Below are 54,709 nucleotides of genomic sequence, written 5' to 3' on the forward strand. Positions count from 1 at the left end.
TTCACATTCGCCAGATCGACACCGCTCCCGTCCGCCTTAACGCGAACCTTCACGTTGTAGTCAATCACGCGCTTGACAGGTACGAGTACCTTCATTGACATGCTCTCCTTCGATTGTTTCATCCAAACCGTGTTCGGAAATGCAACGGCATATATCCGTCTGGTCACCCCGAAACTGCGCAAATCCCGTGCCAGACAACGTGGCCGCGATGGCTCTGCCGCCCAAGCGATGCTTGCGTTAAGGCCGGTTCACCATCTCAATTTACCAAAAAGACGGCCATTCGCACCAAGCAAACGCCTGCCCGAGACTGGCACCGACTTTGCGTGGCAGAAGCAATGGAACATCTTGGAGAATTGGAAAAGGACGGGCAGATGGGAGCACTTTCAAACGTCAGGGTCATCGAGCTTGCGGGCATGGGGCCAGTACCTTTCTGCGGCATGTTGCTGGGTGACATGGGAGCCGATGTGCTGCGCATCGACCGGCTTGCCCCGACCGGAGACGGGATCGTCATGGCTGCCTCTGCCGATCTGAGGGGGCGCAACAAACGGTCGGCCCGGATCGACCTCAAGCATCCGCGTGGCCGGGATGCGCTGATGTCCCTCGTGAAATCCGCCGACATCCTGCTGGAAGGATACCGGCCCGGCGTTACCGAGCGAATGGGAATCGGTCCCGAGCCCTGCCTCAAGGCGAATCCGGCGCTGGTCTATGGCCGGGCGACAGGCTGGGGCCGCGAGGGCCCGATGGCGATGACCGCAGGCCATGACATCAATTACCTGGCGCTGACCGGCGCATTGGCGATGATCGGGCCGCCGGGCGGTGCGCCGGTTCCGCCGCTGAATCTGGTCGGGGATCTCGGCGGCGGTGCGCTCTATCTTGCCTTCGGAGTGCTTTGCGCCCTCAACTCGGCGCAGGCGACAGGCAAGGGACAGGTCGTCGATTCCGCCATGATCGACGGGATCGCCAGCCTTCTGACCGTGTCGCATGGCCGTCGGCAGTTCGGGCAATACATAGCCGAACGCGGACAGAACATCCTTGATGGTGGCGCGCCATTCTATACCACCTATGCCACAAAGGACAGCAAGTTCGTGGCTGTCGGGGCGATTGAGGCAAGATTTTACAAGGCCCTGATCGAAACACTGGGTTTCGATGCGGAAGACCTGCTACAACGGGACGACCGCCAGAACTGGCCCCGGCTACGAGAGATCTTCGCCGACAGGTTTCGCGAAAAGACCCGTGCGGAGTGGGAAAGCATCTTTGACGGAACCGACGCCTGCGTGTCCCCCGTCCTGGAACTGGAAGAAGCCGGATCTCATCCGCATAATATGGAACGCGGGATGTTGGTGGCGCGCGAAGGGGTCGAGAACCCGGCCCCGGCCCCTCGACTGTCGGGAACGCCGGGCACCCTGTCGCGCCCGCCGGTCGAGGCCGGCCAGCACACCGCCGAAGCACTGGCAGATTGGGGTCTCGACGCCGATTTGATCTCGGAAGGGCTGGAGCTGGGTTTCTTGTCCGACGCATCCTGACCCTCTTCGGGATCAGTGAATATTGCAGAACAGGCGCCATGGATTCCCGTGGCGCCTGTTTTACTTGGTCTGCCAAACGGTTGTCCCAATATGCAGGAACATCAAGGCGTTGCAATTCGATATCCCTCGCAATTCTTGTGCTAAAACGCCTATGGGTAACTTTTACTAACCATTAAGACGATTTATATTACTTTACTTTACCGTCATCGAAGTGCGATCCAATTCCCAGGAAGGAAGTTCCGGCCAATTAACCAGAACGCATCGTCATTGATCCCGGGGGAAGCGACGCCCGGGAAACGATGCCCTGTTGCCGGACGTTGGGAGGACTTGCCAAATGTCGTCACACCAGACGGAGCTACCGCTTGCCGGTGTCAAGGTTGTGGAATTGTCTCATCTCGTCGCCGCCCCACATGCCGCGATGCTAATGGCCGATGAGGGCGCGGAGGTGATCAAGGTCGAGCCACCGCAAGGGGAACTGTCGCGTTCTCGCGAACCCACGCGCAAGCTGGGACCGCATCGGGTGTCCGGCCATTTCGGGGCCTGCAACCGTGGCAAACGCAGCATTGCGCTGGACCTCAAGAACGGCTCCGGTCGCGAAGTGATGCGCAAATTGTTGGCTGAGGCCAACATTTTCATCACGAATGTACGTGCTGACGCCCTAGGGCGGCTGGGGCTTCACCCCGACAGCCTGCATGAGGAATTCCCACATCTGATCGTCGTGATTATCAGCGGCTTCGGATACAAGAACGCGGGCGAGTACGAAGGCCGCGCCGGGCTTGCCATGGTCGGCGAAGCGCTTTCGGGATCGACGGGCCTTGCCCGGGACCATCAGGGGCATCCGGTCTGGTGCGGCTTCGCACTGGGCGATGTGGCCGCCGGCATGACAGCACATTCTGCTACGCTTCTGGCGCTCAGATTGCAGGACAAGACCGGCAAGGGCCGTGTCCTGGATATTACGCTGGCAGAAAGCATGCTGCCGATGGTCGGCTCGCCCATCGTCCGGACCCAGGTGGCCGACGAAAGCGTGAAGGAAGCGGCGGGCCCGAACAACTATAACGGCGTTCCCTATGGCACGTTCAAGGCCAAGGACGGTTTCGTCAATCTCGGCGTCAACAATGACAAATTGTGGCGGCAGTTCTGCGTTGCAATCGGCCAGCCGGAACTGGGCACCGATCCGCGCTATGCGCTTTACCTCGACCGTGCGGCGCGGACCGCCGAGGTAGTGGAACTGACCGAAGCTTTCACCTCGCAACACACGAGGGACGAGCTCACCCGGATATTCGAAGAAGCGGACGTTCCCATCGCCAGCATTCTCAGCATCCCCGAGACTATGGCCAATGATTACTACGCCATGCGGGGCGCTTTCGAGATGGCCGATGACGGGCTGGGGGGCGAGTTGCAATTGCCGATCGACCCGACGCGTCTCACCGATCCGAACGCCCGGAAAGCCCTGCCGCGACTCGATCAGCACCGGCAGGAAATTCTCGAACAATACGGCTTCAACGCGGCGGATCGCGCGCGTCTGGCCGACGCTGGTGCCTTTGGGCAGCAGACGGCCGAAGTCGACTGACAATCCAAGTTCAAAACGGAGAATACCAAAATGATGGACGCACTTGATCCGCCCCTCGAAGGAACACTGAAAGACGTTCTCGAAGCCACCAAGAACGTAACCCGGCAGTTTCCCGAAGAATACTATCGTGAGCTGGACCGCACGGACGGCTACCCCCATGAGTTCATCAAGGTCGCCATGGAGGCCGGGCTCGGTGCCGTGATGGTGCCCGAGGAATACGGCGGCATGGGTCTGGGCGCCCGCGAAGCCTCGGTCGTCGTGGAAGAGATTCACCGCTCGGGCGGGACAGGCTCGATGATCCACGGGCAGCTTTTCATGATGGGTATTCTGGCTCGTCACGGGTCGGAAGACCAGAAGAAGGGCATCCTGCCCAAGGTCGCCGATGGCAGCGTGCGGTTGCAATCGTTTTCGGTCACCGAACCCAATGCCGGTACGGATACCTCAAAAATCCAGACCCGCGCCCGTCGTGGCGGCAAGGGCTGGATCATCAAAGGTCAGAAAGTCTGGACCTCACGGATGGACCACACCGACTATTTCATCGTGTTCGCCCGGACCAGCGAAGCCCCCGAAGGCAAACCGTTCCGCGGTCTGTCCTGCTTCCTCGTGGACAAGCGGGAAGTGGACCCCAAGCAGCTGACCACCCGCAAGATCCCGGCGATGTTCAACCACCACACCTATGAGGTCTGGTACGATAACATGGAAATCCCCGAGGACTCGCTGATCGGCGAGGAAGGCAAGGGATTCTACTACCTGCTGGATGGCCTGAACGCCGAGCGCGTCATGATCGCGGCCGAATGTGTCGGCGACGGCAAGTGGTTCATCGAAAAGGCCGTGAACTACTCCAAGGAGCGTGAAATATTCGGGCGTCCGATTGGCCAGAACCAGGGCGTTCAGTTCCCGATTGCCCGTGGATATGCCAACCTGATGGCCGCCGACGCCCTGCGCTGGAAAGCCGCCGAACAGTTCGACACAGGCGCGGACGCCAGCGCCACCGGCGCCAACGCCAACATGGCCAAGATGCTGGCCTCCGAAGCGGCATGGGACCTTGGCTTCCATTGCCAGCAGACACATGGCGGCTTCGGTCTGGCCGTGGAATACGACATCGAGCGAAAAGTACGGGAAAACCGCGTTTTCCAGATCGCACCGATCTCGACCAACATGGTTCTCAACTATATCGGCCAGCATGTTCTCGGCATGCCCCGGTCGTATTGAGGTCCGCCATGGAAACCGGGCTCTATTTCGAGGAATACACCGAGGACTGGTCCCACGAAAGCAAGGGGCTGAAGATCACCGACGAGATGATTGGCGACTTCGTGGAGCTGTGCCGCTTTACCTCGCCGACCTTCACGGACCGATCCTACGCAGACAAGAACTATTCCGGGCGCATGTCGCCCGGACTCTTCGTCCTTTCCCTTGCCGAAGGGCTGGTAATAGATGCCGGGCTGACCAGACGCCGGGGCATTTTCCTGATGGAACTTCAGCCGAAATTCCTGAAACCCGCCTTCGCGGGCGACACGATCACCAATCGGGTCACGCTCAAGCACAAGCGACTGACCAGCAAGCCGGATCGCGGGGTTGTCGTCACCAGCCATGACGTCGTGAACCAGAAGGGCGAAACCGTCATCACCTATCTCTCGACGCGCATGATCCGCACGCGAAATTTTGTTGAGGCAGGCTGAGACGATGTGCCGGAACGCGCCGATATCACGCAAAACCGCTGATGTCAGGCGCGTTCAAACACCGGTGCGCCATCTGCATCCCGTTTACGGGCTTTGGCAATCAGGGAGCCGCCCACGAGCGACGGGTAAGGAGCACAAGATGAAAGATGTCTTTATCTGCGATTACATCCGCACTCCGATCGGTCGCTTTTCGGGCACGCTGTCGGGGGGTCAGGCGGTCGATCTGGCCGCAATGTGCATCGGCATCGGTCAGGGTATCTCTGTCGCTCTGGAGCGGGTGTGACCCTGACAGCCCACATATCACCGGCCCCGGCCAAACTGCGGATTTGTCCGCAGGGTATCCCGTCAGTTCTCCATCTTCTTGTAGAGGCGGGAGCGCGAGACGCCCAGAAACTCGGCCGCCTTCTTTTTGTTGCCCTTGAAACGCGACAGCGCATCTTCGACAAGACGCCTCTCCAAATCGTCAAGCGCATCCTTCAGTTTCCCACCCGGTACGTTATCGGCAAAGGCGAACTCCGTATCGGAGTCATCCTGCCCCGGTTCCGCCGCATGCGCCTCGAAATCCGTGACGGTCAGGCGGCCCTCGTCCGCGAAAACAAAGGCCCGCTCCAGCACATGACGCAGCTGGCGGATATTTCCGGGCCAGGACCGTTCCATAAGGTATTCGTTCACGTTGTAATCGACCTCGGGCATCGGACGGTTGAGCTGCCCCGCCACTTCGCGCAGGAAATGGTTGGCCAGCAGGGGAATATCCTCGAGCCGTTCTTCCAGCGACGGCAGCGTGAGCACGATCGGACTGATCCGGTAATACAGATCCATCCGAAACTTGCCCTGATCGATGAAGGACTGCAGGTCGCGGTTGGTCGCGCTGCACAGCCGGAAATCCACATGGGTGGGTTTGTCGCCGCCGACGCGCTCGACCATGCGGTCCTGCAATACCCGCAACAGCTTGGACTGCACCTCCAGCGGCATGTCCCCGATTTCGTCGAGAAAGATCGTGCCCTTGTTGGCCAGTTCGAATTTGCCGGGTTTGCCCTTCTTGGCGGCGCCGGTAAAGGAGCCGGATTCATATCCGAAAAGCTCGCTTTCAACCAGAGACTCGGGCAGAGCCGCCGCATTGACAGTCACCAGGCGCGCATCCGAGCGTGGACTGAGCATGTGCAGAGCACGGGCGACCAGCTCCTTACCGGTGCCGCTTTCACCCTGAATGAGGACCGGGATATCCAGCGGTGCGATCTTGCGGATTTGTTCGCGCAGGGACTGGATTGCCGGGCTTTTACCGATGATCGCATCAAGGAATTCCTCTCCTTTCGAGGAGACCTGAGTTTCCTTCTTGAACGCTTCGACCTGCGCTTCCAGCGCATTGATGCGGCGTGCCATGGCCTGAACCTGCTGAGGTCCCTTGAACATGACCCGTCCGATTGCGCCCACGACCTTGTCGTCACGGCGGATCGGATGGCGCGAGACAACGCGCTCGCTGCTGCCCATGCGTTGAATCTGGCCAACCTCGGCGACGCCGGTCTTGACCACGTGATGCAGCCTCGTGTTCTCGATCACTTCACGAACCCTCCGGCCAATCCCTTCGCCGGGGCGCAGCCCGAAGAATTTCTCGTGAACGGGCGAGATATAGGTCAGATGCGCCTTGTCGTTGATGACCGCCATGGCGTCATAGGGATCGGTCAGGACATGGTCGATGATGTCATAGGCGAAATCGACACTCATCACGAAGTTCAGAACGTTCTCGCCCGGCGGAACCGACAGCAGGATAAGATGGCCGTCAGCCACATCAGCGATGTGACCGACATAGCTTTCTTCTGCCAGAAGAACGGGAAACATCCGCTTTTCCCTGGCCTGCTCGATCCATTCGGAATCGCTGACCATGGCCTTGATCCGGGGATCGCTGCCGATTCCGAGCGCCGACAGAATGCGCCCGTCCTCGCCGATCAAAATGGCACCGGTATGAGATTTGAAGGACGAAGACTGCGTCATGACGATCTCTCTTACAAAGATTGTGTCTTTGTTTCCGACATTCGCCGGAATGTCCACCGCTGTGTGAGTGCAATGAGGACGAAATCACAGCGTTCTGTCTCGAATTTCAGACACAGATGCAGCGACGTCAGCCGCACCATCAGCACCGGACCGACATCACCCGCACCCGGAACTTTTCAGAGTACGGCCCCGATGAGGCCGGGCTATGGGGCTTTGCGGCCCTCGGAGAGTGCCCGCAAAGCCCCACGAGTGACTAAAACAGGAGGGGAGACCTGTTATGTTAATTGAACGCAATATCGGACTTCAGCAGCGGCAGAGCCAGCAGATCTCGGCACAAGCGATCCAGTCGCTGAGCATCCTTCAGTACAGTCATTCGGAACTGGCGTCCTATCTCGAAGATCAGGCTGATCGAAATCCGTTGATCGAGGTCACTTTGCCAAGCTTGCCCACGGACACACCCAACGCTCCGGGCAACAATCCCTGCGAGATGCATCACTCAAACGAAAAAATCGCTCCCACCGCGCCCCAACCGCCAATCCAGCGGCAAGGCCGTCAGCACAGCCCCCGCCGCACCGAAGACTGGGTTGACCTTGCCGAAGCTACTTGCAGCGCAAGCGTCACCCTGCGTGAGCATCTGCTTCAACAGGTTGCCCTGAGTTTCCGGGACCCGGCGGAGCGTGCAATCGCGGCGGACGTGGTCGAACATATCGACGAAGACGGATACCTGCGAATGAACCTCGCGGTTTTGTCCGACATCATAGGAGCCGATGAAAGCCAGGTCGAAAACGTTCTCAGAATCGTGCAAGGGTTCGATCCGGCGGGTGTAGGCGCACGTGATCTGGCGGAATGCCTCCGCCTGCAACTCGACGAGCGGGGCATGATGACTTGGGCGATGGACAAGCTGCTCGACAATCTCGACATGCTGGCGCGGTTCGAGATCACCAAACTTTCAAGAACCATTGGCACCAGCCCGGAAGACGTGGTCGGCATGGCCAAGGACATCCGTTCGCTCGATCCGAAACCGGGCCGTCAGTTTGATACCGAGCCAACGCTTCCCGCCCTGCCGGATGTCGTCGTAGATCGCGATACCGACGGAAGCATACATGTTGAACTCAACACCGATCTGTTGCCCCGCGTGCTTGTCGATCGGCAATATTATGCAGAAATCTCGGGGAAGGCCCGCAATGCCGAAGACAAACGGTTTGTTGTGGACTGCATGAGCAACGCGAACTGGCTTGTCAGGAATCTCGACCAACGTGCTCAGACTGTCCTCAAAGTTGCGACCGAGATCGCGAAACGCCAGGAACAGTTTTTGCGACACGGCCCCGAACACCTGCGGCCGCTTGGGCTCAAGGATGTTGCAGAAGCGGTTGGCGTCCATCAATCGACGGTCTGCCGCGCCATCGCACACAGGCATATGCTGACGTCGCATGGAATGTTCGAACTGAAATATTTCTTTTCGAACTCCATCAACGCCACGGCAGGCAGTGAAGAGCAATCCGCCGAAACGGTGCGTCAGAAAATTCGCCAGTTGATCGAGACAGAGACACCCAAGACGGTGATGTCAGACGACACCATCGTTTCGGCCCTGCGCGACGAGGGTATCGAGATCGCCCGGCGCACGGTCGCGAAATACCGCGATATGCTGCGCATCCCATCTTCGGCACAGCGCCGCAGGGAAATGCGGGCCGGGTTGAAACTTTGTTGAGGCCAACGGCCGGCAATTAAACAATTGGCATGAGATTTGCGCCTTCATGTACCGGATTACACGCGCTTTCGCAGGGCGCCGACTTTGCAGGAGAACCACAAATGAGCGATCACTTCCGCTACGCCAACGGCGACTCTCTTGAATACTGGCAAGCAGCAAAGGAAGGGCGGCTGGTGTTCCAGAAATGCCGTGACTGTGGCCATGTCCAGTTTCCGCCGCGCCACCATTGCGAAAGCTGTTGGAAGGCCGAACTCGACTGGACGCAAAGCGCTGGCCGCGGCGAGGTCGAAAGTTTCACCATCGTTCGCCGAGCTCCTCTGCCGGATTTTCGCGACAAGGTGCCCTATGTCGTGGCCGCCATTGCCGTTGAAGAAGGCCCGCGGATGCTGACGAACCTTGTGGGCGACAACGCCCTCGATGTTGCGGTCGGCGATAAGGTGAAGGTCACCTTCCAACCCGACAAGGACGGGGAGATCCTGCCGCAGTTCGAACTGGTCTGATGCACCATCGGTCACGGCCATGATCCACGCGGCTCGCGCCGTGGCCGCCCCAAGATACAAAACAAACACGAGGAAACCGTTATGAACGCACCTGTCCGAGGCAAATACTGGGAAGATTTCGAAGTTGGTGAGGTGATCCACACGCCCAAGCGCACCGTCACCTCGACCGATATCGTGAATTTCGCCTGCCTGACCGGCGATTTCAACGAGGTCCACACCAATTGGGAATACTGCAAGGAAACCCAGTTCGGCGAACCCATCGCCCACGGTCCGCTGGTCTATTCCATCGTCGGCGGGTTGCAATATGCCGCGGGGATCAATGACGGCACATTGATCGCACTGCTGGAAATCAATGGCTGGCGGATGCTTAAACCTGTTTTCCATGGCGACACGATCCATGCGGAACTGACGGTGACGGCCAAGAACGAAACCAGCAAACCCGACAAGGGCGTCGTCGAAATGAAGCGGGAATTCAAGAACCAGAAGGGCGAAACCGTACAGCAAATGGAAGTCAAAATGCTGTATAAACGCCGCCAAGCCTGAGGAACCCCAATGAGCACCACCTTGCAACCGAAGACACCGGCCACCAAAGCACGTCAGGACATCGCCGAGGATTTCGCGCGGATCACTGTCGGCACGCGTTTCGAGGATATCGACGAAGCGTCCCGCGACCGCGCCAAACAAAGCATCATGGATACGATCGGCGTCATGATCGCGGCCAGTTCGCTTACACCCAAGGTCAGGGCCATTACCGATCTGACCCTGGAAATGAGCGGCCGGGAAGAGGCCTCGATCCTCGGGTTCGGCGGCAAGGTTCCGGCGCTCAACGCGGCCTTCGTGAATGGCGCCATGGCGCATTGCCTGGATTTCGACGATCACGCACCCGAGGGCCACCATCCGAGCAGTTCCATCGTACCGGCGACCTTTGCGCTGGCAGAGCGTCGCGGCACCCTGTCCGGCAAAGAGATGATCGCCGCTACCGCCATCGGCCACGACATGTTTCTGCGCATCCGCCGGAACGTGACATGGAAACAGGACTGGCACCTGACGACCATCGTGGGGGTCTTTTCCGCTGCCGCCGCTGCGGCGCGGGTGATGGGGCTGAACCATGCGCAGACGGTCAGCGCCCTTGGCATCGCCGGCAATCAGGCGTCGGGAACGATGGAACTGGCCTATGGCACCGGAAGCGAGCTGCGTGGCATGTATGCGGGGTTCGTATCCAAGCAGGCCACTCTTGCCGCGTTGATGGCCGAACGGGATATCGTCGGGCCGGGCAGCATGCTGGAAGGGCCAGCGGGATTTTTCCAGACCTATCTGGACGGGGTCTATGACCGCAACGGTATACTAGCCGGGCTGGGACAGGACTTCACCGGCCACGCGGTTCAGTTCAAGGCATGGCCCTCTTGCGGGCTGACCCATTCCTATATCCATGCGATGGCCCGGCTGATGGCCGAGCGGAACCTGACGCCGAACGATATCGAAAAGATCGTCGTGCATGTCGGCGATTTTCAGGAACGGCTGTGCACCCCTATCGAGGACCGGCGCGCACCCAAAGTGCCCGTCGATGCCAAGTTCAGCATTCCCTACTGCGTCGCGGTCGCGGCGGTTCGCGGCACGGTCGGGCTGGCCGATTTCACCGAAGACGCCCTGACCAACCCCGAGGTCCTGGCCGTCGCGGAAAAGATCACCGCCCAGCCGGACCCGTCTGGCAACTGGGCGGCCCGCCTGCCCTTCGGGCGGATCACCGTCACCACGAATGACGGTCAGACCTTCGAGCAGATCGGCGATAACGTGCCCGGCGAATCCGAGGCACCGATGGACTGGACCTATATCGAGCAGAAGTTCCGTGAGGCGGTATCCTTCTCGATCAACCCGGTTCCGGCGGATCGAGTCGACCGCGCCGTCGCCCTGATCCGCGACCTCGAAAACGCCGACGACGCAACTGAAATCATGCGCCTGCTTACCTGAAATCCGCAAAGGATCGTCTTATGGATCAGACCACGCGCGACCTTGCTGAACGTGTCGCAGCCATCCGTTTCGAGACCCTGTCGGAAACCGTCATACACGAGACCAAGCGCCGCCTGCTCGACAGCGTCGCTTGTGCTGCCGGGGCCTTTGACTATCCGCTTTCCGCGAGGATGCGTGAATTTGCAGACCGGCAGCGCGCGACGGCCCCGGCGCGTGTCTGGTTCACCGGCGCACCCAGCACCACCGATCTGGCGGGTTTGGCGAATGGCACAATGGTGCGCTATCTCGACCTCAGCGACACGATCCTTAGCAAGGCGGCAGGTCATCCCAGCGATATGATCCCCGCCCTCGTGGCCCTGGCCGAGGCGACGGGAGCGAGTGGTAAAACACTGATTGCCGCCATTGTGGCCGCCTACGAGGTCTATGGCGGGTTGTGTGATGCGGTGGCCTTTCAGAAATCCGCCGTCGATCAATCCACCGGTGCCGCCCTGGGCGCGGCGGCGGGGGCAAGCCGCATCCTGAACCTCGATGCAGAACCAACGGGCCATGCCCTGGCGTTGGCGTTGACTGCGAATGTCAGTCTTTACAACGTGCGACAGGGCGCACTGTCGGACTGGAAGGCGCTGGCAGGCCCGAACGGGGCGCGCAATGGCACCTTCGCCGCAGAACTGGCCGCCACGGGCCTCACCGGGCCGAGCGGGGTTTTCGACGGACCGACCGGGTTCAAGGACATTGTCGGCGCTTTCGAGTTTGCGCAAGCAGGCGGTACGCCGCAGCGATTACTCAATACACATCTGAAGGCCTATCCGGTCTGCTATCATGGCCAGTCCGCTGTCGACGCGGCCATGTCACTGGCCGGCAAGGCAGCCCCCGAAGACATCCGGGCGGTCACGGTCGAAACCTATGACACGGCCTTTCGCATGATGGGAAACGATCCAAGCCGATGGGCGCCCCCCAACCGCGAAACCGCAGATCACAGTATTCCCTTCGTGGTGGGCACTGTCCTGAGCACCGGCAACCTGCGGGCCGACGATTATCGCGCCGAACGCCTTTCGGACAGTGGCCTGCTCGCCTTTCTCAAGAAGATCGAGGTAAAACCGTCCGAGGCGTTCTCGGCGCAATATCCCAAGGAAGCCAGATCAAAAATCACGGTCGAGACAGTGGACGGGGCGGTAATCCATGCCGAAACCATCCAACCCACCGGACATGCCGAGAACCCGATGAGCGACGACGCGCTGATGCGCAAGCTGAATACGCTCTGGCCCGCAAGCCTGGGTGACAACGCCGCACAGGTGGCCGACACGATCTGGCGGCTCGAAGACCTTCAACAAGTCGGGGAACTGGTCGACGTGCTCTGCATCAACGCCTGAACGCAAAGCAGCCGGTCATTCCACCAACCGCCATGCATCGTCTTCATCAGTAACGACACGACCGTCGGACAGCAGCTTTTCCATATGCGCCATAAGGTTCTGTCCGGCGGCCCAGATGGATTTTTCGTGGGTCTGGTGCGGATAAATCCGCTGAACCAGCCCGACGAGATCCTTGGGTCCGCTTGCCAATGCCTCCAGAATGGCGTTTTCGCGCCGGATGCGCAGATCCAGCAATGCCGCGCAATAGGTCTTCGGGCCCTGCATGACTGGCCCATGCGCCGGAAGCAGAACCTGATCGTCCCGCGCTATCGTTTCCCGAAGGCTTTGCATGTAATCCGCCATGTTGCCCTGGGTCGGCGATACGATGCTGCTGGACCATGTCATGATGTGGTCCCCGCTAAAGAAAATCCCGTCGGATGGTCGCATGAAACAGAAATGGTCCCGTGTATGGCCGGGCGTGGCCACGGCTATCAGATCACCGATACGGCCTCCATTCTCTAGCGAGACATCGGCATTGACGGCAGACCCCACAGGCGGCAGGGGTGAGGCATGGATCGGCGCATCCGAGGCCTCACGCAAAGCATTGGCCGCCCCGACATGATCGCCATGCCCATGACTGACCAGGATCGCGCCGATGCGTCCCCCGGTCGCTGCCATGATGGCATCGACATGTGCCGGCAAGTCCGGACCCGGATCAATGACAATCGTTCCGCCTTCGGCTTCGACCAGATAGGTGTTCGTTCCGTGATAGGTCATGATACCCGGATTATCGGCAACGACACGCTGCACGCCTTCGGCGCAGACCTCCACCCGCCCGTATTCAGGAACAGGTTCGGCCATGAACGGGATCGTCCGGCTTGTTTTTCGCGCATGTCTCAAGATAAAGCCTGCTTCTGTTCCTGCCTCGTGATGTCAGCGATCCACCGACAGCTCCCTGACCGTGGCCACGAAGTTCTGCAAAAGCGGATCTTGCGATCCGCGTTGCCAGATCAGCCTGAACTGGCTGTGATAGTTGATGTTCTTCAGTGGCATGACATGGATATCATCAGGATAGATGAGGCTGGGCGAGACCACCACCAGACCTACACCCATCCCGACCGAAATCAGGTTGATCTGCGTGTTGATATTGGAAACCTGCTGCACGATCCGCGGACGAAACGGAAAATAGGCATTGGCCATAGAAGGCCCGACAACAATGAACCCCTCGCGCTCGAAATCCGCGAGATCCAGCCCGTCATTTCCCGCCAATGGGTGGTCTCGAGGCAGGGCAATGCCGATCCCGCCTTCTTCGAGCACCATGGAATTGAGTTCCCCGATCGCATCCGAATGCGGGATCGGCATGGTGCTGTCCGGAGAATCCTGCGCCACATAAACGAAACCGGCGTCGATCTTGCCGGATCGCACCTCTTCCATTTGCGTGGTGCTGGGCGTTTCCGTCAGCGTCAGGTCCGTATCGGGATAACGCACCCCCATCTGCTTGATTGCCTCGCGGAAAAGCGGATGGCGCAGACCGAGCGACCCGTATCCGATGGTCAGCAGGCCCAGCTTGCCCTCGCCTACCCGCTTCGTCATCTGAACCGCCTTGGTAACATCCTCCAGAATGGTGCGCCCGTGTTTCAGAAAGGTCTCGCCCGCCGTGGTCAGCACGACTTTCTGCGCTTCGCGTTCAAACAGCTTGACGCCAAGTTCAGTTTCGAGATCGGCGATGGTCTGCGATACGGCAGGCCGCGTCACCGACAGCACGTCGGCAGCCCGACCGAAATGCAACTGCTCAGCGGCGGCCACGAAATATCTGATATGGCGCAGTTCCATGCGCGGCTCCTCTCATCCCGGAGGGACGCCACCATGCTGCGCCCGGACGAACCGTTGTTGGACCGATCCGTCCGGCACAGCCGCTTGTGACGCGACTCTGAGCACCATCTTGCCTTCTGCGCGCATCGCCTGCAATTCGATCATCGCATCGGCGAATGCGCCAGACGACGGAACCGCCGCGTGTGTGCCAACACGTCAAGTATGCGACCCTGAAAAGATAAGCTCGGCCTTACGCTGCGCCCTCGCGTTGTTTGGCCACATAAGCCCGCCGCGCCGGGTGATAAGCGATATCCCCGGTCGCCGCCTGAATGGCCGCTGACATGTCGTAATGCCGCGCCAGCCCGCCACGGGTCACGCGCTCGATTGGGCCGTCGGGATAACCCAGCCCCATGCAGCAGGTCTTGTCCATGTCTTCGGCGGTGGCAAGCCCTTCGTCAAGGAAGCGCAGCGCGTCATTGTATTTGGGACGAACCAGCCGATCCACGATCCGGCCCGGCTGATCGGCGCAGACGACCACGTCAAATCCCGCCACTTCGAATACCGCTCGCGCTGCGGCCAGCGCCTCGGGCGTGGTATTGGGCTGGCGCACCAGTTCGATCAGGTTCGAGGGCGCATCGTTGCCGTTCCGATAGCGGGCGAAACCCACCGCGTTCGAGCCTTCACGGCCCATGTCCTCGCCCGTATGAACGCCAAGGCATTCGGTGTCGAGCTCAACCAGAACAGCCGTTTTCGAAGTGTCTTCGACATATCCGCCACCCAGATGGATCGTAACATCGCCGTTCGCGACCCCTCTGTCCATACCTTCAGGGAAAGAGCGGCTTTCGTTTGCGCTCACCACGGTGAAACCGGGCGCCTCGCTGGCCTTTTCCGAGGTCAGGCCGGTCAACAGCCCCTGCCCCGATTTGTTGCCGAGCTTGCCCGCCGCAACCATACGGCGGCACAGCGGCGGAACGGCGGCGCGCTTGTCCAGCGTGATCGGATAGAACGCCTCGCCCAAACGCACCTGCGTATCGAGCCCGATCAGGTCAAGCAACGTGCAGGGACCCATTTTATAGCCCAACCCCGACTTGATCGCGATGTCGATATCCTCGGGCGTACAAAGCCCGGCCTCGATCGCGCGGATCACATCGTTGTTGAAGGGCACCAGAAGCGCGTTGAGGATAAAGCCCGGTTTGTCCTGGGTTTCCACAGGGATCTGTTTGCAGGCCTCTGTCCAGGCCCAGGCGGTCTGGAACGTCTCGTCCGAGGTGTTGATGCCGCGCGACATCTCGATCAGCTTCATCACCTGCGCAGGCAGGCAAAAATGCATACCCACGACACGATCGTCCCGGCCCGAGCCGCCTGCAATCTCGGTGATTGACAGCGTCGAGGTGTTGGAGGCAAAGATCGTCTCGTCCTTGCAGATGCCGTTCAGCTTGCCGAACAACTCCTTCTTGACGTCGAGATCCTCGAAAATCGCTTCGATGATCAGGTCGCACTCGGCCAGATCGTTCAGATCGGTGGTATCGGTCATCCGGGCCAGCGTGGCGTCGGCATCGTCCTGGCTCATCCGGCCTTTCTCAACCGATTTGCCAAAAAACTTTTCGGCACTCCCGCGCTGGCGCTTCAGCGCCTCGTCCGACATGTCGAAACACAGGGTTTCGTACCCGCCACGTGCCGCGACGATTGCTATGCCGGCACCCATTGTACCCCCTGCCCCGCAGATGGCGACTTTTCTGATATGCGTCATTTTTGAATAAAACTCCGTCCGATAAGTTGGCGGTGAACCTGGTTGGTTCCTTCCCAGATCTGGGTGATCTTGGCATCGCGCATCAGCCGTTCCGCGCGATAGTCGCGGCAATAGCCATAGCCACCATGGAACTGCACACATTCGGTGGTCATCTTCATCGCCAGGTCAGATGCACGCAGCTTGGCGAGAGAGGCCTCCATGCCGAAATCGGACTCGCCGCTATCGACCAGATCGGCCACGTAATCGAGCCATTTCTCGACCATCAACAGCTCGCCCGCGAGATCGGCCAGCGTGAACTGGTTGCCTTGGAATTCAAGGACCTTCTTGCCGCTCTGCACGCGTTCGTTGCCATAGGCCACCATGTCCTTGAAGGCCGCACGGGCGATCCCAAGCGCATGGGCAGCAACGGACGGGCGCGACCGGTTGAGCGACCCGAGCAGGATTTTCAGCCCGTCACCGGGGTCGCAAAGCAGATTGGCCCGCGGCACGCGCACATTGTCAAAGGCCAGCGCGCAGGTGGACGAACCGTTATGCCCCATCTTCTTTTCTTTCGAGATGACGCTGAACCCTTCGGTACCCTTTTCGAGGATCAGGGCAGAAATCGCTTTCTTCGGGTCTTCGATCTCTGACCACTTGCCGAACACCAGGTAACGGTCGGCCACATCGCCGTTGGAAATGAAAATCTTGTTGCCTTTCAGAACGATATCGTCCCCATCCGGCGTGAAGGACGTTTTCATGCCGGTGGCATCCGATCCGGCGGTGGGTTCGGTGATTGCAAGCGCACCCAACCCGCCCTCGGCAATACATGGGAGCAGCCGCGCACGCTGTTCGTCGTTGCCGTATTCGATCAGCGGCTTCATGCCGTGGTAATTCGTGGCATAGATGATCCCGGTCGAGGCGCAGGCCTCGGAGATGATCGACACGATCTCGAGATAAAGCCGGAAGCGCATCGGCATCCCGCCATATTCTTCGGGAACGAAAACCGCATTCAGACCGAGCGAATTGATCGCCTCGACATTCTTCCAGGGAAATTCGCCGGTAGCGTCGATATGTTCGGCGTTCGGCGCGATGACGTCGTCGGTCATCCGCTGCACCTGATCGAGGATCGCTTGTTCGTCGTCATCCCATTTGCGAGACTGGAGGACGCGTTCATACATATTCATCAGTGATTCATCCCTTGCCCGCCGTCGATGTAGATGGTTTCACCGGTCAGAAAACCGATCTGTTCGCTGAATATGGCGGCTACCAGCCGGGCAACGTCTTCGGGCTGACCCGGTGCACCGGTCGGGATGCGCTGCGCCATCCATGCCTTGACCTTCTCGCGGGCGAGGAAATCACGATTGAGGTCGGTTTCGATATAGCCCGGTGCCACATTCATCACGCGAATGCCATCGCCCGCCCATTCCACCGCCATGCAGCGCGTCATCGCGGCAACCGCCGCCTTGGAGGCGCAATAGGCAAGATTGTCAGGCACGCCCAGCTTGTCGAAGAACGAGCCGATATTGACGATGGTACCGCCGCCATTGGTACACAGATGCGGATAAATCTCGCGGGCCGCCACCATGACGGCAGTGGTATTGAGCGCGATGGTCTTGTCGAAACTCTCCACCGTCAGCCCCGAAATCGGGCCACCGATATGCACGCCTGCATTGTTCACAAGGCCGGTGACTGGCCCGCGCGCGGCGATTTCGGCAAAGGCCGCTTTGACCGCGCCTTCATCGGTCATGTCACAAGCGACCTGATGGCCCACCGGACCGCTGCCAGAGCGCGACAAACACACGATAGAATAGCCACGATTTTCCAACTCGGCAGCAATGGACGCGCCGATCCCCTTGGACGCTCCGGTTACGACGATTTGCCCTTTAGCCATCCTTGAACTCCGGTTTGCGTTTTTCTTCGAAGGCGGCCATGCCCTCTTCGGCATCCTCGGTACGATAGGCGAGCGTCGAAAGATCGGCCTCGACACGCAACCCCTCTGCCAGCGGCAGGTCGGTGGCCCTCTGCACGGCGCGGCGGGCGAATCCCAATGCCGGAAGGCTGTACCGCGTGAAACGTCCGGCAAAGTCCAGCCCGGCCTCCATCAGATCGCCCTCGACCACCGCATTGACCAGACCGATACGTTCGGCTTCGTCGGCCTTGACGTTGCGCCCGGTCATGATGATCTCAAGCGCCCTGCCCTCGCCGACGAGACGCGGCAGGCGTTGGGTTCCGCCATAACCGGGGATCAGCCCCAGTTTGATTTCCGGCAAGCCAAAAATCGCATTGGCCGAGGCCAGCCGGAAGGTACAGGCCATCGCCAGCTCGGCACCGCCGCCAAAGGCATAGCCGTTCACGAGCGCCACGGATGGCACCGGCAGCGTATCCAGTTTGGCAAAGACCGACTGGCCCAGTTCGGCGCCGCGCAACTGGTCCATCAGCGGACGGTTGCGCAATTCCTTGATATCGGCCCCGGCACAAAACGATTTCTCGCCCGCGCCAGTGATCAGCAGGGCGCGCACGCCTTGCATCGCCGCCACCTCGTCAAAGGCGGCCCCGATGCCGCGGATAATGTCGAAACTCAGCGCATTCAGCGCCTCGGGACGGTTCAGGCGCAACACGGCGCAATCGCCGGTCCGTTCCAGTTCTACGGTCATCACGTCTTCTCCTTGTAGCGAACGGCCTCAGGGCAAAGCTCCTGGCGCTGCACCATCTGGGTCAGTTCCCGCTTGAGCACCTTGCCGCTGGCGGTCAAAGGCAAATCCTCGACCGAGATGAACCATTCGGGCATGTCGAATTTGGACAACCCCTCTCGCGCCAGATGCGCCAGGGTTTCCTCGGCGGTCAGATCTCCGATTACCGCAAGGCACACTTTCTCGCCCAGCCGTTCATCAGCGATGCCGAAGGCCGCCGCCTTCTCGACGCGCGGGTGCGTCAGCACACAGGCTTCGATTTGCGAGGGATAGATATTATGACCACCGCGGATGATCAGATCCTTGATCCGGCCCTCGACCCGCAGATTGCCGTGCCGGTCGAACGACCCCAGATCGCCGGACAAAAGATAGCCGTGCTGATTGAACGTTCTCTCGGTCGCCATCTGATTGGCGTAATAGCCCAGCATCATTGCGGCGCCACGCCCGCCGATTTCACCGGACTGCCCGCGCGGCAATTCCCGATCAGGATTTTCGGGGTCCCATATCCGGGTATCGTAAGCCGGACCGCCCCGGCCGCAGGTCTGCATCAGCACTTCGATGGAATCGCCCGGATGGGTGTACTGGTGCGACGAACATTCGGTCATCCCATAGACATTCTGCGGGGCAATCCCCTGATCCAGGAAACCGCGCGCCACGACTTCGGGGATCGGCGCCCCGGCCATATAGAAGGTCTGAACCTGCCCGATCCGCCCTGCCCCCGCCTTTTTCTGCGCGGCCAGGATATCCATGGCATGTGTCGGAACGCCCAGCACATAGGTTGCACCGCTCTCGACGATCCACTCGAAACGATCCATGCCTGCGGGCGCATCGCCGGTAACGAACTGCCCACCGCTGACCAGCCACTGTGCCGCCGCCACCCAGGCGATATGATGCGACAGCGGGCTGAGCGTCAGGATCACGGCCTGTTCGTCCAGCGCCCAGTCATTGACGAGATCGCGGGCATTCGCCAGCAGTGTGTTGCAGGAATGCATGACGCATTTGGGCTTGCCCGTGGTGCCCGAAGTAAAGGCCAGATAGGCCACGCTGTCGGGGTTCGAATGCGCGGCGTAGTCAACCCGTGTGATGTGCTTGGGCAGATCGTCGGCCTTGTAGACCTTTTTCAGAAAAGGCAACTCCGCCAGCATCGCGTCGAAATCCTGACTGTCGCGGTCGGCGCCCCAACCCGGTTCGGTGAGCAAGGCCTTGCTTTGCAATTCGGTCAGCAGATCCACGATCTCGGCACAGGTATAGGTGCGGTGCAGCGACGGGTTGCAGGCAATGCCTTCGCGCGAACAGGCCAGAAAGGCGATGATCGCTTCGGCCTTGTCCGACAACCAGATCGACATGCGGTCACCGGCGACAAGCCCGCGATCGGCCATATTGTCGGCCAGCGCATCGACCCGCGCCTTGAGGCTGCGCCAGTCAAGCATCTGCCTGCCATCCCGCAGCGCCGGAGCATCCGGGCGCTGAGCGGCGTGATCTGCCACCAGGCTATAGAACGTATCCGTCTGCCAGTGACCCGCCTGATAATAAGCCTGGGCCGAACCGGGATCGTGCAGCGTCAGAATCGGTCTCATCGTATCCCCCTCAGCCACCGATCTTCGACGGGTCCGGCTTGCGGCGTTCGCCGAAGCTCGCGTTCAGTTCCTTCTGCTCCTCAGTACCGAGGTACTGGCTAAGCAACAGGTCATGGGTGACGCGCGACAGCCCGCCCACACCACCGTGGCGGGCATTGAATGCCCCCTTGATCGAGGCCAGCGCAAAGGCCCCGCGCTCGGCGATCTCCAGCGCGTATTCCTTTGTCTTTTCTTTCAGTTGGTCATCGGGGGCGACACGATTGATCAGCCCGATGCGCTGTGCCTCGTCCGCCTTGATCTTGGGGTTGGTGTACCAGATGTCCTTGGCACGTTTCTTGCCCACGAGATCCTCGAGATACCAGGTGCCATACCCGGCATCGAACGATCCCATCATCGGGCCGACCTGACGGAACACTGCGCTTTCCTTGGCAATCGTGACGTCGCAAACCATCTGCAAGACGTTGCCGCCACCCACGGCAAAGCCATTCACGCTGGCGATCACCGGCTTCTGGAGCTTGTCGATGGCCTCGTACATTTCCAGCGTTGGCAGAACCCCGGCATAAAGCTTGGTGTCTTCCATCCCGTCCTTGCGGCCACCGATGCAGAAAAACCGATCACCCGCACCTGTCAGAACAACAACGCGCGTCCGGGTTTCACGCCGGATACCCTCGATGCAATCGCGGATCTCGTGGCACATGGTCTCGGTGAACATGTTGCCGTCATCAGGGCGGTTCAGCGTGATGATCCCGATCGGACCGTCTTCTTCGTAGGTGATTTCCTTGAAACTCATTTGCTTCTCCTCCGCCGGATCAGGTCCGAAACCGCCCGGTCCTGTTAATATCTGGTGCCACAACATGGGATCGCGCGCCCTTGGCGCCCCTCCTGGATGCGGCATCATGCGGAGGGGATCCTGTTCTCGTCTGGAAAGCTACGCAATTTGCGTGCCAATTTACATCTCAGCACCAACACGATGGGGCATGTCGCGACATCACGCGACATGCCCCACAAGTGCAACCGGGATAACCGGCCTAGATCGAGATCTCGCGCCCCTCCTGGGCTTTTTCCCATGGCATCGCCACCCGCGCCAGAAAACTGACTGCCATGTTCAACAGAACCGACATGGTGATGATCGCAACAAGCGCCGCAAATACACCTGCCGTGTTGAACTGACTCGATGCGTGTGACAGCAAATAACCAAGGCCACGATTGGCCGCGATCATCTCGCCGACGATTGCGCCGATCATCGCGTAGGGCACCGACAGACGTAAACCGGTAAAGACCCAGACGATGGCGGAGGGCAACACCACCTTGCGCATCACGTCACGCTCGTTCGCGCCCATGAGGCGCATGATGTTGACCAATTCGGGGCTGACGCTGCGCACCCCTGTGTAAGTATTAAGGAACACAAGGAAAAACACGATGGTCGCAGTCAACAGGATCTTCATCTCGATCCCGATCCCGAACCAGATGATGAACAACGGCGCCAGTGCGATCTTGGGAATACTGTAGAAGGCCATAATGAAAGGGTTCAGCAGTTCGGCCAGTTTTTCCGCCCGCCCCAGCACCAGCCCGATCGACATACCCACGAACGCCCCCAGCAGAAAACCCGCGACTGCTTCGAATGCGGTAATTCCCGCATGGAACAGAATCCGGCCATCAAGCAGCCAGTTCCAGAACGTGACCGCGATGTCCGACGGCGAACTGACGAGATATTTTTGAATCAACCGTCCCGAGGCAAGCTCCCAAAACAGCAGGAAAGCGGCCAGAATACCCAGCCTTGCAAGTATCATCTTCATAACTCAGTTCTCCCCTTCTTCGTTCGCCGGCGCCATTTCATCCCAAAGACGGGCGGTCAGTTCGGCGTATTTCTGATTGTGCCTGATGCTGAACAGATCGCGTTCCGCCGGCAGCGGGATATCCAGAACCTCGCTGATCGTGCCGGGACGGCCCGAAAAGACGACACACCGGTCCGCCAGTGAGACAGCCTCATCCAGATCGTGTGTCACGAACAGGACAGTCTTGTTCAGTTGAGCGACAATCCGGCGGATTTCCATCTGCATTCGCAGACGCAGCTGCGCATCCAGCGCTGCAAACGGTTCGTCGAAAAGCAAAGTCTCGGGATCATAGGCCAGCAACCGCGCCAGGGCACAACGCTTGCGCATACCGCCCGACAATTGGTTGGGATAGTTTTCTCCAAAGCCCGCCAAACCGACAAGCTCCAAAAGCTCATCGACCCTGTCCTTGATTTCACCACGCGACATCTTGGCGATTTCCAGTGGAACGGCGATGTTCTTGGCCACCGTCCGCCAGTGCAGCAGGTGGTCGCTTTGGGTCATGTAGCCGACTCTGTGATTGTACGGCTCTACCGGCGTACCGCGATAGGTTACCGACCCTTCCGTCGGGGGAAACAGGCCCGCGGTCATGTTAAGCAACGTAGACTTACCGCATCCCGAGGGACCGACGAGTGTCAGGAATTCGCCCTCATGGACCGACAGTGAAATGTCACGAACGGCCTGCAACTTGCCAAAGGACTTGGAAACGCCTTCGAATACGACCAGTGGCTCGTCAGGCACCGCCCGCGAGCTTTGCCGTCGATCGACAGTTTGACCAACTGTTTCTTGTTGCATCTTCTAAATCTCCTCCAATGTCGACCTCTCTGACGAGAAGTAACGGTTCATCTCAGGCCGAAACCGCAATTGCTGTGCCAAGATCGGAACCCGACGATCTTCACCGCCGGTGTCATCGGCACAAGTCCTTTGATTGTCGCATCTGCGATCCCTGGGCTTCTGTCCTCCGCGAGGCCGGAAAAAACAAAGCCCGGACGCCGGGCTCAAGAAGTACGGAGAACACCTTGTTCAAACAGGATCGTGCTGCTGAACGCCCCTGTTTTCAAAATCAGTATCAATCAATACAGAACCATTTGTCCCAAAAAGAAAGCCCGCCGCGCGGGAGGGACGCGGCGGGCCATGATGAGCCGAAAGCGGTTCTTGTTAGTCTTCGATCCGCTCCACGACTTCCATTGCGTAGGCATTGGTCAGGGCTTCATAGAAATCATCCTGCGAGGGCGGAATGACGATCCAGTTTTCGGGAACGTCAACTTCACCCGAGGTCGCGCTGACCTTGAGCGCGTAACTCCCCGTGGCCGATGAGGAATTGCTCGTCTCGCTATTGTCCGCTCCTCGGGCGGGAAACATGGTGACAGTGCCCTCGAGCTGGTTGAATTCACCCGTATCCGGCAGGGTGGTTTCACCATTGATCGCAACCTTGTTGATCGAGACCACGATGCGCGGCTCCTTGGACTGATCGTCGATCGTCAGTTCCGAGGCGATCGCCTGTCCGATATCTTCTGACAGGGTAGGCCAGAACTCGAGCGCGTTACTGTTCTCAAAAGCGCTCAGGTCAGTTTTGACCTCGACGGCGGACAGGGTTTTTTCCTCGGCGACAAGCGGGGCAGCAACGGCGGCAAGGGCCAGACCTGCGCAAAATGTGGTGCTCAAAAGACGTTTCATGACAGTCTCCTTCTCTGTACTTTGCGGAATCGCCGATTGTGCGTAGTGCCCGGCTCTTCCGCTTGTGAGGCACCAACGCCCGCTGCCGCCTTTGGTTCCCAGCAGGCGCAGACAAAACAGGGAGAAAGACAATTTCTTTGTTTTTTATCAACATAATAGCATATTTTCGATCCAGTCACCCAGTGGGCATTCCCACGCCTGTAGACGTGATATGGCCGTTTGTCCGACACATGCCCGGGAACCAGAGAACGATACGAAGGTTGGCCTGACATGGAGACCGAAACAAAAACAGCGAGCACTCCGCAAAGCGGGGCAAGGGCGGTCGTCGACAAGATCGAAACCACTCTGAGTGCGGATCGGACGCGCCTTGGCGATGTCGTGGATGCAATCGGGCACGCGGGTTACACGCCGCTCCTGATGCTTCCGGCGCTGGCGCTGGTGTCGCCGCTGAGTGGCGTCCCCGGATTCACATCGATCTGTGGGATACTGATTGCTACGGTGTCGGCACAGATGATGCTACGCCGCCCGAAACTATGGCTGCCGGGCTGGATGCGGCGCACAAGCCTGAGCAGCGCGCGGGTGCACAGGATCATACACTGGTTTCGCCTGCCTGCCCGCTGGCTCGACTGTATCACGCGGCAACGTCTGACCGGGTTGGTCACACCACCTTTTTCAATCCTGCCGCAAGGGCTGTGTTTCACGCTCGGGCTGATCATCCCGCTGCTGGAACTTGTACCTTTGACGTCATCCATACTGGGAGCGGTGATTGTGATCCTGGCTGCCGGCATGCTTGCCGGCGACGGTCTGCTGGCTCTCACCGGTATGCTTGTTGCGGCAGCCGCCGTGAGCGGGATCGCCGCCCTGGTCTGATGTCCGCCGACCCCGGCAAGCGGGGTCGGCATGGCGCGTTGTTATTCTTCGGCATCTTCGGCCGCTTCGCTGACAGCCTCACCTGCGTTCTCGATATCCTGCCCCGCGCCCTTGACGGTTTCACATGCCGCTACTGCGGCCAGGGCGATCAGTGACAGAAGGGAAATGCGTTTACGTATCATCTGATACCTCTCCAATCCTGGTTGTGTTCTGTCAACGCAGCGGCCCTGCCAAGGTTCCCGCTTCCCCTCCTGAAATTATGGTCAGGCCATTAGCTCGTCAGCAGTTGTGTCTTCCTCGTCGTCCCGATCGTGCCAGACACGAGGAAAGGTAACATGAAGTTCGTACCGCTCGGGCAAATCGTTCACCTCGAGCGTGCCGTTCAATTGCATGACGAAGGATTCGATCAATCGCGAACCAAGCCCGGAACCGTCAAGTAAACCATCCTGCACATCGCCGGTGGCGCCAGTATCGGCAGGCGCGCGCGAATTCACCACGCTCAGGCAAACCGCATCGCCTTCGATCTTTTTCAGCGCAATATTGATCCAGGCCTCGCCACCCTTGATTACACCACTGTATTTCACAGCGTTCATGCCCGCCTCTGCGGCAAGCAGCGACAGCGGCACAGACTGGTCGGGGTCGATCTCGATCGCGTCGAATTCGGTCGCCATCTTGATCTGATGACCGTTTTCGTCCAGCGTGCCAACAATCACCAATTGCTGAATGATCTCATTCAACAGCTTGTCGGCGCGCACCATCGACAGTTTACGCGCCAGATAAAGATAGCGGTGGATCGTCGAAAGCGCCATTACCCTGTCCTGCACACGACGCAGCAGGCGCTTGGCCTCGTTGCTTCCGGTGGCGCGGATCTGCATATTCATAATGCTGGCAATCAGTTGTAGGTTGTTCTTTACGCGGTGATGAACCTCACGCAGGAGTACGGTTTTTTCCTGCAAATCCTCTTCGCGGCGGCGGTCCTGTTCGGTGAGATTGCGGGTCATGGCGCGAAACGCCTCGGCCACGACTTCCAGTTCTTCGGGCGCATTGTCGAGCCGGGCCTGATCCAGATCGGCACGCCCCGCCGTATACAACCGCATCCACGACCGCAGGCGGCGCACATGGCGGATCACCAGACGATGAACCCCGACATAGGCCACAACGATGGCGATCACCCACATGATGATCGGAAAATACAGCGCGAAGGCCTCTTCATAGCCGGGCAGGACAAGGCTGCGGCTGCGCGGGGCCCAGCTTCCAAGGGCGAAGACGCGGCCATCGACGATGGGCACGACGGCAAAATCGCGCTCCAGCCCTTCGCGATTGCTGCCGCGAAATGTGTGACGTGCGCGCAGGGCCAGTGTTTCAAGGCCGACATTACGGGGCAGAACCGAGCGGCGATCATCCGTGAAATCCTGCGTGGCGATGATTTCGCCACGCGACTGGAACAGCACCAGATCCACGTCCGGGGCACGGCCCGACAACGACGTATTGAGCGCGCTGATCGGCACGGCGATCAGAACCTTTCCCAGAAAAGTACCGTTATCGAAAACCGGCACCATGACATTGACCGAGGCTGCCCCACCCAGAAACGCAAGCGGTTGCATCTGAATTTCGGTCTGTGCACTGCCCAGTTCGGCGCGGATCACGTCCAGATTGCCCAGATCGCGCTGTTCCCCGCGCGATGAGCAGACCAGTTGCAGGTCACGATTCACAAACCCCGCAAACATATAGAGAGGCGACTCTTCGACAATACGCCCCATCACCGCCTCGCAAGCGCGGATATCCGAGCGAAAGGCAGCGACGGTAATGGCCAGCGCCTCGGCCGAACTGACGGCAGAGCCAATTACCTCGCGGCTGGCCGCCACCGCCTGTTGCGTCTGTTCGAGAAGCGCGGTTTCGGAAAGCGCACGGCGCTCTTCCAGCACCTTGAGCGTCTGGTAGACGGATATCAGGCCCAGTGGCAGAATCGCGATGCTGAGCACCAGCACCAGCTGGACGGCAAGGCCGGGTTTAAGTGCACGGCGCGGGGTATCGCTCATGCAGCCGGATTTCCCTGCACCACCGCAAGCGTTGCGGCGTCCGTCATGTCAAGGCTGTCATCCTCATCCAGATGCATCAGTTCGGCCAGCCGCTTGCGCGCGCGGTTGGTACGGCTTTTGATGGTCCCGACAGCACAGCCGCACATCTCGGCGGCGTCCTCGTAGGAAAAGCCTTCGGCGCCGACAAGGATCAACACTTCGCGCTGTTCATCGGTCAGTTGCGCGAAAGCTTCCCGAAAATCGCTCATCACGAGATGGCCGTCATGGGCGGGTTTTTCCGACATCGCACCAGCCATTTCCCCATCGGGGTCCTCGACCTCGCGACGGCGCTTGCGGTAGAGCGAATAGTAGGTGTTTCGCAAAATGGTGAACAGCCAGGCCCGCAGGTTGGTGCCCGTTTGGAAGTGATCGAATTTCCCCCAGGCCTTGACGATCGTGTCCTGCACCAGATCGTCGGCAGCCGCGGAATTGCGCGTCAGGCTCATGGCAAAGGCGCGCATGGCGGGAAGGTGCTCGATCAGCTCTTCTCTGGGGTCGGCGCTATCGGTCACTGGTCGTCATCCTCCGGCGACGTATCGCTGTCCGGTGCGCAGGGCTTTTGTTCCTGCTGGCGCAATTGCTCCAGCAATTTCGTAAACCGCTCGGGGACCGGTTCGCGCGCGGCATCATCGTAGACGCGCCTTAGATTGTCGTCGATCTGCTGATTCAATTTCGAGTTCCTGCTTTGTCGCACCATGCTATTCTGTTCCAACGGTTCAGCCCGGACTGATGCATTTTTTGCACCTCAACCTTGGAACCTAACACGTCGAACGGCGTTTAGTTCCTCACAAAGGAAATTTTTTCGAGGACGGACATGACAGAAACATCCAGCGCGCGCGACCTGTCAGCGGAAATCGCGGAACACCTGCCTTATCTGCGGCGCTATGCGCGCGCTTTGACCGGCAGTCAGCAAAGCGGCGATCATTATGCCGCAGCCACACTCGAAGCCTTGCTTGAGGATCAGGGTGTCTTTCAGACCGGGCTCACGCCAAAGGTGGCGCTGTTCAAGGCGTTCAACCGGATCTGGGTGTCATCAGGATCGCCGGTGCAGGAAACCGGCGGCACCGGCTCACCCGAGGCACGGGCGCAGATGCATCTTGCCGGGCTCACCCATAACACCCGCGAGGCCCTGCTTTTGCATAGCATCGAAGGATTCCCCATCGACGACATCGCCAATATCGTCGGCGTGTCGCCCGCCGAGGCAGGGGAACTGATCGCCATCGCCCGCAAGGAAATGGCGCAATCCATCCGCGGACGCATCATGGTAATCGAGGATGAAGCCATTATCGCCATGGACATCCGCGCAATTGTCGAGGGCATGGGTCACGAGGTGACCGGCGTGGCACGCACCCGCGATGAGGCGGTAAATCTGGCGCGGCGCGTCCCGCCGGACATGATCCTGGCCGATATTCAACTGGCCGACAAATCCTCGGGGATCGACGCGGTGAACCATATCCTGAAGGAAATGGGCGATCTGCCGGTGGTTTTCATCACGGCATTCCCCGAACGATTGCTGACCGGTGAACGGCCCGAACCCGCCTTTCTGATCACCAAGCCCTATACCGAGGAACAGGTGCAATCGGCGGTCAGCCAGGCAATGTTCTTCACCAGTACGGAGACATTGCAAAACTGAGGTGGTTTCCCTGAAGATCTTTTCTCTGAACGCTGAAAAGCCCTGTACGTATAGCAACGTACAGGGCTTTTTTGTCGTCTTTGACGCCTTGTGCATCCACCCCGATCAGGGCATCCGGCCCCGCAGGGCCCTTGCGGCCAATGCGATGACGAAAAGGATCAGGAAGATCACGAAAAGGATCTGCGCGATCCCGGCCGAAGCCGACGCGATACCACCAAATCCGAACACTCCGGCGACAAGTGCTACGATGAAAAAGAGCAGTGCCCAGTAAAGCATTTGTTTTCTCCTTCCGATTTTCAACACTCCGTTTGCGATGGGTATGAAACGGCCTGACCCTCTGTCAGGTTCCATAAAATCCACAATAACGGGTCCGTTCCTGCCGCTGTGGCGAATTTACCACTTCCAGTGGAACCTCTCCGGGTCCCGTGCGTTGACCGAAAAGCGCAACCGAAGGAAAGGACATCGCCATGGCACAAGCCAAAAGCAACTCACCGCAGAACGATATCGAACAACTCTCCGAACAGATTTCGACGCTTCGGGCCGACATCGCGACGATCTCCGAAACGCTTTACGATTTGGGTCGTTCATCGGGAGATGCGGCGATTGACGGTGCGCGGCGCAAGGCGGTCGATCTGCGTGAGGAGGGCGAGCGCCAGCTGCGCGCAGCCCGGCACCACGCCGAGGAGATGGGCCAACAGGCCACCGACGCGGTACGCGCACAACCTGCCGCCGCAGTGGGAATCGCCGTGGGTGTGGGATTCCTGCTGGGTTTCATGACCGGGCGGAAATAACCCATGCCGGGCATGTTGCACGAGGTCGAAGACCGGGCGCGCCGGGCGGCGCGTTCGGCCACATTTACTATGATGGGCATCGTTTTCGGAACAACGGGGCTGGCGCTGTTGTCGGTGGCGCTGTGGCTCATGATCGCTGTCCTTCAGGGCGCAATCGTCGCATGCGCGGCGATTGGCGCGCTCTACCTGATTCTGGGGGTTTGCTTCATGGCCCTGGGGCGGCACCCGGGCGCAGCACACCCGCCCGAGCCTGCGCAACCGAAAGACCCATTCGTTCAGATCGCCGAGGGTTTTGCCACCGGCATGCGCGCGGGTCGCGCCGCACGCAGTACAGACCGCTGAACAGAAACCCGCGACCGGGGAACATTTGAGCGACCGACCGCGTTTGCGTTATATGCAAAGGTCATCTTTACCCGCCGATCCCGTGCTGCGTGGCGCTGCGATCATGGTCATCGTCACGCTCGGTTTCGCCATACTCTGGACAGCAACGGATATTCTCGCGCCGATGGTTCTGGGCCTTGTCACCGGTGTCATCCTGGCACCAATCACCGACATGCTTGAACGTACGGGCCTGCCGCATGGCATGGTGGCGGCACTGGTGGTGGTCTTTGGCGGGCTGATCATCGTCACTCTGATTTTCCTGGCTGAACCTTTGGTATGGCGCATTGCCGAAGAACTACCGCGTATCAAATGGGAATTGCGTGCACTGATCGAGGAATTCCGCGGGCTGTTCCAGAGCCTGAACGAGATGAACCAGGAGGTCAAAGAAGCGCTCGGCTCCAAGCCCGAAGCCGAAGGCAAAAACGCCGATCCCGCCATTCCCAGCATCACCTCGGCCTTATTCCTGGCGCCACTGGTCATCACCCAGATACTGATTTTCACCGGCGTCCTGTTTTTCTTCCTGCTCACGCGCAAAAACATTTACGCATGGCTGTCGAGCTGGATCGGCAGTTCAGCCGATACTGCAATCATCCTGCAACGCTTTACCAATGCCGAGCGTCTGGTCTCACGCTATTTCCTGACGATCTCGGTAATCAATGCCGGCCTGGGCGCGACCCTGGGCGGCGCCATGGCGCTGATCGGCCTGCCCGGCGCTTTTGTCTGGGGCGTGATCGCCGCGCTGGCGAATTTCATTCTCTACATGGGGCCGATGATGGTCACGGCAGGTCTGCTCATCGCGGGGCTGGTCACGTTCAACGGGCTGATGGCGCTGCTGCCTCCGGCGATCTTTCTGGGCTTGAACATGCTCGAAGCGCAATTCGTCACCCCGGCATTTCTGGGCAAGCGCATCTCGGTCAATCCGCTGCTGATCTTCATCTCTCTGGTGGTATGGCTCTGGCTGTGGGGGCCAATCGGCGGAATCATCGCCATCCCGGTTCTGGTCATCGCGATGGTGATGCTCGACATTTTCGAGGACGGCAACGACGAAGCCTGAAACCTCAAGGCCAACACGGCCCGGCAGGATTTCCACAAAACCGGAATATCGGCAAACCGCTCAGACACCCGAGCCATGGCGCGCATGGGTCTGCGCAGGTTCATTTCGCGGACAGGATATATACGCCTGAAAAAAGCCCCCGCCATTTTACAGGCGGGGGCTGGCACCCGAGGGACAGATGGGGTGCAAACGAACCCGAAAGCACTTGGGGAATGCGCGGGTTCGGGACGAGGCAGCGTAGGCAAGTAACGCTGGCGTCACTGGCTCAACACCGCCATGCAGGGATTGTTCCATTTGAATCGCATTTTTTTCACCGCGCCTCATGATCGCGTTTCGATCAGGCCCTGGCCGCGCGCGGACCGGCGATCAGCCAGACGATGAAGCCCAGCAACGGCAGAAGCAGAATGACAAGCACCCACAGCACCTTGCTGCCGGTCGAAGCGCCCGAACCAACCACCGAAACGATGGCCCAGATATCGAGCACAAGAAGAATAAGCCCACCAAGACCACTGATTTCCAACATTATTATTTCCCCTCCTTTTCCGCGCTTTTCATCGGGCCCCGCACAACATCGCACCATAGCGATTTCATGCCCGGACCCGCGTGGGATCAACGCCAGAGGCACCATAAAGGTTCCGCAAATTTTTCCGCTATTTTTTTGCCTGTTGCAGAAACCTTCGCGGCCTCTGCGGGTTGGTACAGCACGACGTCGCAACATCGCGGCGCTGATCGACCAGACATGAAGGAGACTGATCATGAAACGCATTCTTGCTACGACGGCAATTGTCGCGCTCGCCGCGTCTCCGGTTCTTGCTCAAACGCAGAGCACCGAAGAAGACCCGGCAAACCAACCCGCCATTGAAGCGCCTGCAAACGGGACCGATACCGGTACCGGCACAATGGAAGCCCCCGAAACCGGTGGCGACACCACGACCGAGGCTCCCGCGACCGATAGCGGCGACACCACGGTACAAGCCCCGGAAACCGAGAATCCGATGGGCGGCGGGGGTGACCTGGGCGCAGACGAGCGTCAGGCCCTGACTGCCGAGGAACTGGAAGGCTTGGCTGTCCACGACCCGTCAGGTGAGAACGTGGGCGACATTTCCGAGCTTGTCGTCGGAGACAGCGGTGAAATCACTGATGTGGTGATTGACGTCGGCGGCTTCCTCGGCATCGGCGCGAAACCGGTTGCCGTAGCCTTCGAGGAAGTATCGCTGAGCCGCGATGGCGAAACCGGCACGCTGCATGCCTCGACGAACTATTCCGCTGCCGATTTCGAGGCAATGGAGACCTGGGAGGGCTAACCCTTCCGGCGAAAGGAACGAACGGGCCGGGCTCTCACGAGCCCGGTCTTTTTTCATGTCGTTCCCACAGCATACGAAATGCATGATTTTCCAGCCCGCTGCCCCTGTTCAGTTTCTGCCAGCTATCCCGCTTCTATCCTGACGCACCCGATACGCCCGCCGTTGAAGATCGCGCTGCGATCGACGGGACGCAGACATGCCGGCCGCTTTCGGTTTTCTCCACTGCGACGGGCAAGCCGTAGACAGCGCTCAGTGTCTCATCGGTCAGAGCATGATCGGCGGGCCCTTCGGCATGGAACTGGCCGTCCTTCATCAGCATCACCCGCGCGTTGAGCGCAAAGGCCTGATCGGGATCATGCGTGGACAGGATCACGCTTCGCTCCTCTGTTCCGGCGGCCCCCGCAATGGCGGCGATCTGGGCCAGCACCTGCGCCTGATTGCCGAAATCGAGGCTTGCGGTGGGCTCGTCCATGACGATCAACGGCGTCTCCTGCGCCAAGGCACGCGCGATCAGGACAAGCTGCCGCTGCCCGCCGGACAGGCGAGAGTAATCGCGGTCTGCCAGATCGGCGATTCCAAGCCGTTCCATCGCGGCAAAGGCGGCAGCACGGTCGGCGTTGCCGGGCTGACCGAACACACCCAGCCGTGCCGTACGCCCCATCAGCACGACATCGAGCGCCTCGAACGGGAAAGGCGGTGCATGGGCCTGCGGAACATAGGCGATACGCCGCGCGATCTCGGCCCGGCGCAGGGCCGCAATCGGCTGACCGGCAAGAGCCACGGTACCACCCAATGCCGGGATCAACCCAAGCAGGGTGCGGAACAGCGTGGTCTTGCCGCACCCGTTCGGGCCCAGAAGGCACACGATTTCGCCCGCATCCACACCGAGTGACAGCCCCCGCCCCACCCGCCTGGTGCCATAACCGATATCAAGCCCCTGCGCGGTCAGCATCATGACCACCCCCGCCGCCCGCGTGCCAACAGCCAGACGAAAAAGGGCGCCCCGATCACCGCCGTCAAAACCCCCAGCGGAACCTCGATCTGCGCAATGGTCCGCGCCAGCGTATCGACGATCAGAAGGTACCCCGCACCGATCAGGGCCGAGGCGGGCAACAGGCGGCCAAAGCCCGGACCGACGATCATGCGTGCGATATGCGGGATGACAAGACCCACCCACCCCACGACACCGGCAAGCGCGGTCACGCTCGCGGTGATCAGCGTCGCGGCGGCTATCACGAAAAACCGCGTGCGCCCCGCCTCCACGCCCAGAGAGCTTGCCTCTTCGTCGCCCAGCGACAGAACGTTAACGCGCCAGCGCAGCAATGCCAGCGGCAAAAGGCCGATCACCACAAGAGGCAGGGCAGGCAGAAGATCGTCATCGGTGATCGCCGCCAGCGAACCAAGAAACCAGAACGTGATCGCGGGCAGTTGATCATAGGGATCGGCCAGCACCTTGAGCAACGAGGTCATCGCCCCCGCCAATGCGCCGATCACGACGCCGATAAGCACCAGCGTCAGCGTCCGGTCAGTGTTACGCACCAACGACGCGACCAGCATGACCACCCCGACCGCGACCATACCCCCGACAAAGGCGGATACCTGGATCGCGACCACCGGCAGGGCCAGGAAAATACCCACTACGGCGCCCAGCCCGGCCCCGGCGGACACCCCCAGAATATCCGGCGACACCAGCGGATTGCGGAAAAGCGCCTGAAAACTGGCGCCCGCCGCCGCCAGCGATGCCCCGACCAGAAGCGCCGCTCCGATACGTGGCAGGCGGATGTTCCAGACGACGATCCGCGCCTGCTCGTCGCCCTGCCCCGCCAGCACGGCCAGAACCTGCCCCGTGCTCAACTCATAGGGCCCGATCATCACCGCCCCAAAGGCCATGAGCACCAGAAGCAGCGACAACGCGCCCGTCATCGTCAACGCGGGGCGGCGGTTGTTCATCTCGGCGGTTGTCCCTCGGCCCATTCCAGCAGCCTGTCCAGTTCCTCGTCGCTCAGATCGACATGATAGTAACGCTGGTAGAACAGGCGCGCCTCTTCTCGCAGATCGCCATCCCATTTATCGGGATAGAACAGCCCCGCCATCCAGATCAGCCCCATCATCCGGTTGAGCGAGGGCGGACGGTCGATCCAGCCGAAAGGCGCGGTCGGCGACAGATAGACCCGGCCCCGTTGCACCGCGTCTATGCCCTGCCAGAGCGGATCGCCCGACACCCTGGCAAAGAAATTCCGGTCCCAGGTAACGATCGTGTCGGGGTCGGCGACGATCACCTGCTCCATGGAGGCCCGGATCAGGCCCCTGGTGCGCCCGCCATCGTCGGCAACGTTGCGCCCGCCCGCGCGTTCGATGATCTCGGTATTGATCGAGCCTTTCATCCCGGTTTCAAGCCCGTCCGGCCCGCGGGCAAGATAGACGCGCGGTCGCTTGTCTTCTGGCGTGTCGGCAATCGTGGCTTCAAGGCGGTCAAAGATGTCCTCGACATCCGACGCCAGAAGTTCACCCCGCTCCGGAACCCCCAGAGCCTCTCCCACAAGGCGCAGGGCCTCCGGCGTGTTCTCGAACCGGCCGTCGATCAGAAGATAGGGAATACCGGTTTGCTGCTGCACCCGGTCGGCAAGATCGACATAGGTGTCGCGCACCGACCCGAAGTCGATAATCAGGTCCGGTGCGATTTCCAGCACTCGTTCCAGATTGGCATCGCCCCCGCGCCCGGTCAGGCGTCCGGTTTCCGGCAGGTCACGGTAGGGTGCGGCGATATAATCCCGCTCTTCCGGCCTCAATGCGCGGGGCCAACCGGTCAGCACCTCAGGTTTCATCACATAGACCAACACCGAGGCGGGTGGTCCGGCGGCAAAGACCGTCGATACGTCCTCCGGCACCTCGACAACGCGTCCGGCACTGTCCGTCACGGTCCGGGCACTTACCGGCGCGGCCAGAAAGGCGAGGATCAGGAACAGGATGCGCATCGTCGACTCCTCCGGGCTTGTAGCGGGTTTTAGTTCGAACCATGCCCGCTTCTATCCGGGCAAGGCGCGCAAAACCCTGCACATCGCAACCGGATACGTCATACCACAGCAATGCGTGATCGCCACATTGCGCAAACCCGTCACCGAAAGAAAGTGATTTCAGGCGATCAAACGCGCCGCCCTGACGGCGATGTCGTCCAACCCCTCGCCACCTTGGGCCACGTAGTCACGCAACTGGCTGCGCATCCGCGGGTCCCAGAAATCCTGCAAATGGGTCGCAACCTTCTCGGCCTGATCGTCGCCCGGCTGTGTCTTGAAGAACGTGGCGATCTGGTTGGCCATGTGAACCATTTTCTCAGGCGACATCGGATACCTCGGATATGACGCGTTGGGGATGGGAATAGATGTCGAACCCGCCCTGACGGGCGAAAGCGACCAGAGTGATACCTGCGGCCTCGGCAAGGCGCAGGGCGTGAGAGGTCGGCGCAGATACCGCGATCAGGGCAGCGCAGCCCGCCATGGCGCATTTCTGCACCAGTTCCACGGACAGGCGGCTGGTCATAACGAACGCGCCGCCGGCGGGGTCGATGCCCTGCCGGGCCAGCGCGCCGATCAGTTTGTCCAGCGCATTGTGGCGGCCCACATCCTCGCGCAGGGTGACAATGCCCTGTCCCGGAACAAGAAACCCGGCGGCATGGGTGGCGCGGGTGCGCTCGTGCAGAACCTGCAAACTGCGCAGGTCATCCGTGGCCCGCACAACTTGCGCCGGGTGCAGCTTCAGCCCATCGTCCGATATCACTGGCAACGCGCGATTGGCCTGTTCCAGGCTGTCGAGTCCGCACAGGCCACAGCCCACCGGCCCCGCCATGAAACGGCGGCGTGCCGAAAGCGCCTCCTGCCGGTCGTCGCGCAACCAAAACCGCGCTTCGATACCGCTGTCATGGCTGACCTCTTCGAACTCCAACACCTGATCGAGCGATGTGACAATCCCCTCGGTCAGCGCAAAGCCATAGGCGAAATCGGCGATGTCGCCGGGGCTCGCCATCATGACCGCATGTGTCGTTCCGTTATACACCAGCGCCACCGGCACTTCCTCGGGCAAGGTGCGGCTGATGGGCGCCCGCCCGTCGCGATGGACGGACAGGCCCGACATGCTGCGGCTCAGAGGGAACCCCATGACGCCGCTCACTCTGCCGCCGGCAGGATGCGCCGCGACCGTTCAGCTTGTGCGGCATATTCCTCCTGCCAGTCGGTCGGGCCGTTCGAGGGGCTGATCTGCACCGCCGTCACCTTGTATTCCGGGCAGTTCGTCGCCCAGTCGGAATAATCCGTGGTGATGACATTGGCCTGTGTGTCCGGGTGATGGAATGTGGTGTAAACCACGCCGGGGCTGACCCTGTCGGTCAGGCGCGCGCGCAGGGTCGTCTCGCCGGAGCGGCTGGCCAGCTTGACCCAATCCCCCTCCTTCACCCCACGGGTTTCGGCATCGTGGGGGTGGATCTCCAGAAGATCCTGCTCGTGCCACACGACATTGTCGGTGCGCCGGGTCTGCGCCCCGACATTGTACTGGCTCAGAATGCGCCCGGTGGTCAGCAGCAGCGGAAAACGCGGTCCGGTTTTTTCATCCGTCGCCACGTATTCGGTCACGATGAAACGTCCCTTGCCGCGCACGAAACCGTCGACATGCATGAGCGGCGTGCCCTCGGGATGTTCTTCGTTGCAGGGCCATTGCACACTGCCCTGTTCTTCCAGAAGCGCATAATCGACACCAGCGAACGAAGGTGTGGTCGCGGCGATCTCATCCATGATTTGCGACGGATGAGTATAATGCCAGCCCGCGCCCATTGCATTGGCCAGCAGTTGCGTCACCTCCCAGTCGGCATAGCCGTTGAGCGGTTTCATCACCTCGCGCACACGATTGATGCGGCGTTCGGCATTGGTGAAGGTGCCGTCCTTCTCGAGGAAGGTCGAACCGGGCAGGAAGACATGCGCATAATTGGCCGTTTCGTTCAGGAACAGGTCATGCACGATAACGCATTCCATCGCGGCAAGGCCCGCCGCCACATGCCTGGTGTCGGGATCGGATTGCAGGATATCCTCGCCCTGACAATAGAGCCCCTTGAAGGTTCCGTCGACGGCGGCATCCAACATGTTGGGAATGCGCAGGCCCGGCTCCGGGTCGATCTCGGTGCCCCAGATCGCCTCGAACATCTCGCGCACGTCGGCGTTCTTCACATGGCGGTACCCCGGCAATTCATGCGGAAAGCTGCCCATATCGCAGGAGCCCTGCACGTTGTTCTGCCCCCGCAGCGGGTTCACCCCCACGCCGGGGCGACCCATGTTGCCGGTCAGCATGGCAAGGTTGGCGATGCCCATCACCGTGGTCGATCCCTGGCTGTGCTCGGTCACGCCCAGACCGTAATAGATCGCCCCGTTCCCGCCGGTCGCAAAAAGCCGCGCCGCCGCCCGCAGGTCCTGCGGGTCCACCCCGGTCAGAAGCGCGACCGCCTCGGGGCTGTGGCGTGGATCAGAAACGAAGGCGGCGTAGTCCTGGAACTCGTCCCAATCGCAACGCGTGCGGATGAACTCCTCATCCATAAGGCCTTCGGTGACGATCACATGCGCCAGCGCCGTCACCACGGCCACATTGGTGCCGGGCCGCAGCGGCAGGTGATGGGCGGCCTCCACATGCGCCGATTTGACAAGGTCGATCCTGCGCGGGTCGATCACGATCAGCTTTGCCCCCGCGCGCAGCCGCTTTTTCAGCCGGCTGGCGAAAACCGGGTGACCGTCGGTCGGGTTCGCCCCGATGACGATGACCACGTCGGTCTGCTCGACCGAGTCGAAATCCTGTGTCCCGGCGGATGTTCCGAAAGCCTGACCAAGACCATACCCCGTGGGCGAATGGCAGACCCGCGCGCAGGTATCAGTGTTGTTATTGCCGAAAACCGAACGCGTCAGCTTCTGCACCAGAAAGGTTTCCTCGTTCGTGCAGCGGCTGGAGGTAATGACCCCGATGGACCTGCGCCCGTATTGCTCCTGAAGTCCACGCAGTTTCTGCGCGGCAAAGGTCAGCGCCTCGTCCCAGCTTACCTCGCGCCACGGCTCATCGACCCGGTCGCGGATCATCGGGTTGAGGATACGGTCCTTGTGATTGGCATAGCCATAGGCAAACCGGCCCTTGACGCAGGAATGGCCCCGGTTCGCCTTGCCGTGCTTGTACGGCACCATCCGAACCAGGTCGTCGCCCTGCAACTCGGCCTTGAAGGAACAGCCCACGCCGCAATACGCGCAGGTGGTAACCACCGAACGGTCGGGCGTGCCCATCTCGATCACCGATTTTTCCTGCAACGTCGCCGTCGGGCAAGCCTGCACGCAGGCCCCGCAACTCACGCAATCGGACGACAGGAAATCGTCCGTCGCCGTGCCCGCGCTCACGCGGCTGTCGAAACCGCGCCCCTCGATCGTCAGCGCAAAGGTGCCCTGCACTTCCTCGCAGGCGCGCACACAGCGGTTGCACACGATGCATTTGCTGGGATCGTAGGTGAAATAGGGGTTTGAAGTATCCTTCGGCATCCATTCCGGATTGGCCACTCCGCTGGTATCGCGGGCCTCGAAATGGTTGGCCAGTCCGCCATTCTGCGGCGCCTCGTAACGCACATCGCGCAGACCCACGGCGCCCGCCATGTCCTGCAATTCGCAATCTCCATTGGCCGCGCAGGTCAGACAATCGAGAGGATGATCCGAGATATAAAGCTCCATCACCCCCTTGCGGAGTTTGCGCACCTTGTCGGATTGGGTCCGCACCGCCATACCGGGGGCCACCGGCGTGGTGCAGGAGGCGGGCGTACCGCGCCGCCCCTCGATCTCGACCACGCATAACCGGCAGGAGCCGAACGCCTCGAGGCTGTCGGTCGCGCACAGTTTGGGCACCGAAATGCCCGCCTCGGCGGCGGCCCGCATGACAGAGGTGCCCTCGGGCACCGTCACCTCGAACCCGTCGATGGTCAGCGTCACAGGGGCACCCGTCTTTGCGGGCGTGCCCATGTCACGGTCGTCGGGGATGATGAAATCCTTCATTCTGCGGCCTCCTTCGTGGTCGCGAAATCGTCGGGGAAATGGGTCACCGCGGACATCACCGGCAGCGGCGTGAACCCGCCAAGCGCGCAAAGCGATCCCTCTTTCATGGTCTCGCAAAGATCGGCCAGAAGCGGCATGGCGTCGGCATCTCCCGCGGCGATGCGATCAATGGTTTCCACACCACGCACCGCGCCGATGCGGCAGGGCGTACACTTGCCACAGCTTTCGACGGCGCAGAACTCCATGGCGAAACGCGCCATGCCCAGCATGTCGGCACTGTCGTCGAAGACAACCAGGCCCGCATGGCCCAGAAGGCCGCCTTCGGCGTCAAGCTCTTCATATCCCAGCCGGGCATCGAAACCGGACACCGGCAGATAAGCGCCCAGCGGTCCGCCCACCTGAACGGCCTTGACCGGACGGCCCGAGGCGGTACCGCCGGCCAGATCGTTCACCACCTCCCCCAGCGAGATACCAAAGGCGGTCTCGAACAGCCCGCCACGCGCCACGTTTCCTGCAATCTGAAGCGTCACGGTCCCGCGTGACCGGCCCAGCCCGAAATCGGCATAGTGCTGCGCGCCCTTCTGGAAAATCACCGGCACGGTGGCCAGGCTGATCACGTTGTTCACCACGGTCGGCCTGCCCAGGAACCCCTCGAGCGCGGGCAGCGGGGGTTTGGCCCGGACCACACCGCGCTTGCCCTCCAGCGAATTCAAAAGCGAGGTTTCCTCGCCGCAGACATAGGCTCCGGCCCCTTCGCGGATCTCCATGTCGAAGGCCCGGCCGGACCTCAGAACATCCGCCCCCAGCAGCCCCGCAGCGCGGGCGATCCGCACCGCCTCGCGCATCACGCGAATGGCATCCGGATATTCCGAGCGCAAATAGACATAGCCCCGTGTCGCGCCCACACCCAACCCGGCAATCGCCATGCCCTCGATCAGCGTAAAGGGATCGCCCTCCATGATCATACGGTCGGCAAAGGTGCCGCTGTCGCCCTCGTCGGCGTTGCAGACGATGTATTTCTGTGCCGCCTGCGCCTCCAGCACGGTCTTCCATTTGATGCCGGTCGGAAAACCCGCACCGCCACGCCCCCGCAAGCCCGAGTCGGTGACTTCGCGCACGATCTCATCCCCGGTCATGTCCAGGGCCCGGCGCAGTCCCTCAAGCCCCCCGTTCGCCTCGTAATCGGCAAGGTCGAGCGGGTCGATGACCCCGCATCGCGCAAAGGTCAGCCGCGTCTGCCGCGCGAAGAATGGAATTTCCTCGACCGGGCCAAGACCTTCGAACGTGCCATCCAGCAAGGCGGGCACGTCCTGCGGCGTCACCGGGCCATAGCCCATACGCACCCCGTCCCGTTCCATCTCGACCAGCGGTTCCAGCCAGATCATGCCGCGCGTGCCGGTGCGAACGATCTCGGGATTCAGGCCGCGCGCCTCCGCCTCGGCGGCAAACCTTTCGGCAACCGCATCGGCGCCAAGCGCCTTGGCTGCGCTGTCGCTTGGAATATAAACCTTCATGCACCCGCCTCCTTCAGAAGCGCGTCCATTCGCGCACCGTCCACCCGGCCCACGACCCTGTCGTCAACCATCGCCGCCGGTCCGCAGGCACACAGCCCGAGACAATACACCGGCTCGACCGTCACCGCGCCATTGACCGTGGTGCCATGCCAATCGAGGCCGAGTTTCTTCAGTGTCTCTTCGGCCAACACATCGCCGCCCATCGCCTGACAGGCTTCGGCACGGCAAATCTTCACCACATGCCGCCCCGCCGGGGCCTCACGGAAATCGTGATAAAAGCTGATAACGCCGTGCAGTTCAGCCCTGGTGATGTTGAGCGCGTCGGCAATCAGCGGAATGGCGGCCCCGGGGATATGGCCGAAAGCCTTTTGAACTGCATGCAGGATCGGCAAGAGCGGTCCCTCAAGCCCGACATGGTCGTCGATCAGGGCGCGGAGGTCTTCATCTGTGGGCGCTGGCGCGTATGAGTGCATTGGCTGGCCTCTTGAGTGTATCGGCCAGAAACAACCATTTCTTGTATTGCGAAATCAATATCGTTATTCCGTCGGTCGATAGAGAATATCTATCAGTTGACAGCTGACAACCGCTTGGCCTCACGCAAAAGCGCCCCCAAAACAGGCGTGTGAGGGTCCCGATACGGGGCAACAAGCCCCACGGTATGGGCGCTCTCCGCACCGGAAAGAGGAACGAGTTTCAATCGCTTGCCCGCCGCCAGAAAATTGGCCATGTCCTCGGGCAGGATCGTCAGCCAGTCCCCCGCCTCCACATTCGCCATCACGACAACCGTAGAGTTCGATTCGATCCGGGCCTCGGGCATGACCCCTGCCGCGGCGAAATTCTTGTTGATGATACGCCGGTTCTGCATATCCGGCGTCAGCAGACAGAGCTTCTGCCCGACCAGTTCGTCCCATCCGACCGTGCTGCGCCCCGCAAACGGAGACCCTTCGGCGCAAACAAGCATGTAACGTTCCTCATAAAGCGGCTCGGTGCTCACGCGTCCCATCGGTTCGTTGTCGAGATATGAAATCCCCGCATCCACATCGAGATTGTCCAGCATCGACAGAATCTCCACCGAAGTCCGCGACAGGATGGTGAAACGCACATTCGGATGAGCATCGCTGAACCGGCTCGACAGCTTCGCCGCCCATGTCAGAGCGGTGGGAATGACGGCAATCCGCAACTGGCCGGACAGGCCATGCCGCTTGAATCGCATCTCCTCCCGAAGCTGCCGCGTATCGCCGACGATCTTGCGCGCCCAGATCAGCGCGGTTTGCCCCTCGGGCGTCAGCCCCCCGAAGCGCGAACCGCGAAAGATCAGCTGAACACCCAGTTGCTCCTCGAGATGCTTGATCCCGGTCGAAAGCGTCGGCTGCGTAATTCCAAGACTGGTCGCGGCGCGGCCGAAATGGCCCTCCTTGGCGACGGCGATGAACATTTCCAGCTTGTCGATCATGGTTTTTCAGCCGCCTTGAAATCGGGAAAGCCCGGTTCGCTCGCCATTGCCCGCTGGCCGATCCGGGATCGGTAAAACGCCGCGCTCCGCCCAATCTTCGTTCAGATTTGAAGCGAAAACAACAGGATCAGCGTAGGCCATGCCGCTCGAGAAAATCCAGGATGGCAGGCGCGATTTCTTTAGCGACAGTCGGATCGAGATGTAAATGATGGTCTCCGGGAAACTCCATCATTTCGTAATCCCCGATCAAATCCGCTCCAAGACGGATCAGATCAAGGGCTTTGGGCCGCTTGCTCTTGATCCCGTCCCTGGCCCAGATATTGAGCACGGGACACCGGATCGACCTCAACACAGCCTCGACATCCCCTTGCGTCAGCTTGACGGCGGAACTTGCGAACAGGCGCGCATCGCCCCGCATGTGAAATCCGTCTGGCCCCTCTTCCAGCGCGCGATCCGCAAGGGCCTCGGAAACCTGCCGGGAATTGCCCTGCGCGCACCGGCGCTCAACGTAATCCGCCCTGGTTTCAAACGTCCTGCGGGCACGGGTCTTTTGCTTGTGGGTATCCTCGATGAAGGCGCGCAAGGTGGCCACGACGGCTTCCTCCGTCGGCTCCGGCACCAGAGAGTCCAGCGCAACGAATGCACGGACCTTTTCGGGCTGCGCCGCCGCGAACAGGGCCGAGATGTTGGCCCCTCGGGAATGACCGACCAGCACGCAGTCCGTCCATCCGAGCTGAACCAGAATCCCGGCAATCTGCGGGAGATCGTCCCAGATATTATAGGTCGCATGGGGCGACCGGTGGGAACTCAGCCCCTGGCCGCTCAGATCGAGCGCGACAACGTGGCAACCGGTGAGCAACGGAGCCAGTTCCCGAAAACTGTCGGCATGGTCCATCCAGCCATGCAGCATCAGAACCGGAGTGCCGTCCATCGGACCCCATGCCAGTCCCGAAAGGCAAAGACCGTCCACCTCCCACCGGCAAACCCGCGGGTCCGTTCCGACATTCTCTATCATTCGCGCGCCTCACCGTTCAATTCGCCCCGAATTGAGCACGATACACTTCATTCTGCAATTCGCAGCAACCGGGGAGCGACTGTTTTGCCCCAGAGGAACGGTGCCTGACCAAACCGGCAGCCGCCGATCAACGGTAAATTCCCGCAATATGTTCGATTACCGCCTATCCACCGCAGTGTCCGGACCTGTGTGTGGTGTCGCCTGCGCGGGCAATCAGGATGGTGGGCTTTTCGATGCGTCCCGTTTATTTCATGAATTCGCGAAACCGTCTCAGGGCCAGCCAGAACAGGACCGATCCGATAACAACGAGGGCAAACAATTGCGGCCAGACCGTTTCAAGCCCCGCCCCCCTGAACAGAACCCCCTGAGACAAGGTGATAAAATGCGTGTTCGGGGCGGCGAGCATGATGGTTTGAATGAAATCCGGCATCGATTCACGTGGGGTCATCCCCCCCGAAAGCACCTGTAACGGAAGCAGTACCAGCATCATCAGCAGAGCGAATTGCGGCATGCTTCCGGCGACGGTCGCCATGAAGATGCCAAGCGCGGTCATGGCGAACACCATCAGCACCACGCCGATGAGAAACAGCGGCACAGACCCCTGCACCGGCACCTCAAGAAGGCCCTGCACCACCACGATCAGCGCAAAGGAGGACCCCAGCAGAACCACCAGCCCCATGGACCAGATCTTGGACAACACGATCTCGGCCGCGGTCACCGGCATCACCAGCAGGTGCTCGACGGTGCCATGCTCTTTTTCACGGATCAACGCGGCGCCGGTCAGCACCAGCGACAGCATCGTGATTGACTCGATCACACTGTTGATCGCACCGAACCATGCCGGGTCCAGCGATGGATTGTACCGCGCCCTGAGCGCCAGCCCGACAGGCAGCGCGGTTTCCGCGCGGTGACCCGCGACATACTCTGACACCTCGCCGGAAACGATCTGCTGGATGTACCCACTGCCGGTAAATGCCTGACTCATCCGCGTTGCATCGACGTTCAGCTGAATGGCAGGGGTTCTGCCCGCCAGCACGTCGCGTTCGAAATCCGGCGGTATGTTCAGCGCGAAAGTATCGAGACCCGCATCCATGCGGTTGTCCATCTCGTTCGTGGTGATCATCCGCGGCTCAAGAAACCACGGCGGGTAGAAGGCCAATGCGATGCGCGATGAAAGATGCGACTGGTCTTCGTCCACGATGGCGATCGCAGCCTTGTTCAAGGCCTCTGGCATGGCGGTCGAAGACGTATAGATCGACAGGCTGAACGAATACACGATCAGTGCAAGCATGATCCAGTCACGCCACAATCCGCGCAGTTCCTTTACTCCGAGGTTCCAGACGTTCTTGAGGTTCATATCCCTACCTCGCCTGTTTCTTCAGGAAAACCGTGGCCAACCCGAGGATGACGGGAACCGAGGCCCCTATGGCCAGTATCGATTCGACCTGCTCCGCAAAACCGAACGCCTTGGAAAAGGCGCCACGGGCGGACGTCACGAACCAGGAGGTCGGGTAAATCTCGCCCAGCACCCGGCCAAACCCCTGCAATGACGAAACCGGGTCGATCAGGCCTGAATACTGCACCGCCGGAATCATCGTCAGCATGACCGTCGCGAACAGCGCGGCCACCTGGCTCGTGATGAAGACCGAAACCAAAAGACCAAGACCCGTTGTCGCGATGACATAGACCAGCGACGACAATATGAAACCCGCCAGGCTGCCAGAGAATGGCACGCCGAAAAAAGTGACTGCCATTCCCATCATCAGCGCAAAGTTCAGCATCGCAAGTGCGATATAGGGCAGTTGCTTGCCAAGCAGGAATTCAAGGCGCGTCACCGGCGTGACATAGAAATTGATGATTGATCCCAGTTCTTTTTCGCGGGCGACCGACAGCGTGGTCAGAATGGCCGGGATCATCAACAACAGCAGCGGAATGACCGCCGGGACCATGGCAACGATGCTTCGCACATCCGGGTTGTACCGGAACCGGGTCAGCAGCTCGAAATTTCCGGCAAGGGCCGCATCGCCGTATAGTTCGCGTGTCTTGCGTGCGATCCAGTCCGCATGCATGCCCTGGATATAGCCCTGCACCGTATTGGCACGGGTGGGATTCGCGCCGTCGAACCAGGCTCCGACCTCGATATCCCGGCCACGCGCGATATCCGCGGCGAAACCGGGGGGAATCTCGATAGCGAGCCCGAGTTCGGACGAGCGCATCCGCGCATCCATATCCGCATATCCTGACAGAGGAGGACGTTCGTTGAAATAACGCGAGCCCGCTATATCCAGAATATATTCGCGGCTTGTCGCGGTCTGATCACGATCGAGTACGGCAAACGTCAGATCCTCGACATCCATATTGATGCCAAGACCGATGACGATCATCAACAGCAGGCTACCGATCAGCGCCATGGACAGTCGGATAGGATCGCGCCGCAGCTGCAAGCTTTCCAAGAGCGAATAACTCAGCAACCGGCGCGGGCTGAATGCGCTTGCCGTCTTGTGCGGTTCCGGCACGGGCTTTGCCACGGCGGATACCGTGGCTTCGGGCGCCGTCGCTTCCTGGCCGATGGCGTCTTCCAGATAGGCGATAAACGCGCCTTCCAGTGTCTCGCTGTTTTTCGATTTCGTAATCGCCTCGGCCGTATCGCTGATCAGCACCTTGCCGGCGTGCATCAGGCTGATACGGTCGCACCATTCGGCTTCGTTCATGAAATGGGTCGAAACGAAGATCGTCACTTCGTCCCGGCGCGAAAGGTCCATCAGGATACGCCAGAAATCGTTGCGCGCCACCGGATCGACCCCCGAGGTCGGCTCGTCGAGGATCAGAATCTCGGGCCCGTGGATCATCGCAACCGCCAGCGACAACCGCTGACGAATGCCGATGGGCAGCGCGTCAGGCAAATTGCGTACCACCTCGCCCAGATCGAAGCGTTCGATCATCTCTTCGACACGGGCAGGAATTCTTGCTTCCTCCATGTCGAAAAGACGCGCGTGAAGTTCCAGGTTCTGCCGAACCGTCAGTTCGGAATACAACGAGAATGCCTGAGACATGAAGCCCACGCGATGACGCGTTTCCATGTCACGCGCGTCAACCTCGTGTCCGAAAAGCCTGGCGCGGCCTTCGGTGGGCTCCAGAAGGCCGGTGAGCATTTTCATCGTCGTTGTCTTGCCGCAGCCGTTCGAACCGAGGAAACCGAATATCTCGCCCTTCGGAATCCGAAAGCTGACCTTGTCGACCGCAACAAAATCTCCGAAGCGCTTCGTCAGCCCCTCGGCCTCGATGGCGAACTCTGTAGCCACCGCACTGCGCGGAGGTATCTTCACCGCGAGATCGTCCCCCCGTTGTTCGGCGGGAAGCAGCGCAATGAAAGCATCGTCGAGCGTCTCGGCCCCGGTACGGGCCAGCAGCTCCTCGGGCGTGCCCGTCGCCAGAACCTGCCCGGCGTTCATCGCCACCAGCCAGTCGAATCGCGCGGCCTCTTCCATGTATGCGGTGGCGGTGATCACGCTCATCCCCGGTCGGTCGGCGCGGATACGGTCGATCAGGTCCCAGAACTGACCACGCGACAGCGGATCGACCCCCGTGGTCGGTTCATCGAGGATCAGAAGGTCGGGATCGTGGATCAGCGCACAACAGAGACCGAGCTTCTGCTTCATGCCCCCCGAAAGCTTGGCCGCCGGACGGTCACGGAACGGCGACATGCCGGTGGCCGCCAGAAGATCGGCAATGCGCCTTTCGCGCTCGGCCCTGCCATGGCCGAAGAGGCGACCGAAGAAATCGAGGTTTTCACCGACCGAAAGCGTGGAATACAGGTTCTTGCCCAACCCCTGCGGCATATAGGCGATACGCGGGCAGACCTGGCTGCGATGACCGGCATTGCGCATATCGCCGTCCAGCACCCGCACCGCACCGTCCTGAATTTTCCGCGCACCGGCCAGCAGCGACAGGAAACTCGACTTCCCTACGCCGTCCGGCCCGATCAGCCCGACCATGCACCCGGCGGGGATCGCCAGCGAAACGTTGTCGAGCGCCGTCACCTTGCCATAGCGAAGCGTCAGCTCCGACACCTCTGCGACCGGCCGGGCCGACTCGTCCGTCATTTCACGATATTATCGAGAAAGGCAGGCCATTCGGCCTGCGGATCAAGCCGGACATAGGCCATGCCCGGCAACCCGGTTTTCACGTACTCGATATACCGGGCCAGCAGATCGGGGTCGATCCGGGCGCGGACGCGGAACATCAGCTTTTCACGTTCATCCGCGGTTTCCACCGTTTTCGGCGTGAACTGCGCCACGTCCGCGACATATGATACCGTCGCCGGGATCACGTAGTCTGGCGCGGCGTCCATCACCAGCCGTACTTCGGACCCGACCTGAACGCGGCCCACCTGAGATGTCGGAAGGAAGATCGTCATATAGACATCCCCCAGATCGACCAGATTCAGGATGCGCCCGCCCGAGGCGACGATCTCGCCTTCTTGTGCGACAAGATACTGGACACGCCCGTCGCGTGGCGATTTCAGCGTGGCGTCATCGATGGATGCGGTGATCACGTCGATCGAAGCCTTCGCCGCCTCGACAGCAGCCTCGGCATCCACGACCTGCGCCTGCGCAGAGGTGACACCCGCCAGCGCTGCGGCATGCGACGCTTCGGCCGAGGCCAGCCCCGCCTTTGCCTGCCGGTCACTGGCGAGATCGTCATCAAGGGTCTGTTGAGAAACGGTATTCGATTCGACCAGCCGCTCGGACCGGGCCAGCCGCTGCGCGGCGGCTCTCGCGACGGCTTGTGCCTGATCGATAGCCGCGACGGCGGCGCGTTCCTGCGCCTTGGCCTGCGCCACAAGTGATTGAGCGGTCTGCACCCCGATTTCGGCACGGCGCAGTTGCGCCTCGGCCTGACGTTTCTGGGCGTTCAACTGAACCACATCCATTTGCACGAGAACATCGCCCGTCTTCACGAAATCGCCCTCGGCGGCGGTGATGTCAGCGATACGCCCGCCGGTAAGCGCGGCGATATCTATCTCGGTCGCCTCAATCCGTCCGTTGCCCGAGGCCAACCCCTCTGGCAGATCGGGAGCCTGAGCGCTGCTCCAGGTGAAGTAACCGGCGGCTACAACGATCAACGACAGAACCGACAGCAGCAGTCTCATGTTCATATTTTGCATGGCATTTTTCTTGCACAGTACCGACCGACAGCTTGTGACTGCACAAGCATGATCATTGCATCCCACCTCCGATACAGGGAGTCAACAACTGAGAGTTGCGGCAACGCCGCATGAGTGGAAATGCCTGATATTCAGCCACTGCGTCGGCACGTGGCGGACCGGAGGAGCAACAATCGGACCGATGGCGATATCTTAGGCAAGGGATCGCCCGGGAGACCCCCGAACACGAAAGGCTTGATCGAAAGCAATGACAGCCCATCTTTCCCATGTCAGCATGGTTACGCGTGGGCCCTTACCATATCCCTGCGCCCGCACCATCCGAAATACCGGCGCCCTGCCCGGAATAGCGCCGATAAGGGTAAAGAAAGGCAAGCAATGTCCGACACGCCGCTCAAGAGCGACCAGAATACGCTGCCAGTGCCCATGGCTCCGGCGGCGCTCACCGAGACCCCCTCTCCCTCCGCCCGCGACGGGTTCCACGAAACGATCGACCGCACCCTTGCCTCGGTCCAGGCGCGGATGACCATGGGCGTCTCGCCCTATGCCGCCGCTTCTGCATGGCAGGATTGGGCCCTGGCCCTGAGCCGTGCGCCGGGGCGGCAAACCGAACTGGCCGAACGTTTCTGGGACAACCAGTGGCAGGCATTCAAAGGGGCATGGGATGCCGACGCGGGATTTAAACCCGCACCCGGCGACCACCGTTTCGACGACGAGGGCTGGACCGCGCCGCTGGCGCGGGTTTTCAAGCAAAACTTTCTTGCCGCCGACGACTGGTGGGCCGCCGCCACCCAGCCTCAGCGCGGCATGTACCAGCGCAACGCCGAACGGGTTTCCTTTATGGCCCGCCAGACGCTCGACGCCATGTCGCCGTCCAACATGCTCTGGTTCAATCCCGAGGTCCAGCGCCGCACGATGGAAACCGGCGGGCAAAACCTTGTGAATGGCGTGATGAATCTTGCCAACGACTGGCTCAGCGAATGCAACATGCAGTGCGAGGAATCCTCCGGGGATTTCGTGCCGGGCCGTGACGTGGCCTGCACGCCGGGCAAGGTGGTGTTTCGCAACCATATCCTTGAACTGATTCAGTACGCACCGGCCACCGAAGCCGTTCAGGCGGAACCGATCCTGATCGTACCCGCCTGGATCATGAAGTATTATATTCTCGACCTCAGCCCCGAAAACTCGCTGATCCGCTATCTCGTTGGACAGGGATTCACGGTATTCTGCATCTCGTGGCTGAACCCCGGCGCAGAGGAACGCGAGCTGTCGCTCGACGATTATCGCCGCGACGGGGTGCTTGCGGCGCTGGATGCGGTAGAGCGGATCTGCCCGGACGAGAAAATCCATGCCTGCGGTTATTGCCTTGGCGGGACGATCCTGAGCATCGCGGCGGCGGCCATGGCCCGCGACGGGGACGATCGTTTTGCCTCCATCACGCTGCTGGCGGCACAGACCGATTTTTCCGAGGCAGGCGAACTGATGTTGTTCATCGACGACGCCCAGATCGCCTATCTCGAGGATCTGATGTGGGCCCAGGGCTATCTCGACCAACGGCAAATGGCGGGGACGTTCCGTGTGCTGCGCGCACGCGATCTGGTGTGGTCGCGCCTTATCCGCCGGTATTTCATGGGCGAGGAGGAACAGGAATTCGACATCGGCGCATGGAGCAAGGACGCCACCCGTATGCCCTACCGGATGCATTCGCAATACCTGCGGTCGCTGTTTCTGGAAAACCGCCTGACAGCCGGGCGGTTCGCCGTCGAGGGCCGTGTGATCGCACTCAAGGACATCTCGGCGCCACTCTTCGTACTGGCCACCGAAGAGGATCACATCGCGCCGTGGCGTTCGGTTTACAAAACGGCGCTGTTTACCGACGACGACCTGACATTCGCACTGGTCAGCGGCGGCCACAATGGCGGCATTCTCAGCGCACCGGGCAAGAAACACCGGGAATACCGCCTTGGCCACCGGCCGCCCGGGGCGCAATATGTCGACCCCGACAGCTGGCATACCCGCTACGCGCCAACCTCTGGCTCGTGGTGGCCGGTCTGGACCGACTGGTTGCGCGACAAGGGCAAGGGCGAAGAAACGGCACCGCCCGGCATGGGCGCCCCCGAGGCCGGTTTTTCACCGCTTTGCGAGGCACCGGGCCTCTATGTCCTGCAACACTGAAATCCCGGCTGCACCGCTGTTTCAGGGCGCGCAACAGCCCGCATTCCGGGCTTTCGCCATTCACTCCCTGAAAACCGCGGGCGAGGGGCGCGCCGTGACCGAACGGGTCTTGCGCCAGACCCCGTTTTACACCCTGCGCCGGTTCGACGTGACCGGGCACAACCGGGATACAGCGCCGGTGCTTGTGGTGCCGCCGCTCTCGGGGCATTTTCCGATCGTACTGCGCGACATGGTTCTGAGCCTGTTGGCGGACAGGCCGGTTGCGGTGCTCGACTGGTGCAATGTGCGCCATGTGGCCGTGGGATACGGACAGTTCGGTTTCGACAGCAATATCCGCGCCATCGCCGATGCGATCCTGCAAATCGGCCCACCTGCCCGTGTGATCGCGCTGTGCCAGGGTGGCGTGCCCGCGTTGGCCGCCACTGCGGATCTTGCCGCGCACCTGCCCGGATCGGAACCGGCGGCACTGGTTCTGATCGCCGCGCCGGTCGATCCGATGGCCAATCCGACGCCGGTGGTCGAGACCATCCGGGAACAGCCCCCGCTCTGGTACCGAACTGTCCCGGTATCGCATGTCGGGCGGCCCCATGCGGGGCACCGGCGCATGGTTTATTCTGCCGAAACTCAGCTTGCGGCCCTTCAGCAATATCTGTCCGCCGCCCAGGACGCCGGGTCCGAACTGGCCCGGAAAATGCATGTCGATGACGGGGCCGATCCCCGGCATTTTCCGTTCCGCGATCTTTACACGTCGGTGATGGATCTGGATGCCCTGCATTATGCCGAAAATATCGACCGGGTATTCCTGTCACGGCAAATTGCGCGCGGTACGCTGCACTTCGAGGGACGGTACATTCAGCCGGACGCGATCCATCGCACCACCCTGCTGACGGTTGAAGGCGCTTCTGACGCAATCGCCGCACCGGGACAGACCAGCGCCGCGCACGCACTTTGCCCCCGAGTACCCGACCGGAACCGTCACAGCCTGATCGTCCCCGACTGCGGGCATTTTGCCCTGTTCCACGGAGCGACATGGCGCGATACGGTCTACCCCGCCATCGCAGCCCACATCACGGGTTGACGCCTTCTGGATATTTCATGTGCCGGCACGGTGATGTATCCGTTTTCGGCGGGTCGTCAGTCGTGGCGGCTATGCAGGCCTTCGGCGGGTGGGACGCTGTTGGATTTGCTTTTCACTATGTCCGGACCGTTTCACAATTCGTCCTTTCACCAGATCGGGCTCGTTTCAAAAGAATACCTTCCCCTTAATCCCAATCGTTCATGCAAATTCTCCGCATTCCGGCCGCGGAACGGAAAGCGTGGCCCCTGAAACAGTGGCCAAACGGAATGACGTCGACCCCGATTCAACGACATGAGGCGCAAAAGATTTTCATTTCGACGGGTCATGAGGCAAAAGCCCCGCAAATTTCCTAATCGCAAGTCGATTCCAAATGCATCACAGGCACCTTCATCTATCCGGCTTTCTGCCAGTGCTCCCCCGCCCGGTCGGACGCGAGGTATGGCGTGCTTCGGCCGGGGCCGCCGTTGGCATCGCGCTCTGTGCAGCGTTGGCAATGGCCGTGCCGGACGCCGGGACCTTTCACCTGGCTTTGATCGCTCCGCTCGGTGCATCCGCTGTTCTGGCATTCGCCGTTCCGAACGCCCCGCTCGCACAGCCATGGTCGGCAGTGGCCGGGAATACGCTTTCCGCGCTGATCGCAGTGATCGTCCTGTCCCTCTATTCCGGGCCATGGGCACCGGCCATCGCGGTGAGCCTTGCCATTGCCGCGATGATGCTTGCGCGTGCCTTGCACCCGCCGGGCGGCGCTGTTGCCCTTCTTGCGGCGCTGGACCCGGACCCGGTGATCGAAGCGGGTTTCGTCTTTGCCCTGGCGCCAGTCGGCCTGATGACCGTGCTTCTGATCGGATCGGCCATTCTGTTCAACCGGGTGACGGGCCGTGTCTATCCGTTCCGGCACACGGGCGATGACGAAGAACAGGTTGAAGATGTCAGGCTCGGGCTGTCCGAGGAAGATCTGACCACGCTCCTGCAAACCTACAGGCAATCCTCGAATATCGGTGTGGCCGACCTCGGGCGTCTTCTTGCCGCCGCCGAGAGGGAGGCTGCGAACCACCGGTTCGACAACGTCACATGCGCGGATATCATGACCGCGGACCTCATCATCGTGGCGCCCGATACCGATGTCCGGCAAGCCGCAAAACTGTTCCGACAGCACAGGATCAAGAGCCTTCCGGTTGTCGGCACGGACGGTCGGTTCGGGGGGCTCATCCTGCAAGCGGACATCATCGACGCATTGGTGACATCGAAACTCGATCTGCGGATCGTGGGACGCGCCCCGAAAGTCACGGCGCAAAAGATCGCCCGCCCGGCAGACCGTTCCACGACAACCGACACCCCGGTGGGCCAGATCCTGAACCGCCTTGCAATTCAGGGCACCGAAACGGTGCCGGTCATGGCGGGCGAGCGGCTTGCCGGGATCATCACCCGGTCGGACGTCATGCGCCTGTTGCTGACAGGGGCGCATGAGCGACAGACCGTGTGAGCCCTTTGTTCAACGACCCGTGGCGATATCGCGGGTCCGGGCGCGCACCGGGAAGGTCGATTGCGACAGATGTGTTCCGTCGCGATCCACGATCAGCCGCAAGGCCCGCGCGCCAGCGTAGAACGTGATGCGCCAGCGGCCTTCATCCTCGTCCTGTCCGGCCTCGCAAAGCGATGTGATGTGACCATTTCGGATACGCGTTCTGACGTCATCGGGCGTCAGGTCGAACGCCGAAGCCAGCAGATTGGCATCGACGATGAATTCGTCCCCGTTCCGCTCGATTTTACTCATGATTTGCCCTGCCAATAGCCGTTTGCCGCGGCAACCGTCGCGAAATGCGTGGCAACCACCTGACTGACGGCGATCAGGGCGTCAGGGTCCTCGGCATATTCGGGCCGCAACCTGTCGCGCACCCCGGCATCCGGTTGGGTCAGCTTTACCGCGACCCGCGAGAGTTTGACGGCAAGGTCATAGCCTTCTTCGGGGGTGGCGGTTTTCAGTGTCGGGAGCCAGCTTGTCATCGGTATGTCCTTCCGGTTCAGGTGGGGTATCAGATGAAATGATGTATCGCGGTCATCCCGGTCGGCCGCTCTACGTCACGCGGCAACCCGTTCGGGCAACGCGATATCCGCAAGGGTCGATTGGTTCAGGTCTTCGATAAAGCTGGCCTCGGCATGGCGCAGCCGCACCTTGAGGCGACAGCAGCCCTCAATCGTGCAGTTGTTCCCATCGGGTCTGAAACATTCGACCAGCGCCTGCCCTTGCTCCAGCAGCCGCACCACATCACCAAGCCTTATTTCCCCCGGATCACGGCGCAACCGGGCCCCGCCGCTCACGCCCCGGCGGGTTTCGACGATCCCGCCCTGGGCCAGCCGTTGCATAATTTTCGTCAGATGATTACGCGACAGTTTGAATTCTTCTGCCAGTTCGGCGGTCGAGTACGCCCGGTCGGGCGCACTGGCCATCCGCATCAGCATTCGAAGCCCGTAATCGGTGAAGGAAGTCAGCTGCATGGTATACGATTGCCCTTAATTCGGTATTTACAATACCTATTTAACAGAGATAGGCTTGAATTCAAGTTCAAACGCCGGAGATTCCCGTGCCCGCCATCGACCCTGAAATCGTTTCCGCCCGCCCGCAAGTGACCGCCCGGATCATGGCGCGGACCGGGCTGGACGAGGCCAAGCTGACCGAACTGGTGCACCGCTTCTATGGCAAGGTGCGCGCGGATTCGGCGCTTGGTCCGATCTTCGCGGAGCGGATTTCGGATTGGGGCCCGCATCTGGACCGGATGGTGGCCTTCTGGTCGTCGGTCGCGTTGATGACGGGCCGGTATCACGGGGCCCCTGTACCGGCCCATGTCGGCCTGCCCGTGGACTGGGATCATTTCGACCGCTGGCTGACGCTGTTTCGCGAAACCGCGACCGAAACCTGCCCGCCCGAAGGCGCGGCGCATGTCATCGAACGCGCCGAGCGGATCGCACGCTCGCTGCATATGGCGGTCGAGGATGCGAAACCCCGGACAATTCCATCACTGCTCTGACCCGAGGATACGGACATGACAAAACCACTGCCCCCACAAGACCCGAGTGACCTGACCAATTTCATCGAGACGGAATATCACGCGAAACATCGTGCCCAGCTTCCTGAACTGGCGACCTTGTCGGAAAAGGTCGAAGCGGTCCATGCCGGGCAAACGGACGTTCCCGCCGGATTGGCCGACCTGCTGCACCGGATGATCGGTGATCTGGAAGTTCACATGAAGAAAGAGGAACTGATCCTGTTCCCCGCCATTCGCAATGCGGCGGCGGGGCTGGATGCGCCGATTGCGGCGATGCGCGCGGATCATGACAACCACGAAGCCGAAGTCGGCCAAATCCGGCACCTGACCAACAACCTGACATTGCCGGAAGGCGCCTGTCGAAGCTGGACGCGGCTTTATACCGGGGTCGGTGAATTCCTTGACGACCTCGAAGAGCATATCCGGCTGGAGAACGACGTGCTGTTTCCACAATTCGAAACGCGGGAGACAGGCCATGTCTGATCTACACCTCCCAA

The 54,709-nt window shown here is 60.7% G+C and carries 57 protein-coding genes and 1 pseudogene (1 of these 58 cut by a window edge); 23 read left to right on the plus strand and 35 right to left on the minus strand.

Annotation, left to right across the window (positions count from 1 at the left end; all coding sequences use genetic code 11):
- Positions 1-95: pseudogene (locus BUB53_RS22545) on the minus strand (electron transfer flavoprotein subunit beta/FixA family protein); the annotation flags it as partial.
- Between the two features lie 276 nt (positions 96-371).
- Here BUB53_RS22545 and BUB53_RS15900 point away from each other — a divergent pair.
- The 5 genes from BUB53_RS15900 (at position 372) to BUB53_RS22800 (ending at position 5,055) form a co-directional block, all read left to right on the plus strand.
- Positions 372-1,523: a CaiB/BaiF CoA transferase family protein gene (locus BUB53_RS15900; protein ID WP_073036077.1), complete on the plus strand. Its 1,152-nt coding sequence runs from the start codon at positions 372-374 to the stop codon at positions 1,521-1,523.
- 334 nt (positions 1,524-1,857) lie between these two features.
- Entirely contained in the window at positions 1,858-3,093 is a 1,236-nt protein-coding gene (locus BUB53_RS15905) for a CaiB/BaiF CoA transferase family protein (protein ID WP_073035831.1), read from the plus strand.
- Between the two features lie 30 nt (positions 3,094-3,123).
- Positions 3,124-4,305 (plus strand): acyl-CoA dehydrogenase family protein, encoded by a 1,182-nt coding sequence (locus BUB53_RS15910; RefSeq protein WP_073035833.1) that lies wholly within the window; start codon positions 3,124-3,126, stop codon positions 4,303-4,305.
- 8 nt (positions 4,306-4,313) lie between these two features.
- Positions 4,314-4,772 carry a MaoC family dehydratase gene (locus BUB53_RS15915; protein WP_073035834.1) on the plus strand — a complete coding sequence of 153 codons (459 nt, stop codon included), beginning with the start codon at positions 4,314-4,316 and terminating at the stop codon, positions 4,770-4,772.
- 139 nt (positions 4,773-4,911) lie between these two features.
- Positions 4,912-5,055, plus strand: coding sequence for a hypothetical protein (locus BUB53_RS22800; protein ID WP_159437847.1), 144 nt, complete (start codon positions 4,912-4,914; stop codon positions 5,053-5,055).
- A gap of 62 nt (positions 5,056-5,117) precedes the next feature.
- Here the strand turns inward: BUB53_RS22800 and BUB53_RS15920 are convergent, their stop codons facing one another.
- Positions 5,118-6,761: a sigma-54 interaction domain-containing protein gene (locus BUB53_RS15920; RefSeq protein WP_073035836.1), complete on the minus strand. Its 1,644-nt coding sequence runs from the start codon at positions 6,759-6,761 to the stop codon at positions 5,118-5,120.
- A gap of 277 nt (positions 6,762-7,038) precedes the next feature.
- Between BUB53_RS15920 and rpoN the strand changes: the two genes are divergently transcribed.
- From rpoN to BUB53_RS15945, 5 genes are all read left to right on the plus strand, one after another.
- Positions 7,039-8,469 carry an RNA polymerase factor sigma-54 gene (gene rpoN, locus BUB53_RS15925; protein WP_073035838.1) on the plus strand — a complete coding sequence of 477 codons (1,431 nt, stop codon included), beginning with the start codon at positions 7,039-7,041 and terminating at the stop codon, positions 8,467-8,469.
- A gap of 101 nt (positions 8,470-8,570) precedes the next feature.
- A complete protein-coding gene (locus BUB53_RS15930) occupies positions 8,571-8,969 on the plus strand; it encodes a Zn-ribbon domain-containing OB-fold protein (protein WP_073035840.1) in 399 nt (132 codons plus the stop codon).
- Positions 8,970-9,050: 81 nt separating this feature from the next.
- Positions 9,051-9,512, plus strand: a complete 462-nt coding sequence (locus BUB53_RS15935) for a MaoC/PaaZ C-terminal domain-containing protein (protein ID WP_073035842.1) — start codon at positions 9,051-9,053, stop codon at positions 9,510-9,512.
- 9 nt (positions 9,513-9,521) lie between these two features.
- On the plus strand, positions 9,522-10,937 hold the full coding sequence (locus BUB53_RS15940) for an MmgE/PrpD family protein (RefSeq protein ID WP_084729215.1): 1,416 nt from the start codon (positions 9,522-9,524) through the stop codon (positions 10,935-10,937).
- Positions 10,938-10,957: 20 nt separating this feature from the next.
- Positions 10,958-12,307 carry an MmgE/PrpD family protein gene (locus BUB53_RS15945; RefSeq protein WP_073035843.1) on the plus strand — a complete coding sequence of 450 codons (1,350 nt, stop codon included), beginning with the start codon at positions 10,958-10,960 and terminating at the stop codon, positions 12,305-12,307.
- Between the two features lie 15 nt (positions 12,308-12,322).
- Here the strand turns inward: BUB53_RS15945 and BUB53_RS15950 are convergent, their stop codons facing one another.
- The 11 genes from BUB53_RS15950 to BUB53_RS16000 all read right to left on the minus strand — a co-directional run bounded on the left by BUB53_RS15950 (position 12,323) and on the right by BUB53_RS16000 (position 23,603).
- Positions 12,323-13,147: an MBL fold metallo-hydrolase gene (locus BUB53_RS15950; RefSeq protein WP_073035845.1), complete on the minus strand. Its 825-nt coding sequence runs from the start codon at positions 13,145-13,147 to the stop codon at positions 12,323-12,325.
- A gap of 72 nt (positions 13,148-13,219) precedes the next feature.
- On the minus strand, positions 13,220-14,119 hold the full coding sequence (locus BUB53_RS15955) for a LysR family transcriptional regulator (protein WP_073035847.1): 900 nt from the start codon (positions 14,117-14,119) through the stop codon (positions 13,220-13,222).
- Between the two features lie 229 nt (positions 14,120-14,348).
- Positions 14,349-15,848, minus strand: coding sequence for a 3-hydroxyacyl-CoA dehydrogenase NAD-binding domain-containing protein (locus BUB53_RS15960; RefSeq protein WP_084729217.1), 1,500 nt, complete (start codon positions 15,846-15,848; stop codon positions 14,349-14,351).
- Entirely contained in the window at positions 15,845-17,011 is a 1,167-nt protein-coding gene (locus BUB53_RS15965) for an acyl-CoA dehydrogenase family protein (RefSeq protein ID WP_073035851.1), read from the minus strand. Before BUB53_RS15965 ends, BUB53_RS15960 begins: the two co-directional genes overlap by 4 nt.
- Positions 17,011-17,718, minus strand: coding sequence for an SDR family NAD(P)-dependent oxidoreductase (locus BUB53_RS15970; protein ID WP_073035853.1), 708 nt, complete (start codon positions 17,716-17,718; stop codon positions 17,011-17,013). Before BUB53_RS15970 ends, BUB53_RS15965 begins: the two co-directional genes overlap by 1 nt.
- Positions 17,711-18,481, minus strand: coding sequence for an enoyl-CoA hydratase/isomerase family protein (locus BUB53_RS15975; protein ID WP_073035855.1), 771 nt, complete (start codon positions 18,479-18,481; stop codon positions 17,711-17,713). Before BUB53_RS15975 ends, BUB53_RS15970 begins: the two co-directional genes overlap by 8 nt.
- Positions 18,481-20,094, minus strand: a complete 1,614-nt coding sequence (locus BUB53_RS15980; RefSeq protein WP_073035857.1) for a class I adenylate-forming enzyme family protein — start codon at positions 20,092-20,094, stop codon at positions 18,481-18,483. Before BUB53_RS15980 ends, BUB53_RS15975 begins: the two co-directional genes overlap by 1 nt.
- Before the next feature lie 10 nt (positions 20,095-20,104).
- A complete protein-coding gene (locus BUB53_RS15985) occupies positions 20,105-20,884 on the minus strand; it encodes an enoyl-CoA hydratase-related protein (RefSeq protein WP_073035859.1) in 780 nt (259 codons plus the stop codon).
- A gap of 238 nt (positions 20,885-21,122) precedes the next feature.
- Positions 21,123-21,890: an ABC transporter permease gene (locus tag BUB53_RS15990; RefSeq protein ID WP_200797808.1), complete on the minus strand. Its 768-nt coding sequence runs from the start codon at positions 21,888-21,890 to the stop codon at positions 21,123-21,125.
- Positions 21,891-21,893: 3 nt separating this feature from the next.
- The gene (locus tag BUB53_RS15995) at positions 21,894-22,721 is read right to left on the minus strand and encodes an ABC transporter ATP-binding protein (protein ID WP_084729219.1); all 828 of its coding nucleotides are present in this window, start codon (positions 22,719-22,721) and stop codon (positions 21,894-21,896) included.
- A gap of 363 nt (positions 22,722-23,084) precedes the next feature.
- On the minus strand, positions 23,085-23,603 hold the full coding sequence (locus BUB53_RS16000) for a hypothetical protein (RefSeq protein WP_073035861.1): 519 nt from the start codon (positions 23,601-23,603) through the stop codon (positions 23,085-23,087).
- Positions 23,604-23,873: 270 nt separating this feature from the next.
- Here BUB53_RS16000 and BUB53_RS16005 point away from each other — a divergent pair, with 270 nt between their 5' ends.
- Positions 23,874-24,473, plus strand: coding sequence for an exopolysaccharide biosynthesis protein (locus tag BUB53_RS16005; RefSeq protein ID WP_073035862.1), 600 nt, complete (start codon positions 23,874-23,876; stop codon positions 24,471-24,473).
- A gap of 41 nt (positions 24,474-24,514) precedes the next feature.
- Here BUB53_RS16005 and BUB53_RS16010 read toward each other — a convergent pair whose 3' ends face one another.
- From BUB53_RS16010 to BUB53_RS16025, 4 genes are all read right to left on the minus strand, one after another.
- A complete protein-coding gene (locus BUB53_RS16010) occupies positions 24,515-24,655 on the minus strand; it encodes an entericidin A/B family lipoprotein (protein ID WP_073035864.1) in 141 nt (46 codons plus the stop codon).
- A gap of 81 nt (positions 24,656-24,736) precedes the next feature.
- On the minus strand, positions 24,737-26,512 hold the full coding sequence (locus BUB53_RS16015; protein ID WP_073035866.1) for a sensor histidine kinase: 1,776 nt from the start codon (positions 26,510-26,512) through the stop codon (positions 24,737-24,739).
- The gene (locus BUB53_RS16020; RefSeq protein WP_268238470.1) at positions 26,509-27,063 is read right to left on the minus strand and encodes an RNA polymerase sigma factor; all 555 of its coding nucleotides are present in this window, start codon (positions 27,061-27,063) and stop codon (positions 26,509-26,511) included. The genes BUB53_RS16015 and BUB53_RS16020 overlap by 4 nt, the downstream gene beginning before the upstream one ends.
- A complete protein-coding gene (locus tag BUB53_RS16025) occupies positions 27,060-27,221 on the minus strand; it encodes a NepR family anti-sigma factor (protein WP_229709578.1) in 162 nt (53 codons plus the stop codon). Before BUB53_RS16025 ends, BUB53_RS16020 begins: the two co-directional genes overlap by 4 nt.
- A gap of 144 nt (positions 27,222-27,365) precedes the next feature.
- On the opposite strand from BUB53_RS16025, the gene BUB53_RS16030 reads away from it, so the two are divergent.
- A complete protein-coding gene (locus BUB53_RS16030; RefSeq protein ID WP_073035870.1) occupies positions 27,366-28,184 on the plus strand; it encodes a response regulator in 819 nt (272 codons plus the stop codon).
- Positions 28,185-28,289: 105 nt separating this feature from the next.
- Here BUB53_RS16030 and BUB53_RS16035 read toward each other — a convergent pair whose 3' ends face one another.
- Positions 28,290-28,460: a DUF1328 domain-containing protein gene (locus tag BUB53_RS16035; protein WP_073035872.1), complete on the minus strand. Its 171-nt coding sequence runs from the start codon at positions 28,458-28,460 to the stop codon at positions 28,290-28,292.
- 191 nt (positions 28,461-28,651) lie between these two features.
- Between BUB53_RS16035 and BUB53_RS16040 the strand changes: the two genes are divergently transcribed.
- The 3 genes from BUB53_RS16040 to BUB53_RS16050 all read left to right on the plus strand — a co-directional run bounded on the left by BUB53_RS16040 (position 28,652) and on the right by BUB53_RS16050 (position 30,410).
- Positions 28,652-28,975, plus strand: coding sequence for an ElaB/YgaM/YqjD family protein (locus tag BUB53_RS16040; protein WP_073035874.1), 324 nt, complete (start codon positions 28,652-28,654; stop codon positions 28,973-28,975).
- A 3-nt stretch (positions 28,976-28,978) separates the two neighbouring features.
- Complete coding sequence (locus BUB53_RS16045) at positions 28,979-29,317, plus strand: phage holin family protein (protein WP_073035876.1); 339 nt, start codon at positions 28,979-28,981, stop codon at positions 29,315-29,317.
- Positions 29,318-29,420: 103 nt separating this feature from the next.
- Positions 29,421-30,410: an AI-2E family transporter gene (locus BUB53_RS16050; RefSeq protein ID WP_234983218.1), complete on the plus strand. Its 990-nt coding sequence runs from the start codon at positions 29,421-29,423 to the stop codon at positions 30,408-30,410.
- Positions 30,411-30,747: 337 nt separating this feature from the next.
- On the opposite strand, the gene BUB53_RS16055 is transcribed toward BUB53_RS16050, so the two are convergent.
- Positions 30,748-30,933, minus strand: coding sequence for a PLDc N-terminal domain-containing protein (locus BUB53_RS16055; RefSeq protein ID WP_073035879.1), 186 nt, complete (start codon positions 30,931-30,933; stop codon positions 30,748-30,750).
- Between the two features lie 232 nt (positions 30,934-31,165).
- Here BUB53_RS16055 and BUB53_RS23225 point away from each other — a divergent pair, with 232 nt between their 5' ends.
- A complete protein-coding gene (locus BUB53_RS23225) occupies positions 31,166-31,714 on the plus strand; it encodes a PRC-barrel domain-containing protein (protein ID WP_073035881.1) in 549 nt (182 codons plus the stop codon).
- 133 nt (positions 31,715-31,847) lie between these two features.
- On the opposite strand, the gene BUB53_RS16065 is transcribed toward BUB53_RS23225, so the two are convergent.
- Genes BUB53_RS16065 through BUB53_RS16075 form a run of 3 tightly spaced genes read right to left on the minus strand, consistent with a single transcriptional unit; the run spans position 31,848 to position 34,689 of the window.
- Positions 31,848-32,669 carry an ABC transporter ATP-binding protein gene (locus BUB53_RS16065; protein WP_073035883.1) on the minus strand — a complete coding sequence of 274 codons (822 nt, stop codon included), beginning with the start codon at positions 32,667-32,669 and terminating at the stop codon, positions 31,848-31,850.
- Entirely contained in the window at positions 32,666-33,688 is a 1,023-nt protein-coding gene (locus BUB53_RS16070; protein WP_084729221.1) for a FecCD family ABC transporter permease, read from the minus strand. The genes BUB53_RS16065 and BUB53_RS16070 overlap by 4 nt, the downstream gene beginning before the upstream one ends.
- Positions 33,661-34,689 carry an iron ABC transporter substrate-binding protein gene (locus BUB53_RS16075; protein WP_073035887.1) on the minus strand — a complete coding sequence of 343 codons (1,029 nt, stop codon included), beginning with the start codon at positions 34,687-34,689 and terminating at the stop codon, positions 33,661-33,663. Before BUB53_RS16075 ends, BUB53_RS16070 begins: the two co-directional genes overlap by 28 nt.
- On the opposite strand from BUB53_RS16075, the gene BUB53_RS22810 reads away from it, so the two are divergent.
- Complete coding sequence (locus BUB53_RS22810) at positions 34,682-34,846, plus strand: hypothetical protein (RefSeq protein WP_159437850.1); 165 nt, start codon at positions 34,682-34,684, stop codon at positions 34,844-34,846. The genes BUB53_RS16075 and BUB53_RS22810 overlap by 8 nt on opposite strands.
- Before the next feature lie 2 nt (positions 34,847-34,848).
- Here BUB53_RS22810 and BUB53_RS16080 read toward each other — a convergent pair whose 3' ends face one another.
- The 10 genes from BUB53_RS16080 to BUB53_RS16125 all read right to left on the minus strand — a co-directional run bounded on the left by BUB53_RS16080 (position 34,849) and on the right by BUB53_RS16125 (position 47,918).
- Positions 34,849-35,055, minus strand: coding sequence for a formate dehydrogenase subunit delta (locus tag BUB53_RS16080; protein ID WP_073035889.1), 207 nt, complete (start codon positions 35,053-35,055; stop codon positions 34,849-34,851).
- Entirely contained in the window at positions 35,045-35,866 is an 822-nt protein-coding gene (fdhD, locus tag BUB53_RS16085) for a formate dehydrogenase accessory sulfurtransferase FdhD (protein WP_073035891.1), read from the minus strand. Before fdhD ends, BUB53_RS16080 begins: the two co-directional genes overlap by 11 nt.
- 8 nt (positions 35,867-35,874) lie before the next feature.
- Positions 35,875-38,769: a formate dehydrogenase subunit alpha gene (gene fdhF, locus BUB53_RS16090; protein WP_073035893.1), complete on the minus strand. Its 2,895-nt coding sequence runs from the start codon at positions 38,767-38,769 to the stop codon at positions 35,875-35,877.
- Complete coding sequence (locus BUB53_RS16095; RefSeq protein ID WP_073035895.1) at positions 38,766-40,283, minus strand: formate dehydrogenase beta subunit; 1,518 nt, start codon at positions 40,281-40,283, stop codon at positions 38,766-38,768. Before BUB53_RS16095 ends, fdhF begins: the two co-directional genes overlap by 4 nt.
- Positions 40,280-40,756: a formate dehydrogenase subunit gamma gene (locus tag BUB53_RS16100; RefSeq protein WP_073035897.1), complete on the minus strand. Its 477-nt coding sequence runs from the start codon at positions 40,754-40,756 to the stop codon at positions 40,280-40,282. The genes BUB53_RS16095 and BUB53_RS16100 overlap by 4 nt, the downstream gene beginning before the upstream one ends.
- A 92-nt stretch (positions 40,757-40,848) precedes the next feature.
- On the minus strand, positions 40,849-41,736 hold the full coding sequence (locus BUB53_RS16105) for a LysR family transcriptional regulator (RefSeq protein WP_073035899.1): 888 nt from the start codon (positions 41,734-41,736) through the stop codon (positions 40,849-40,851).
- Positions 41,737-41,863: 127 nt separating this feature from the next.
- Positions 41,864-42,751: an alpha/beta fold hydrolase gene (locus tag BUB53_RS16110; protein ID WP_073035901.1), complete on the minus strand. Its 888-nt coding sequence runs from the start codon at positions 42,749-42,751 to the stop codon at positions 41,864-41,866.
- 244 nt (positions 42,752-42,995) lie between these two features.
- Entirely contained in the window at positions 42,996-44,108 is a 1,113-nt protein-coding gene (locus BUB53_RS16115) for an ABC transporter permease (protein WP_073035903.1), read from the minus strand.
- A 4-nt stretch (positions 44,109-44,112) separates the two neighbouring features.
- Positions 44,113-46,854, minus strand: a complete 2,742-nt coding sequence (gene rbbA / locus BUB53_RS16120; RefSeq protein WP_073035904.1) for a ribosome-associated ATPase/putative transporter RbbA — start codon at positions 46,852-46,854, stop codon at positions 44,113-44,115.
- Entirely contained in the window at positions 46,851-47,918 is a 1,068-nt protein-coding gene (locus tag BUB53_RS16125) for an HlyD family secretion protein (protein ID WP_200797809.1), read from the minus strand. The genes rbbA and BUB53_RS16125 overlap by 4 nt, the downstream gene beginning before the upstream one ends.
- 375 nt (positions 47,919-48,293) lie before the next feature.
- Between BUB53_RS16125 and BUB53_RS16130 the strand changes: the two genes are divergently transcribed.
- The 3 genes from BUB53_RS16130 (at position 48,294) to BUB53_RS16140 (ending at position 52,651) form a co-directional block, all read left to right on the plus strand.
- Positions 48,294-50,090 (plus strand): PHA/PHB synthase family protein, encoded by a 1,797-nt coding sequence (locus BUB53_RS16130; protein ID WP_229709577.1) that lies wholly within the window; start codon positions 48,294-48,296, stop codon positions 50,088-50,090.
- Positions 50,074-51,168, plus strand: coding sequence for a polyhydroxyalkanoate depolymerase (locus BUB53_RS16135; RefSeq protein ID WP_073035906.1), 1,095 nt, complete (start codon positions 50,074-50,076; stop codon positions 51,166-51,168). Before BUB53_RS16130 ends, BUB53_RS16135 begins: the two co-directional genes overlap by 17 nt.
- 370 nt (positions 51,169-51,538) lie before the next feature.
- Complete coding sequence (locus BUB53_RS16140; protein ID WP_073035908.1) at positions 51,539-52,651, plus strand: HPP family protein; 1,113 nt, start codon at positions 51,539-51,541, stop codon at positions 52,649-52,651.
- A gap of 9 nt (positions 52,652-52,660) precedes the next feature.
- On the opposite strand, the gene BUB53_RS16145 is transcribed toward BUB53_RS16140, so the two are convergent.
- The 3 genes from BUB53_RS16145 to BUB53_RS16155 form a co-directional block, all read right to left on the minus strand.
- Complete coding sequence (locus BUB53_RS16145) at positions 52,661-52,942, minus strand: DUF6522 family protein (protein ID WP_073035910.1); 282 nt, start codon at positions 52,940-52,942, stop codon at positions 52,661-52,663.
- Positions 52,939-53,172, minus strand: a complete 234-nt coding sequence (locus BUB53_RS16150; RefSeq protein ID WP_073035912.1) for a hexameric tyrosine-coordinated heme protein — start codon at positions 53,170-53,172, stop codon at positions 52,939-52,941. Before BUB53_RS16150 ends, BUB53_RS16145 begins: the two co-directional genes overlap by 4 nt.
- Positions 53,173-53,247: 75 nt before the next feature.
- Positions 53,248-53,664, minus strand: a complete 417-nt coding sequence (locus tag BUB53_RS16155; RefSeq protein WP_073035914.1) for an RrF2 family transcriptional regulator — start codon at positions 53,662-53,664, stop codon at positions 53,248-53,250.
- 143 nt (positions 53,665-53,807) lie between these two features.
- Between BUB53_RS16155 and BUB53_RS16160 the strand changes: the two genes are divergently transcribed.
- The 3 genes in view from BUB53_RS16160 to BUB53_RS16170 are tightly spaced (at most 15 nt apart) and all read left to right on the plus strand, a layout consistent with a single transcriptional unit that may run on beyond the window.
- Entirely contained in the window at positions 53,808-54,194 is a 387-nt protein-coding gene (locus tag BUB53_RS16160) for a group III truncated hemoglobin (RefSeq protein ID WP_073036091.1), read from the plus strand.
- Between the two features lie 15 nt (positions 54,195-54,209).
- Positions 54,210-54,695 carry a hemerythrin domain-containing protein gene (locus BUB53_RS16165; RefSeq protein ID WP_073035916.1) on the plus strand — a complete coding sequence of 162 codons (486 nt, stop codon included), beginning with the start codon at positions 54,210-54,212 and terminating at the stop codon, positions 54,693-54,695.
- Positions 54,688-54,709 carry the 5' portion of a carboxymuconolactone decarboxylase family protein gene (locus BUB53_RS16170; protein ID WP_073035918.1) on the plus strand. It continues 323 nt past the right edge of the window, so 22 of the gene's 345 nt are visible here — the first part of the coding sequence; the start codon lies at positions 54,688-54,690; its stop codon lies off the right edge, out of view. The genes BUB53_RS16165 and BUB53_RS16170 overlap by 8 nt, the downstream gene beginning before the upstream one ends.

Source organism: Roseovarius pacificus (assembly GCF_900142665.1).
Taxonomy (GTDB): Bacteria; Pseudomonadota; Alphaproteobacteria; order Rhodobacterales; family Rhodobacteraceae; genus Roseovarius; species Roseovarius pacificus.

What these genes read in the sequence shown, in the direction of transcription:
- BUB53_RS15900 (WP_073036077.1), top strand. Translation starts at nt 372, where the DNA reads ATGGGAGCACTTTCAAACGTCAGGGTCATCGAGCTTGCGGGCATGGGG.
- BUB53_RS15905 (WP_073035831.1), top strand. Translation starts at nt 1,858, where the DNA reads ATGTCGTCACACCAGACGGAGCTACCGCTTGCCGGTGTCAAGGTTGTG.
- BUB53_RS15910 (WP_073035833.1), top strand. Translation starts at nt 3,124, where the DNA reads ATGATGGACGCACTTGATCCGCCCCTCGAAGGAACACTGAAAGACGTT.
- BUB53_RS15915 (WP_073035834.1), top strand. Translation starts at nt 4,314, where the DNA reads ATGGAAACCGGGCTCTATTTCGAGGAATACACCGAGGACTGGTCCCAC.
- BUB53_RS22800 (WP_159437847.1), top strand. Translation starts at nt 4,912, where the DNA reads ATGAAAGATGTCTTTATCTGCGATTACATCCGCACTCCGATCGGTCGC.
- BUB53_RS15920 (WP_073035836.1), bottom strand. Translation starts at nt 6,761, where the DNA reads ATGACGCAGTCTTCGTCCTTCAAATCTCATACCGGTGCCATTTTGATC.
- rpoN (WP_073035838.1), top strand. Translation starts at nt 7,039, where the DNA reads ATGTTAATTGAACGCAATATCGGACTTCAGCAGCGGCAGAGCCAGCAG.
- BUB53_RS15930 (WP_073035840.1), top strand. Translation starts at nt 8,571, where the DNA reads ATGAGCGATCACTTCCGCTACGCCAACGGCGACTCTCTTGAATACTGG.
- BUB53_RS15935 (WP_073035842.1), top strand. Translation starts at nt 9,051, where the DNA reads ATGAACGCACCTGTCCGAGGCAAATACTGGGAAGATTTCGAAGTTGGT.
- BUB53_RS15940 (WP_084729215.1), top strand. Translation starts at nt 9,522, where the DNA reads ATGAGCACCACCTTGCAACCGAAGACACCGGCCACCAAAGCACGTCAG.
- BUB53_RS15945 (WP_073035843.1), top strand. Translation starts at nt 10,958, where the DNA reads ATGGATCAGACCACGCGCGACCTTGCTGAACGTGTCGCAGCCATCCGT.
- BUB53_RS15950 (WP_073035845.1), bottom strand. Translation starts at nt 13,147, where the DNA reads ATGGCCGAACCTGTTCCTGAATACGGGCGGGTGGAGGTCTGCGCCGAA.
- BUB53_RS15955 (WP_073035847.1), bottom strand. Translation starts at nt 14,119, where the DNA reads ATGGAACTGCGCCATATCAGATATTTCGTGGCCGCCGCTGAGCAGTTG.
- BUB53_RS15960 (WP_084729217.1), bottom strand. Translation starts at nt 15,848, where the DNA reads ATGACGCATATCAGAAAAGTCGCCATCTGCGGGGCAGGGGGTACAATG.
- BUB53_RS15965 (WP_073035851.1), bottom strand. Translation starts at nt 17,011, where the DNA reads ATGAATATGTATGAACGCGTCCTCCAGTCTCGCAAATGGGATGACGAC.
- BUB53_RS15970 (WP_073035853.1), bottom strand. Translation starts at nt 17,718, where the DNA reads ATGGCTAAAGGGCAAATCGTCGTAACCGGAGCGTCCAAGGGGATCGGC.
- BUB53_RS15975 (WP_073035855.1), bottom strand. Translation starts at nt 18,481, where the DNA reads ATGACCGTAGAACTGGAACGGACCGGCGATTGCGCCGTGTTGCGCCTG.
- BUB53_RS15980 (WP_073035857.1), bottom strand. Translation starts at nt 20,094, where the DNA reads ATGAGACCGATTCTGACGCTGCACGATCCCGGTTCGGCCCAGGCTTAT.
- BUB53_RS15985 (WP_073035859.1), bottom strand. Translation starts at nt 20,884, where the DNA reads ATGAGTTTCAAGGAAATCACCTACGAAGAAGACGGTCCGATCGGGATC.
- BUB53_RS15990 (WP_200797808.1), bottom strand. Translation starts at nt 21,890, where the DNA reads ATGAAGATGATACTTGCAAGGCTGGGTATTCTGGCCGCTTTCCTGCTG.
- BUB53_RS15995 (WP_084729219.1), bottom strand. Translation starts at nt 22,721, where the DNA reads ATGCAACAAGAAACAGTTGGTCAAACTGTCGATCGACGGCAAAGCTCG.
- BUB53_RS16000 (WP_073035861.1), bottom strand. Translation starts at nt 23,603, where the DNA reads ATGAAACGTCTTTTGAGCACCACATTTTGCGCAGGTCTGGCCCTTGCC.
- BUB53_RS16005 (WP_073035862.1), top strand. Translation starts at nt 23,874, where the DNA reads ATGGAGACCGAAACAAAAACAGCGAGCACTCCGCAAAGCGGGGCAAGG.
- BUB53_RS16010 (WP_073035864.1), bottom strand. Translation starts at nt 24,655, where the DNA reads ATGATACGTAAACGCATTTCCCTTCTGTCACTGATCGCCCTGGCCGCA.
- BUB53_RS16015 (WP_073035866.1), bottom strand. Translation starts at nt 26,512, where the DNA reads ATGAGCGATACCCCGCGCCGTGCACTTAAACCCGGCCTTGCCGTCCAG.
- BUB53_RS16030 (WP_073035870.1), top strand. Translation starts at nt 27,366, where the DNA reads ATGACAGAAACATCCAGCGCGCGCGACCTGTCAGCGGAAATCGCGGAA.
- BUB53_RS16035 (WP_073035872.1), bottom strand. Translation starts at nt 28,460, where the DNA reads ATGCTTTACTGGGCACTGCTCTTTTTCATCGTAGCACTTGTCGCCGGA.
- BUB53_RS16040 (WP_073035874.1), top strand. Translation starts at nt 28,652, where the DNA reads ATGGCACAAGCCAAAAGCAACTCACCGCAGAACGATATCGAACAACTC.
- BUB53_RS16045 (WP_073035876.1), top strand. Translation starts at nt 28,979, where the DNA reads ATGCCGGGCATGTTGCACGAGGTCGAAGACCGGGCGCGCCGGGCGGCG.
- BUB53_RS16050 (WP_234983218.1), top strand. Translation starts at nt 29,421, where the DNA reads ATGGTCATCGTCACGCTCGGTTTCGCCATACTCTGGACAGCAACGGAT.
- BUB53_RS16055 (WP_073035879.1), bottom strand. Translation starts at nt 30,933, where the DNA reads ATGTTGGAAATCAGTGGTCTTGGTGGGCTTATTCTTCTTGTGCTCGAT.
- BUB53_RS23225 (WP_073035881.1), top strand. Translation starts at nt 31,166, where the DNA reads ATGAAACGCATTCTTGCTACGACGGCAATTGTCGCGCTCGCCGCGTCT.
- BUB53_RS16065 (WP_073035883.1), bottom strand. Translation starts at nt 32,669, where the DNA reads ATGATGCTGACCGCGCAGGGGCTTGATATCGGTTATGGCACCAGGCGG.
- BUB53_RS16070 (WP_084729221.1), bottom strand. Translation starts at nt 33,688, where the DNA reads ATGGGCCGAGGGACAACCGCCGAGATGAACAACCGCCGCCCCGCGTTG.
- BUB53_RS22810 (WP_159437850.1), top strand. Translation starts at nt 34,682, where the DNA reads ATGCGCATCGTCGACTCCTCCGGGCTTGTAGCGGGTTTTAGTTCGAAC.
- BUB53_RS16075 (WP_073035887.1), bottom strand. Translation starts at nt 34,689, where the DNA reads ATGCGCATCCTGTTCCTGATCCTCGCCTTTCTGGCCGCGCCGGTAAGT.
- BUB53_RS16080 (WP_073035889.1), bottom strand. Translation starts at nt 35,055, where the DNA reads ATGTCGCCTGAGAAAATGGTTCACATGGCCAACCAGATCGCCACGTTC.
- fdhD (WP_073035891.1), bottom strand. Translation starts at nt 35,866, where the DNA reads ATGGGGTTCCCTCTGAGCCGCAGCATGTCGGGCCTGTCCGTCCATCGC.
- fdhF (WP_073035893.1), bottom strand. Translation starts at nt 38,769, where the DNA reads ATGAAGGATTTCATCATCCCCGACGACCGTGACATGGGCACGCCCGCA.
- BUB53_RS16095 (WP_073035895.1), bottom strand. Translation starts at nt 40,283, where the DNA reads ATGAAGGTTTATATTCCAAGCGACAGCGCAGCCAAGGCGCTTGGCGCC.
- BUB53_RS16100 (WP_073035897.1), bottom strand. Translation starts at nt 40,756, where the DNA reads ATGCACTCATACGCGCCAGCGCCCACAGATGAAGACCTCCGCGCCCTG.
- BUB53_RS16105 (WP_073035899.1), bottom strand. Translation starts at nt 41,736, where the DNA reads ATGATCGACAAGCTGGAAATGTTCATCGCCGTCGCCAAGGAGGGCCAT.
- BUB53_RS16110 (WP_073035901.1), bottom strand. Translation starts at nt 42,751, where the DNA reads ATGATAGAGAATGTCGGAACGGACCCGCGGGTTTGCCGGTGGGAGGTG.
- BUB53_RS16115 (WP_073035903.1), bottom strand. Translation starts at nt 44,108, where the DNA reads ATGAACCTCAAGAACGTCTGGAACCTCGGAGTAAAGGAACTGCGCGGA.
- rbbA (WP_073035904.1), bottom strand. Translation starts at nt 46,854, where the DNA reads ATGACGGACGAGTCGGCCCGGCCGGTCGCAGAGGTGTCGGAGCTGACG.
- BUB53_RS16125 (WP_200797809.1), bottom strand. Translation starts at nt 47,918, where the DNA reads ATGCAAAATATGAACATGAGACTGCTGCTGTCGGTTCTGTCGTTGATC.
- BUB53_RS16130 (WP_229709577.1), top strand. Translation starts at nt 48,294, where the DNA reads ATGTCCGACACGCCGCTCAAGAGCGACCAGAATACGCTGCCAGTGCCC.
- BUB53_RS16135 (WP_073035906.1), top strand. Translation starts at nt 50,074, where the DNA reads ATGTCCTGCAACACTGAAATCCCGGCTGCACCGCTGTTTCAGGGCGCG.
- BUB53_RS16140 (WP_073035908.1), top strand. Translation starts at nt 51,539, where the DNA reads ATGCATCACAGGCACCTTCATCTATCCGGCTTTCTGCCAGTGCTCCCC.
- BUB53_RS16145 (WP_073035910.1), bottom strand. Translation starts at nt 52,942, where the DNA reads ATGAGTAAAATCGAGCGGAACGGGGACGAATTCATCGTCGATGCCAAT.
- BUB53_RS16150 (WP_073035912.1), bottom strand. Translation starts at nt 53,172, where the DNA reads ATGACAAGCTGGCTCCCGACACTGAAAACCGCCACCCCCGAAGAAGGC.
- BUB53_RS16155 (WP_073035914.1), bottom strand. Translation starts at nt 53,664, where the DNA reads ATGCAGCTGACTTCCTTCACCGATTACGGGCTTCGAATGCTGATGCGG.
- BUB53_RS16160 (WP_073036091.1), top strand. Translation starts at nt 53,808, where the DNA reads ATGGCGCGGACCGGGCTGGACGAGGCCAAGCTGACCGAACTGGTGCAC.
- BUB53_RS16165 (WP_073035916.1), top strand. Translation starts at nt 54,210, where the DNA reads ATGACAAAACCACTGCCCCCACAAGACCCGAGTGACCTGACCAATTTC.